The 52,892-nt window shown below is 66.4% G+C and carries 66 protein-coding genes, 2 tRNA genes and 1 pseudogene (1 of these 69 running past the window's edge); 31 read left to right on the top strand and 38 right to left on the bottom strand.

Annotation, left to right across the window (positions count from 1 at the left end; genetic code table 11):
- On the bottom strand, window positions 1-698 hold a 698-nt coding region (locus C451_RS06755; RefSeq protein WP_007739092.1), incomplete at its 3' end, for a Glu/Leu/Phe/Val dehydrogenase dimerization domain-containing protein.
- A 126-nt stretch (window positions 699-824) separates the two neighbouring features.
- On the bottom strand, window positions 825-977 hold the full coding sequence (locus C451_RS23300) for a hypothetical protein (RefSeq protein WP_206536687.1): 153 nt from the start codon (window positions 975-977) through the stop codon (window positions 825-827).
- Between the two features lie 122 nt (window positions 978-1,099).
- Between C451_RS23300 and C451_RS06760 the strand changes: the two genes are divergently transcribed.
- On the top strand, window positions 1,100-2,128 hold the full coding sequence (locus C451_RS06760; protein ID WP_007739094.1) for an LLM class flavin-dependent oxidoreductase: 1,029 nt from the start codon (window positions 1,100-1,102) through the stop codon (window positions 2,126-2,128).
- A gap of 68 nt (window positions 2,129-2,196) precedes the next feature.
- Here the strand turns inward: C451_RS06760 and C451_RS06765 are convergent, their stop codons facing one another.
- A complete protein-coding gene (locus tag C451_RS06765; protein WP_007739096.1) occupies window positions 2,197-2,847 on the bottom strand; it encodes a helix-turn-helix domain-containing protein in 651 nt (216 codons plus the stop codon).
- Between the two features lie 123 nt (window positions 2,848-2,970).
- Here C451_RS06765 and C451_RS06770 point away from each other — a divergent pair, with 123 nt between their 5' ends.
- Window positions 2,971-3,507 (top strand): SCP2 sterol-binding domain-containing protein, encoded by a 537-nt coding sequence (locus C451_RS06770; RefSeq protein ID WP_007739097.1) that lies wholly within the window; start codon window positions 2,971-2,973, stop codon window positions 3,505-3,507.
- Between the two features lie 9 nt (window positions 3,508-3,516).
- Here C451_RS06770 and C451_RS06775 read toward each other — a convergent pair whose 3' ends face one another.
- Window positions 3,517-4,293 (bottom strand): SDR family NAD(P)-dependent oxidoreductase, encoded by a 777-nt coding sequence (locus C451_RS06775; RefSeq protein ID WP_007739098.1) that lies wholly within the window; start codon window positions 4,291-4,293, stop codon window positions 3,517-3,519.
- 70 nt (window positions 4,294-4,363) lie between these two features.
- On the opposite strand from C451_RS06775, the gene C451_RS06780 reads away from it, so the two are divergent.
- A complete protein-coding gene (locus C451_RS06780) occupies window positions 4,364-4,588 on the top strand; it encodes a DUF7576 family protein (protein ID WP_007739099.1) in 225 nt (74 codons plus the stop codon).
- A gap of 621 nt (window positions 4,589-5,209) precedes the next feature.
- Complete coding sequence (ncsA, locus tag C451_RS06785) at window positions 5,210-6,172, top strand: tRNA 2-thiolation protein NcsA (protein WP_007739100.1); 963 nt, start codon at window positions 5,210-5,212, stop codon at window positions 6,170-6,172.
- A gap of 131 nt (window positions 6,173-6,303) precedes the next feature.
- Here ncsA and ftsZ read toward each other — a convergent pair whose 3' ends face one another.
- The 3 genes from ftsZ to C451_RS06800 form a co-directional block, all read right to left on the bottom strand.
- On the bottom strand, window positions 6,304-7,443 hold the full coding sequence (gene ftsZ, locus C451_RS06790; protein ID WP_007739101.1) for a cell division protein FtsZ: 1,140 nt from the start codon (window positions 7,441-7,443) through the stop codon (window positions 6,304-6,306).
- Window position 7,444: 1 nt separating this feature from the next.
- Entirely contained in the window at window positions 7,445-7,618 is a 174-nt protein-coding gene (locus tag C451_RS06795) for a ribbon-helix-helix domain-containing protein (RefSeq protein WP_007739102.1), read from the bottom strand.
- 198 nt (window positions 7,619-7,816) lie between these two features.
- Entirely contained in the window at window positions 7,817-8,320 is a 504-nt protein-coding gene (locus C451_RS06800) for a zinc ribbon domain-containing protein (RefSeq protein ID WP_007739103.1), read from the bottom strand.
- A gap of 186 nt (window positions 8,321-8,506) precedes the next feature.
- Here C451_RS06800 and C451_RS06805 point away from each other — a divergent pair.
- From C451_RS06805 to C451_RS06835, 7 genes are all read left to right on the top strand, one after another.
- Window positions 8,507-8,580: transfer RNA gene (locus C451_RS06805), tRNA-Tyr, on the top strand.
- A gap of 99 nt (window positions 8,581-8,679) precedes the next feature.
- Complete coding sequence (locus C451_RS06810) at window positions 8,680-9,030, top strand: DUF5789 family protein (RefSeq protein WP_007739104.1); 351 nt, start codon at window positions 8,680-8,682, stop codon at window positions 9,028-9,030.
- Between the two features lie 100 nt (window positions 9,031-9,130).
- Window positions 9,131-10,063, top strand: coding sequence for a DUF4129 domain-containing protein (locus C451_RS06815; RefSeq protein ID WP_007739105.1), 933 nt, complete (start codon window positions 9,131-9,133; stop codon window positions 10,061-10,063).
- Window positions 10,060-10,635: a DUF7269 family protein gene (locus tag C451_RS06820; protein ID WP_007739114.1), complete on the top strand. Its 576-nt coding sequence runs from the start codon at window positions 10,060-10,062 to the stop codon at window positions 10,633-10,635. The genes C451_RS06815 and C451_RS06820 overlap by 4 nt, the downstream gene beginning before the upstream one ends.
- Window positions 10,632-11,939, top strand: coding sequence for a DUF58 domain-containing protein (locus tag C451_RS06825; protein ID WP_080503528.1), 1,308 nt, complete (start codon window positions 10,632-10,634; stop codon window positions 11,937-11,939). The genes C451_RS06820 and C451_RS06825 overlap by 4 nt, the downstream gene beginning before the upstream one ends.
- Window positions 11,936-12,433, top strand: coding sequence for a DUF7519 family protein (locus tag C451_RS06830; RefSeq protein ID WP_007739123.1), 498 nt, complete (start codon window positions 11,936-11,938; stop codon window positions 12,431-12,433). The genes C451_RS06825 and C451_RS06830 overlap by 4 nt, the downstream gene beginning before the upstream one ends.
- 143 nt (window positions 12,434-12,576) lie before the next feature.
- Window positions 12,577-12,768, top strand: a complete 192-nt coding sequence (locus C451_RS06835) for a hypothetical protein (protein ID WP_049913028.1) — start codon at window positions 12,577-12,579, stop codon at window positions 12,766-12,768.
- A 1-nt stretch (window position 12,769) separates the two neighbouring features.
- Here the strand turns inward: C451_RS06835 and C451_RS06840 are convergent, their stop codons facing one another.
- Window positions 12,770-13,717 carry an AAA family ATPase gene (locus tag C451_RS06840; RefSeq protein ID WP_007739133.1) on the bottom strand — a complete coding sequence of 316 codons (948 nt, stop codon included), beginning with the start codon at window positions 13,715-13,717 and terminating at the stop codon, window positions 12,770-12,772.
- An 84-nt stretch (window positions 13,718-13,801) separates the two neighbouring features.
- On the opposite strand from C451_RS06840, the gene C451_RS06845 reads away from it, so the two are divergent.
- Window positions 13,802-13,886, top strand: a tRNA-Ser gene (locus C451_RS06845).
- A 95-nt stretch (window positions 13,887-13,981) separates the two neighbouring features.
- On the opposite strand, the gene C451_RS06850 is transcribed toward C451_RS06845, so the two are convergent.
- The 7 genes from C451_RS06850 to C451_RS22590 all read right to left on the bottom strand — a co-directional run bounded on the left by C451_RS06850 (window position 13,982) and on the right by C451_RS22590 (window position 18,181).
- Window positions 13,982-14,218 carry a hypothetical protein gene (locus tag C451_RS06850; RefSeq protein ID WP_007739134.1) on the bottom strand — a complete coding sequence of 79 codons (237 nt, stop codon included), beginning with the start codon at window positions 14,216-14,218 and terminating at the stop codon, window positions 13,982-13,984.
- Between the two features lie 42 nt (window positions 14,219-14,260).
- Window positions 14,261-14,518, bottom strand: a complete 258-nt coding sequence (locus C451_RS06855; RefSeq protein WP_007739135.1) for a hypothetical protein — start codon at window positions 14,516-14,518, stop codon at window positions 14,261-14,263.
- A 140-nt stretch (window positions 14,519-14,658) separates the two neighbouring features.
- Window positions 14,659-14,814, bottom strand: coding sequence for a hypothetical protein (locus tag C451_RS22885; RefSeq protein ID WP_007739137.1), 156 nt, complete (start codon window positions 14,812-14,814; stop codon window positions 14,659-14,661).
- Window positions 14,815-14,961: 147 nt separating this feature from the next.
- Window positions 14,962-16,818, bottom strand: a complete 1,857-nt coding sequence (locus tag C451_RS06860; protein ID WP_007739138.1) for a DUF2070 family protein — start codon at window positions 16,816-16,818, stop codon at window positions 14,962-14,964.
- Between the two features lie 36 nt (window positions 16,819-16,854).
- Window positions 16,855-17,412, bottom strand: coding sequence for a GMP synthase subunit A (locus C451_RS06865; RefSeq protein WP_007739139.1), 558 nt, complete (start codon window positions 17,410-17,412; stop codon window positions 16,855-16,857).
- Between the two features lie 54 nt (window positions 17,413-17,466).
- Window positions 17,467-17,991, bottom strand: a complete 525-nt coding sequence (locus C451_RS06870) for a DUF7097 family protein (RefSeq protein WP_007739142.1) — start codon at window positions 17,989-17,991, stop codon at window positions 17,467-17,469.
- Window positions 17,992-18,016: 25 nt separating this feature from the next.
- Window positions 18,017-18,181 (bottom strand): hypothetical protein, encoded by a 165-nt coding sequence (locus C451_RS22590; RefSeq protein WP_161605852.1) that lies wholly within the window; start codon window positions 18,179-18,181, stop codon window positions 18,017-18,019.
- A 408-nt stretch (window positions 18,182-18,589) separates the two neighbouring features.
- Between C451_RS22590 and C451_RS06875 the strand changes: the two genes are divergently transcribed.
- From C451_RS06875 to C451_RS06885, 3 genes are all read left to right on the top strand, one after another.
- Window positions 18,590-20,098 (top strand): 2-isopropylmalate synthase, encoded by a 1,509-nt coding sequence (locus C451_RS06875; RefSeq protein ID WP_007739143.1) that lies wholly within the window; start codon window positions 18,590-18,592, stop codon window positions 20,096-20,098.
- A gap of 78 nt (window positions 20,099-20,176) precedes the next feature.
- Window positions 20,177-21,037: a 3-hydroxyacyl-CoA dehydrogenase family protein gene (locus C451_RS06880; protein ID WP_007739145.1), complete on the top strand. Its 861-nt coding sequence runs from the start codon at window positions 20,177-20,179 to the stop codon at window positions 21,035-21,037.
- 45 nt (window positions 21,038-21,082) lie between these two features.
- On the top strand, window positions 21,083-21,826 hold the full coding sequence (locus C451_RS06885) for a hypothetical protein (RefSeq protein WP_007739146.1): 744 nt from the start codon (window positions 21,083-21,085) through the stop codon (window positions 21,824-21,826).
- Window positions 21,827-21,846: 20 nt separating this feature from the next.
- Here the strand turns inward: C451_RS06885 and C451_RS06890 are convergent, their stop codons facing one another.
- From C451_RS06890 to C451_RS06905, 4 genes are all read right to left on the bottom strand, one after another.
- A complete protein-coding gene (locus C451_RS06890) occupies window positions 21,847-22,938 on the bottom strand; it encodes a glycosyltransferase (RefSeq protein ID WP_007739147.1) in 1,092 nt (363 codons plus the stop codon).
- A 136-nt stretch (window positions 22,939-23,074) separates the two neighbouring features.
- A complete protein-coding gene (locus C451_RS06895) occupies window positions 23,075-23,503 on the bottom strand; it encodes an HVO_A0114 family putative DNA-binding protein (RefSeq protein ID WP_007739148.1) in 429 nt (142 codons plus the stop codon).
- Window positions 23,484-23,804 carry a toxin-antitoxin system TumE family protein gene (locus C451_RS06900; protein ID WP_007739152.1) on the bottom strand — a complete coding sequence of 107 codons (321 nt, stop codon included), beginning with the start codon at window positions 23,802-23,804 and terminating at the stop codon, window positions 23,484-23,486. The genes C451_RS06895 and C451_RS06900 overlap by 20 nt, the downstream gene beginning before the upstream one ends.
- Window positions 23,805-23,960: 156 nt before the next feature.
- Window positions 23,961-25,007 (bottom strand): glycosyltransferase family 4 protein, encoded by a 1,047-nt coding sequence (locus tag C451_RS06905; protein ID WP_049913032.1) that lies wholly within the window; start codon window positions 25,005-25,007, stop codon window positions 23,961-23,963.
- An 88-nt stretch (window positions 25,008-25,095) separates the two neighbouring features.
- Here C451_RS06905 and C451_RS06910 point away from each other — a divergent pair, with 88 nt between their 5' ends.
- The 3 genes from C451_RS06910 to C451_RS06920 are packed head-to-tail and all read left to right on the top strand — an operon-like array spanning window position 25,096 to window position 26,643.
- Window positions 25,096-25,371: a ribonuclease P protein component 4 gene (locus C451_RS06910; RefSeq protein ID WP_007739155.1), complete on the top strand. Its 276-nt coding sequence runs from the start codon at window positions 25,096-25,098 to the stop codon at window positions 25,369-25,371.
- Between the two features lie 31 nt (window positions 25,372-25,402).
- The gene (locus tag C451_RS06915) at window positions 25,403-25,651 is read left to right on the top strand and encodes a YhbY family RNA-binding protein (protein ID WP_007739157.1); all 249 of its coding nucleotides are present in this window, start codon (window positions 25,403-25,405) and stop codon (window positions 25,649-25,651) included.
- Window positions 25,651-26,643, top strand: a complete 993-nt coding sequence (locus tag C451_RS06920) for a mechanosensitive ion channel family protein (protein ID WP_007739159.1) — start codon at window positions 25,651-25,653, stop codon at window positions 26,641-26,643. The genes C451_RS06915 and C451_RS06920 overlap by 1 nt, the downstream gene beginning before the upstream one ends.
- A gap of 38 nt (window positions 26,644-26,681) precedes the next feature.
- Here C451_RS06920 and C451_RS06925 read toward each other — a convergent pair whose 3' ends face one another.
- Window positions 26,682-26,954: a winged helix-turn-helix domain-containing protein gene (locus C451_RS06925; protein WP_004051487.1), complete on the bottom strand. Its 273-nt coding sequence runs from the start codon at window positions 26,952-26,954 to the stop codon at window positions 26,682-26,684.
- A gap of 166 nt (window positions 26,955-27,120) precedes the next feature.
- Between C451_RS06925 and C451_RS06930 the strand changes: the two genes are divergently transcribed.
- The 3 genes from C451_RS06930 to C451_RS06940 are packed head-to-tail and all read left to right on the top strand — an operon-like array spanning window position 27,121 to window position 30,537.
- Window positions 27,121-27,423 carry an EMC6-like membrane protein gene (locus C451_RS06930; protein ID WP_007739167.1) on the top strand — a complete coding sequence of 101 codons (303 nt, stop codon included), beginning with the start codon at window positions 27,121-27,123 and terminating at the stop codon, window positions 27,421-27,423.
- The gene (locus tag C451_RS06935) at window positions 27,423-29,246 is read left to right on the top strand and encodes a ribosome biogenesis/translation initiation ATPase RLI (RefSeq protein WP_007739168.1); all 1,824 of its coding nucleotides are present in this window, start codon (window positions 27,423-27,425) and stop codon (window positions 29,244-29,246) included. The genes C451_RS06930 and C451_RS06935 overlap by 1 nt, the downstream gene beginning before the upstream one ends.
- Window position 29,247: 1 nt before the next feature.
- Complete coding sequence (locus tag C451_RS06940; protein ID WP_007739173.1) at window positions 29,248-30,537, top strand: hypothetical protein; 1,290 nt, start codon at window positions 29,248-29,250, stop codon at window positions 30,535-30,537.
- Window positions 30,538-30,577: 40 nt separating this feature from the next.
- On the opposite strand, the gene C451_RS06945 is transcribed toward C451_RS06940, so the two are convergent.
- Entirely contained in the window at window positions 30,578-31,096 is a 519-nt protein-coding gene (locus C451_RS06945; RefSeq protein ID WP_007739174.1) for an archaemetzincin family Zn-dependent metalloprotease, read from the bottom strand.
- Between the two features lie 66 nt (window positions 31,097-31,162).
- Here C451_RS06945 and C451_RS06950 point away from each other — a divergent pair, with 66 nt between their 5' ends.
- From C451_RS06950 to C451_RS22595, 4 genes are all read left to right on the top strand, one after another.
- Window positions 31,163-31,564: a UPF0146 family protein gene (locus tag C451_RS06950; protein ID WP_007739177.1), complete on the top strand. Its 402-nt coding sequence runs from the start codon at window positions 31,163-31,165 to the stop codon at window positions 31,562-31,564.
- Window positions 31,561-32,436, top strand: a complete 876-nt coding sequence (locus C451_RS06955; protein ID WP_007739181.1) for a TIGR01548 family HAD-type hydrolase — start codon at window positions 31,561-31,563, stop codon at window positions 32,434-32,436. The genes C451_RS06950 and C451_RS06955 overlap by 4 nt, the downstream gene beginning before the upstream one ends.
- Before the next feature lie 42 nt (window positions 32,437-32,478).
- Entirely contained in the window at window positions 32,479-33,144 is a 666-nt protein-coding gene (npdG, locus tag C451_RS06960; protein WP_007739183.1) for an NADPH-dependent F420 reductase, read from the top strand.
- Window positions 33,145-33,599: 455 nt separating this feature from the next.
- Complete coding sequence (locus tag C451_RS22595; RefSeq protein WP_161605853.1) at window positions 33,600-33,755, top strand: hypothetical protein; 156 nt, start codon at window positions 33,600-33,602, stop codon at window positions 33,753-33,755.
- A gap of 1 nt (window position 33,756) precedes the next feature.
- Here C451_RS22595 and C451_RS06965 read toward each other — a convergent pair whose 3' ends face one another.
- The gene (locus C451_RS06965; RefSeq protein WP_007739184.1) at window positions 33,757-34,509 is read right to left on the bottom strand and encodes an SDR family NAD(P)-dependent oxidoreductase; all 753 of its coding nucleotides are present in this window, start codon (window positions 34,507-34,509) and stop codon (window positions 33,757-33,759) included.
- Between the two features lie 75 nt (window positions 34,510-34,584).
- Between C451_RS06965 and C451_RS06970 the strand changes: the two genes are divergently transcribed.
- Entirely contained in the window at window positions 34,585-35,550 is a 966-nt protein-coding gene (locus C451_RS06970; protein ID WP_007739185.1) for an ROK family protein, read from the top strand.
- 30 nt (window positions 35,551-35,580) lie between these two features.
- On the opposite strand, the gene C451_RS06975 is transcribed toward C451_RS06970, so the two are convergent.
- The 4 genes from C451_RS06975 to C451_RS06990 all read right to left on the bottom strand — a co-directional run bounded on the left by C451_RS06975 (window position 35,581) and on the right by C451_RS06990 (window position 39,112).
- Complete coding sequence (locus C451_RS06975; protein WP_007739186.1) at window positions 35,581-36,345, bottom strand: hypothetical protein; 765 nt, start codon at window positions 36,343-36,345, stop codon at window positions 35,581-35,583.
- Window positions 36,342-36,719 carry a DUF7532 family protein gene (locus tag C451_RS06980; RefSeq protein WP_007739187.1) on the bottom strand — a complete coding sequence of 126 codons (378 nt, stop codon included), beginning with the start codon at window positions 36,717-36,719 and terminating at the stop codon, window positions 36,342-36,344. The genes C451_RS06975 and C451_RS06980 overlap by 4 nt, the downstream gene beginning before the upstream one ends.
- Before the next feature lie 50 nt (window positions 36,720-36,769).
- Entirely contained in the window at window positions 36,770-38,074 is a 1,305-nt protein-coding gene (locus C451_RS06985; protein ID WP_007739189.1) for an APC family permease, read from the bottom strand.
- A gap of 90 nt (window positions 38,075-38,164) precedes the next feature.
- Window positions 38,165-39,112: an NOG1 family protein gene (locus C451_RS06990; protein ID WP_007739190.1), complete on the bottom strand. Its 948-nt coding sequence runs from the start codon at window positions 39,110-39,112 to the stop codon at window positions 38,165-38,167.
- Between the two features lie 90 nt (window positions 39,113-39,202).
- Here C451_RS06990 and C451_RS06995 point away from each other — a divergent pair, with 90 nt between their 5' ends.
- A complete protein-coding gene (locus C451_RS06995; protein ID WP_007739191.1) occupies window positions 39,203-39,553 on the top strand; it encodes a DUF5518 domain-containing protein in 351 nt (116 codons plus the stop codon).
- Between the two features lie 3 nt (window positions 39,554-39,556).
- On the opposite strand, the gene hisE is transcribed toward C451_RS06995, so the two are convergent.
- From hisE to C451_RS07015, 4 genes are read right to left on the bottom strand one after another with little or no spacing between them, the layout of a single operon-like run.
- The gene (gene hisE / locus C451_RS07000) at window positions 39,557-39,865 is read right to left on the bottom strand and encodes a phosphoribosyl-ATP diphosphatase (protein ID WP_007739192.1); all 309 of its coding nucleotides are present in this window, start codon (window positions 39,863-39,865) and stop codon (window positions 39,557-39,559) included.
- Window positions 39,862-40,320 carry a bifunctional nuclease family protein gene (locus C451_RS07005; protein WP_007739194.1) on the bottom strand — a complete coding sequence of 153 codons (459 nt, stop codon included), beginning with the start codon at window positions 40,318-40,320 and terminating at the stop codon, window positions 39,862-39,864. The genes hisE and C451_RS07005 overlap by 4 nt, the downstream gene beginning before the upstream one ends.
- A 37-nt stretch (window positions 40,321-40,357) precedes the next feature.
- Window positions 40,358-40,948, bottom strand: a complete 591-nt coding sequence (pdxT, locus tag C451_RS07010; protein WP_007739196.1) for a pyridoxal 5'-phosphate synthase glutaminase subunit PdxT — start codon at window positions 40,946-40,948, stop codon at window positions 40,358-40,360.
- 36 nt (window positions 40,949-40,984) lie between these two features.
- A complete protein-coding gene (locus C451_RS07015; RefSeq protein WP_007739198.1) occupies window positions 40,985-41,146 on the bottom strand; it encodes a preprotein translocase subunit Sec61beta in 162 nt (53 codons plus the stop codon).
- A gap of 94 nt (window positions 41,147-41,240) precedes the next feature.
- On the opposite strand from C451_RS07015, the gene trxA reads away from it, so the two are divergent.
- A complete protein-coding gene (gene trxA / locus C451_RS07020) occupies window positions 41,241-41,510 on the top strand; it encodes a thioredoxin (protein ID WP_049913029.1) in 270 nt (89 codons plus the stop codon).
- Between the two features lie 128 nt (window positions 41,511-41,638).
- On the opposite strand, the gene C451_RS07025 is transcribed toward trxA, so the two are convergent.
- From C451_RS07025 to C451_RS07035, 3 genes are read right to left on the bottom strand one after another with little or no spacing between them, the layout of a single operon-like run.
- Window positions 41,639-41,842 carry a hypothetical protein gene (locus C451_RS07025; protein ID WP_007739201.1) on the bottom strand — a complete coding sequence of 68 codons (204 nt, stop codon included), beginning with the start codon at window positions 41,840-41,842 and terminating at the stop codon, window positions 41,639-41,641.
- Window positions 41,843-41,895: 53 nt separating this feature from the next.
- Complete coding sequence (gene otsB / locus C451_RS07030; RefSeq protein ID WP_007739203.1) at window positions 41,896-42,708, bottom strand: trehalose-phosphatase; 813 nt, start codon at window positions 42,706-42,708, stop codon at window positions 41,896-41,898.
- On the bottom strand, window positions 42,698-44,206 hold the full coding sequence (locus tag C451_RS07035; protein ID WP_007739211.1) for an alpha,alpha-trehalose-phosphate synthase (UDP-forming): 1,509 nt from the start codon (window positions 44,204-44,206) through the stop codon (window positions 42,698-42,700). The genes otsB and C451_RS07035 overlap by 11 nt, the downstream gene beginning before the upstream one ends.
- Window positions 44,207-44,660: 454 nt before the next feature.
- On the opposite strand from C451_RS07035, the gene uvrA reads away from it, so the two are divergent.
- On the top strand, window positions 44,661-47,600 hold the full coding sequence (gene uvrA / locus C451_RS07040; protein WP_007739212.1) for an excinuclease ABC subunit UvrA: 2,940 nt from the start codon (window positions 44,661-44,663) through the stop codon (window positions 47,598-47,600).
- A gap of 69 nt (window positions 47,601-47,669) precedes the next feature.
- Here the strand turns inward: uvrA and C451_RS07045 are convergent, their stop codons facing one another.
- Window positions 47,670-48,662, bottom strand: coding sequence for a PrsW family intramembrane metalloprotease (locus C451_RS07045; RefSeq protein ID WP_007739213.1), 993 nt, complete (start codon window positions 48,660-48,662; stop codon window positions 47,670-47,672).
- Between the two features lie 127 nt (window positions 48,663-48,789).
- Between C451_RS07045 and C451_RS22600 the strand changes: the two genes are divergently transcribed.
- Window positions 48,790-48,939, top strand: a complete 150-nt coding sequence (locus C451_RS22600) for a hypothetical protein (RefSeq protein WP_161605854.1) — start codon at window positions 48,790-48,792, stop codon at window positions 48,937-48,939.
- Between the two features lie 34 nt (window positions 48,940-48,973).
- Here the strand turns inward: C451_RS22600 and C451_RS07050 are convergent.
- Window positions 48,974-50,303 (bottom strand): annotated as a pseudogene (locus C451_RS07050) (TIGR00341 family protein).
- 101 nt (window positions 50,304-50,404) lie between these two features.
- Between C451_RS07050 and engB the strand changes: the two are divergent.
- Entirely contained in the window at window positions 50,405-51,022 is a 618-nt protein-coding gene (gene engB, locus C451_RS07055) for a GTP-binding protein EngB (RefSeq protein ID WP_007739217.1), read from the top strand.
- Between the two features lie 264 nt (window positions 51,023-51,286).
- Here engB and C451_RS07060 read toward each other — a convergent pair whose 3' ends face one another.
- From C451_RS07060 to C451_RS07070, 3 genes are all read right to left on the bottom strand, one after another.
- Entirely contained in the window at window positions 51,287-51,523 is a 237-nt protein-coding gene (locus C451_RS07060; protein ID WP_007739219.1) for a DUF3194 domain-containing protein, read from the bottom strand.
- On the bottom strand, window positions 51,524-51,946 hold the full coding sequence (locus tag C451_RS07065) for a prefoldin subunit beta (protein WP_007739220.1): 423 nt from the start codon (window positions 51,944-51,946) through the stop codon (window positions 51,524-51,526). It lies immediately after the preceding gene.
- Window positions 51,947-52,017: 71 nt separating this feature from the next.
- Window positions 52,018-52,892: the 3' portion of a TIGR00341 family protein gene (locus tag C451_RS07070; protein WP_007739223.1), read on the bottom strand. Its footprint extends 505 nt past the window's final position; the window shows 875 of its 1,380 coding nt (coding positions 506-1,380); the start codon falls outside the window, past its right edge — the gene reads right to left on this strand; it ends in the stop codon at window positions 52,018-52,020.

Raw genomic sequence — 52,892 nt, forward strand, 5'->3', positions numbered from 1 at the left:
CGTCCCTCGCTGCCACCGATCGACATCGGCTTGCCGGTCACGACACCCGGCTTGGTTTCGCCGACGTTGGTACTGTACGCGTCCATGATCCACGCCATCGTCTGGGCGTCGGTCCCCATGTCCGGGGCGGGGATGTCCGTCATCGGCCCGATGATGTCGCCGATCTCGTGGGTGAACCGTCGGGTGAGCCGTTCGTGTTCGCGCTCGCTCAGATCCTTCGGGTTGGCCTGCACGCCACCTTTCGCCCCGCCGAACGGGATATCCATCACTGCACACTTCCACGTCATCGCCATCGAGAGGGCCACGCACTCGTCTCTCGTGATCGACGGGTTGTAGCGCACCCCGCCCTTGTACGGACCGCGAACGCTGTCGTGCTGTGCCCGATAGCCGGTGAACACCTCGATCGAGCCGTCGTCTCGCTCGATCGGAACCGTGACCTCGTAGACGCTGTTCGGGTGGGACAGTCGCTCGACGACGTTCGGGTCGAGATCGATCTGCTCTGCCACCTCCGAAAGCTGATCGACGANCTCGTAGACGCTGTTCGGGTGGGACAGTCGCTCGACGACGTTCGGGTCGAGATCGATCTGCTCTGCCACCTCCGAAAGCTGATCGACGACCGTCTGCAGGGACGATTCGGCGTCGTCGGACTGGTCACTCGATTCGGCGCGATCGGTCTGGGATGGTGTGTCTGAAGACATTGACTGATGCGGTGTGCTGAGGGGCGTATGCTGGTGGGCGATCCTCCCGACGGCGATGCCGGTCGAAGCGACCGCGAACGGACGACATCGACCACGGTCGCCGCGATCCGTGTCGTCCGTTCGCGTTCACTCACCAGTCATACGACCGAACACGTCTCCGTCTCCGCTTCCAGTATTAATAATACTTATGTTGAATTGCTGTATTACCACATAATACGTCTCGGCGGCTACATCCCGCCATCCCTTCTTTCCGCATCCTGCTCTCGATTCGATGGGCATCTCGCGTCTTCATCGGCGCGTGATCGACGTTGCGAGCGCTGACGGCCGCGATTTCGTGGTCCCGGTGGTTGTCCTGGGTCGAGAGCCGAACGGCTATTCAGTCGTGAGAGGGTAACCATCGCATGGAGCTGTCGATCGTCAGCCTCGGGACGGTTCCCGAAGGTGGCACGGCGACGGATGCGTACGACAACACCATCGAACTGGCTCAGCGGGCCGAAGAACTCGGCTACTCACGCTTCTGGGTGGCCGAGCACCACGGCGGCGGTGACTCGACGGCGAGCACGACCCCGGAGGTGCTGATCGCCCATCTCGCGGCCAAGACCAGCGACATTCGCCTCGGCTCGGGGACGGTGCTGCTCAACCACTACAGCCCGTACAAGGTGGCCGAGACGTTCAGCGCGCTCGACGCACTCGCGCCCGGGCGGATCGATATGGGGCTCGGTCGAGCATCGGGGCAGCCAGCCGCCGATCACGCGCTCCAGTACAATCAAAACCAGCAGCAGGACGACCACGCCGACAAGATCGAGGAAGCCGTCAAACATCTCTACAATGGCTTTCCGGACGATCATCCCTACAGCCAACTGCAGCTCGCTCGCTCGGGCGAGGCCGTCCCCCAGACGTGGGTGCTCGGCTCCAGCCCGAACAGCGCCGCGATCGCCGGCCGGTTGGGGCTTCCCTACTGCTTTGCCGCGTTCATTCGGCCCGACGTCGCCCCACAGGCGTTCGAGGCCTATCGGGAGAACTTCGACCCCGCCCCGTTCGCGGCCGCCCCGGACGAACCTGAAGGAATGATCGGGGTGAACGTCAGCTGTGGCGACACCGACGAGGAAGCCGCCCGCCTCCGCGCCTCGGTCGAGGCGTACTACCAGCGACTCGAGCGTGGCGAGGTCGGCACGCCCCCGGCCGTCGACGACGCGATCGACGAACTCGGTGGCGTTCCCGATCCGACACCGCACTCGGTCGAACCGGGCGACTGGCCACAGCAGATCTCCGGCAGTCCCGCGACAGTGCGAGATCTCCTCGAACAGATGACCGAGCAGGTCGGCGTCGACGAGGTCGTCGTTCAGAACATGATTCCGGATCCCGACGACCGGGTTCGCTCGTACGAACTGATCGCCGACGGTGTCGGGCTCGCCGCCGAAGACTCGTGATTCACCGCCAGCTGCCCGACAGTCGACGATCCTTCATAGGCCGGTCGACGCACACGGCCAGTCGGTGATCAGGGGACGATCGCGGTGAGCACCGCCGCCTCGATCTTGCGGAGATGTTCGCCGACGGTGCCGCCGGTCCGATCGAGGCGCTCGGCGATGTCGGCGTGTGTCGCCCGGCGGGGCACCTCGTAGTAGCCCGCCTCGATGGCCGCCTTGAGCGTTTCCTGCTGGCGGGTGGTGAGCCTGGCGAACAGCCGCTGGGCGCTCGGTTCGTACTCACCGGTCTCTTCGAGTTTGAGACCGATCCCGTCGGGGACGGTGCCGATCGTCTCGCGGATCGTCGTCTCCTCGCCGACGACGGTTATCCGGAGCCCGCCGCGAGGGGTGAACTCGATCGGTGTGTCGAGGATGATCCCGTGGGCGTGGGGCACCGCGAGCAGCCCCGCGACGACGTCGTTGGTCTCGAAGTGGACGTAGGCATGGACGCTGTCGCCGGTCGCCGAGACGTTGTGTGCGAGGACGTCCGCGCAGTCGTCGAGGATCGTTTCGATGCGCTCGACGGTGCCGTCGAGTCGGTAGAGCGTGACGGCGGTGCCGTCGTCGAGGCGATTGATGTCGTGTAGCGCCGTGCGCGTCACGTCCGACTCCTCGGCCAGTCGCCGGTCGGAGGGGTGGAGGCCGCCGTCGGGCGGGATGAGAACGAAGGTGACGTACCGCATAGCCGGGATGGGCGGAGCGGGCGCATATACCTTTCCCGCACCGCGACGCGGCGTATAAATGACCGCGGATACGCCGATGAACGTTCATTGGTGTGGCTGCGAATCGTTAGTCGGTGTCATACAATGGCTGACGTCGATTACGAGCCGGACCCGCTGTTCTTTCCGAGTCAGGCGTGGTTCGCCGAATACGAAGAAGAGATCAACAACGACGAGGAGTACGCCGACGTGAGCGAGGGCTGGGGCGTCGATTTCAACGGCCACTTCGTCTTCGAGATGACCGAGATGCCCGTCGACGAACTCGACGTGGAGGCGATGCCCGACTACCTCCAGGAGGAGCTCGACACGTATCTCGACGAGACCGACGATCGGGGCTACGTCGGCCACGCCTTCTGTGGGCTCGAAGACGGGAAGTGTACCGGTGCGTATCTCATCGAAAGCCCCGACGAGGTCGACGAGGGCTTTCTGCTCTCGGCGACCACCGAGAACTGGAAGGCGCTGCTGGAGCAGGAGATGGGTGTCATCGACGGGCTGATGGGCGGCGACTTCGAGCTCGACGGTGACATGCAGAAGATCCTCCAGTACTCCGACGCCGCCGTCAGGCTGACCGAGCTCGCTGGCGAGCCGGATCACGAGTTCGCCGACGAGAAGTACGCGAACTGACCCCGACTTTTAGAACGAGAAGAGATCGATGCCGCCGGTGACGCCGACGACCTGGCCGGTGATGTAGCTCGATTGCTCGCTCGACAGGTAGGCGACGAGGTTGGCGACGTCCTCCTCGCGGCCGAGCTGTCGCATCGGCGTGGCCTTGGCGATGCGCGCGAAGTGTTCGTCGACCTCTTCCAACTGCTCGGGCGGGAGGTCGGCGAGCGCGCCGACGACGATGCTCGGCGCGACGACGTTCGAGGTGACGCCGGACTGTGCACCCTCCAGCGCGAGCGTCTTGCCGAAGCCGATGAGCGCGGCCTTGGTCGCCGAGTAGGAAATCTGGCCGAAGCCGCCCTGCCAGCCGGCCATCGAGGACATGGTGACGATCCGTCCCCAACCGCGTTCGCACATCGCGGGGAACACCTCGCGGGTGACGTTGTACGAGCCCGTGAGATTCACCGCGATATCGCGCTCCCAGATGTCGTCCTCGAAGTTCTCGACCCGTGCGCGCGCGTCAACCATCCCGGCGTTGTTCACGAGTACGTCGATCCCGCCCGTCTCCTCGCGGATCGCCTCGATCGTCGTGGCGACGTCCTCGCGGTCGGTCAGATCGCACTCGACGGCGTGGGCCGTACCGCCATCGTCCTCGATCCCGTCGGCGATGGTCTCCGCGCCGTCTTCGTCCACGTCGAGGACGACGATCTCGGCACCCTCCGCCGCGAGCGTCTCGCAGTCCTCGCTGCCGATGCGTCCGCCGCCACCAGTGACGAGCGCCGTCTTGTCGTCGAGTCCCAGATCCATGCCGGTGTGATCGCCTCCCGCCGACAAATCCCTTCGTCCCCGGATGCGCGGCCGTTTATCAGCGATCGTGATGGCCGATGGACTGGAGTACGTCGAGGCCCACCTTCCGTCGATGGAAGAGCCAAGCGACACGACGCCGAACCCCGGTCGCGAGACCGAGAGCGCGACCTGTGAGAACTGTGGCGCGCGCCTCGATCCGCTCGAATGGGAGACCCTCGGCGACGAGCCGGAAGCCAACGAGGACCTGCATTTCTGTGACGAAGAGTGCATCGAGGAGTGGCGAGGCGAGCAGTGAAAGGATGAAACGTATTCTGTTTGGCGGTCGGCGCGCGCTCACGGTCGTGTGCGAGCCGAGCGGGACCGAAGGTCCCGCTGGCCGTGCGAACGGGCCGATGGCCCGTGAGCAGACAACGCGAGCACCGAGCGCGAACATTGNTCGTGTGCGAGCCGAGCGGGACCGAAGGTCCCGCTGGCCGTGCGAACGGGCCGATGGCCCGTGAGCAGACAACGCGAGCACCGAGCGCGAACATTGTGCGAGGTCTGCACGAGCACGGCGAGTACAGGCTCGTCAGAACGGAGTTCTGGCGGTGGATGAGCGAGTGAGTGAAACGAACGAGCGAATCGGTTGGGGAGGAGTGTGGGCTGTTGTGGTGCTGTGCGGNAACGGAGTTCTGGCGGTGGATGAGCGAGTGAGTGAAACGAACGAGCGAATCGGTTGGGGAGGAGTGTGGGCTGTTGTGGTGCTGTGCGGTGGTTGCGGTAAGCGTCAGCATCCGCGCGAGTGGAACGAGCGCAGTTCGCCGCTCGCGCGGTTTGTGAGCGGGTGTTTTTAGTCCAGGTTTTTTGCGAGGAGCGGTAGCCGACCGCAGGGAGGACACCCGACGAGTAAAAAAGTGGGCCGTGAGTAGTTCTCTCCATGAACTGCACCAAGTGCGACCGCGACGCGGTGGTTCACGCGGCGTACTCGGGGGCGCATCTCTGCGAGTACCACCTCCGGGCGTCGGTCGAAAAGCGCGTTCGTCGGCGGATCAGACAGGACGGGCTGGTGGGCGACGACGCGACCCCCGAGAGCCCCGAGACGTGGCTCATCGGGCTCTCGGGCGGAAAAGACAGCATCGTGCTCACCTCGATTCTCGAAGAAACGTTCGCCGAGGACCCGCGCATCGAGCTGGTCGCGCTCACCATCCACGAGGGGATCGAGGGCTATCGTGACGAGAGTCTCGACGCCGCGAGCGAACTCGCCGACGGGCTGGACATCCACCACGAGGTCGTGAGTTACACCGACGAGTTCGATCTGGAGATGGACGACGTCGTCGAGAAGGACCCCGAGGGGATGGCCGCGTGTGCGTACTGTGGCGTCTTCCGGCGCGATCTGCTCGCCGACTACGCCGAGGCGTTCGGCGCGGACAAACTGTTGACGGGCCACAACCTCGACGACGAGGCCCAGACCGCACTGATGAACTTCTTCGAGGGTGACGTCGCCCAGATGGCCAAACATTTCGACGCGAGCCTCGGGCCGTTCGACGAGCGCGCCGAGACCGACGAGTTCGTCCCGCGGGCGAAGCCGCTGCGGGACGTCCCCGAAAAGGAGGTCGCGCTCTACGCCCATCTCGCCGATCTACCCGTCCACATGGCCGAATGCCCACATTCGACGGAGGCCTATCGTGGCGAGATCCAGGAACTCCTGCTCGACATGGAGGAGCGCCATCCCGGTACGCGCCACTCGATCATGGCCGGCTACGAGGAACTGGCGAAACTGGCCGCCAGCGCCTACGGCGAGGATGGTGCCGATCTCGGCGAGTGCGAGCGCTGTGGCAACGCCACCACGCGCGACGTCTGCCGGACGTGCCAGCTCACCGAGGCGGTGCACGCGGTCTGACAACGGGATACCCGGCGGGATCCATGGCTTCCGCTGTCTGATCGGAGATATGACGATTGCTGCGGTCGTCGGTCGAGTGGGAGAAGAACAGCGGTCGGTCGAACGGCGATGTGGAGGGCCGAAAGCGGGACCTAGCGGATGACGTCGAGATCGGTCTGTCGATCGGGTTCGTCGCGACCGCCGTCGCTCTGGGCGGGAATCTCGAACTCCTCGTCGAGCGCCGCGCGCGAGCGGTCGGCCTGTCCCTGGGCGTCGGGACCGAGCACCTGCGCGCTCTGGACGCCGGTCATGATCGCCATCACGCGGACCTTCCCCTTGTACTCCTCGCGGATGCGCGAGCCCCAGATGACGTTCGCGCTCGGGTCGAGCCGGTCGGTGATGCGCTCGGCGATCTCCTCGGCCTCCTTCAGGGTGAGATCCGGGCCGCCGGTGATGTGGACCAGTCCGCCCGAGGCACCACGGTAATCGACGTCGAGGAGGGGGTGAGTCATCGCGTCCTTGACGACCTCCTCGGTCTTGTTCTTGTCCTGCGTCTCGCCGACGAGCATCACCGCGACGCCACCCTGGTTCATGATGGAGGTCATGTCGGCGTAGTCGAGGTTGATGAGCGACGGCTGGGTGATCGTCTCGGAGATACCCTTGACCGTCTCGGCGATCAGCTGATCCATCACCGAGAACGCCTTGCCGACGGGGAGGTTGGGGACGTAGTCGAGCAGGCGGTTGTTGTCGAGGACGATGATCGAGTCGGCCGCGTTGCGGAGTTCTTCGAGCCCCTCCTCGGCCTTGACAGTTCTGGCGCGCTCGACGTTGAACGGTGTGGAGACCATCCCGACGACGATCGCGCCCTCGTCGCTGGCGATCTCCGAGACGACCGGTGCTGCTCCCGTGCCCGTTCCGCCACCCATCCCCGCGGTGACGAACACGAGATCGGCTCCGGTGAGCACCTCCTTGATGGTGCTCTGGGCCATCTCGGTCGCACGCTGACCCATCTCCGGATCGCCGCCCGCGCCGAGCCCCTGCGTGAGGGACTTGCCGACGAGCACGCGCGTGTCGGCCTCGATCATCTGGAGATGCTGTTTGTCGGTGTTGATGGCGATGGTCTCGGCACCCTCGACGCCGATGTTGTAGAGCCTGTTGACGGTGTTGTTGCCGGCACCGCCACAGCCGACGACGACGATCCGCGGATCGCCGAACTCCTCCAGTTCGGCCTCGTCGCGCCGCTGTTTCTCGAGTTCGGCGTTTTCGAGCGCCGACTCGACGATATCCTGCATCTCAGGCCCTCGCGAACGGTCGTTCCGTCGGACGATCGTCCGACCGTTCCTCGGCGACCATCTCCCTGACCGCCGCCCGGATCGCCTCGCTCCGGTTCGGATAGTCGCCGAGTTCGACCATCCGTTCGACCTCCTCGATCTGCTGTTTCGGAATTCGCAGTGTCACACGCTCCATGTTGTTGCTCCCTTTTGCGACGCGTCTTACACACCGAAATCGCGTGACGGGAGCCATATCGCTCCCGCCCACGACGTCTGTAAGACGGTCGTCTTACGCAAAGTATGCAATTACTGCATTTGTAATAAAACTACCGGCTCGCGTAAGACATACGACGTGAGACGCCGGATGCCCGCGTATGCAACGGGGAGTGCTCTTCTACGGTCGATCCAGGACGTCGGCTGCGGGTGTGCGGCGACCACAGCTCGGACAGAACCCCCAGTCCGAGCGGAGTTCGTCGCCGCAGTCACAGAACACGCGATGGGACGCTTTTTCGCCGCAGTTCGGGCAGTAGACGCTCTCGTCGTCGATTTCCTCGCCACACTGCGCGCACGTTTTACGCGCGTCCGACGGCGTTTGCGCCGTCGCGTCGTTCGTCTTACGCTGGGTCGCGTCGTCCGCAGTCGCCCGCTCGGAAACACCATCGAGCGTGATGTTTACGTTCACGTCCTGTGGCTCTGACGGCGTAAACGTATCCAGTCGCTCGTCGACAAGCGCATCGACGCGGTCGGCGACGACGGCGTCGAGGCTGTCGGTCGTCGCCGACTCGTTCCGTGCGAGATAGGATCGGAGCGCTTCCCGCATCGCCTCGCTCTTGGAGAGCTCCAGGGTTTCGAGCTCCTCGATGAGCTCGTCGTCGGCACGGAACGTGATCTTGCTCATCCTCGCTCGGGGCGACGTGATCACAACACTTCATACTGTCGGGTCGCCGCTCACGGGCCGAGAACACCGTCCAATCGGCGATCCAGGATCGGTCGATTGTTCGACAGGGCGTTGTCGGACAGCCATCACACCAGTCGACGATCGAATGGCAACCGTTAAGTTCGATAGTCCGATTGTTCGTACTGTCCGCCCTTAGCTCAGCCTGGTAGAGCAGCCGACTGTAGATCGGCTTGTCCCCCGTTCAATTCGGGGAGGGCGGATTTCCTCGCCGAACGAATCGGAGCTGAGTCGGACGACTGACGAGTGCGGGTTGCAGTTGCCGGTGACATACTTTTTCCGCCGGGCGTCGTACGCCGCGTATGCCCGACGAAGGACGCAACACCGACCGTGCACGGGAGCGCCAGCGCGACCGCGCCGATCACGTCGAGAACATCCTCGACGACGTCGAAGCCGACGTCAGCGAGCGGCAGTATCCCGTCAGAAGCGAGGAGCTCGCCACCGAGTACGCCGATCAGCCGATCGACATGCCGAACGAAACCGAGTCGATGGGGAGCGTCTTCGATCGGCTCGACGACGAGTACGACACGCCCGAGGAGGTTCGCGAGGCACTCCACGGCGAACTCACCGGCGAAGCGGGCGAGCCGAACGAGTACAACGAAGAACGTGATCTGGAGGCGCTCGACGAGGCCACGGAGTCGGATCGAGCGTAGTCGATCGATCGTTGCCGGGTTACGATTCGAAACAGCCAGTAGCCGTCGGTTCGCCGCCAGCGGGACAACGCTCATGATCGTTCCGACCCGCAGATAGGTCGTGAATCGCGACGCGCTCGCCGTCGTGGTGCTCGCCGTTCTGGCGATCCTCGCCATCGCCGTCGGGGCCGCCGCCATCGACGCACCGACACAGGCGGCCGGGAGCGCCACGGGAAGCGGTGGCGGGAGCGGCGGTCTCCTCGGCGAGGGGCAGACGTTCGACCTCGGCCAGCCGGCACCGATCGAGACGTCGGACGGTTCGGGGCTGATCGAGGCCCTCCTCCAGCTACTCGTCGTCGTGCTCGTCGGTGGATTTCTCGTCGGTCTGTACGTCCTGCGCGACGAACTCGATCGCCGCGATCTCGGGATCGTCGCACTCGGATCGGTCGTTCTGGCTGGCCTGCTGTTCGGGCTATATCGCCTTCTCGGTGCCCTCGGTGGCAACGATGCGGCAAACGGGAATGGCATCGCTGGCAGGCGGACACCCGTGTTCCCGGGTGGTGGCAGCGACGGAGCGGTCGACAGCGTGGCGCGAACCGTTTCGGCCGAGCCGCTGCTCGTGCTCGCCGTCGCCACCGTGCTCCTCGTCGGGATCGGGCTGCTCGTTCGCTCCGGACGGACGGCCGACGAGGAGAAAGATGATGGAGAACCGACATCGGCAGCGTCGAACTCACCGTCCCCCAGTGCGGCCGAACTCGGTCGCGCGGCTGGGACCGCGGCCGACCGCATCGCCGACGACAGGAGCGCCGACAACAAGATCTACCGCGCGTGGCGGGAGATGATCGAGCAGTTGGAGATGGGAAACCCGCGCTCGCGGACGCCGGAGGAGTTCGCCCGCGCCGCGACCGACGCCGGCATGGATCGCGAAAACGTCACCGAACTCACCGACGTGTTCAGAGCCGTGCGCTACGGCGGGACCGATGCCACTGACGAACGCGAAGCGCGGGCGGTGGCCGCACTGCGGCGCATCGAGGACGACGCGGAGGAGCGATGAGTCGCGGACGATCGCTGGCCATCGCGGTCGGCGTCGCGCTCGTTCTCTGGGGGTTGGCCGTCGCGAGCGTGCCGGGGTTCGTCGGCGGCGTCACGCTGACGACCGAACTACTCGGGGCGGTCGCGGTCGTCGCGCTCGCCGGTGGCGCTGTGGCCATCCGCTCACGACTCCGGGCCGAGGAGACGGAAAGCGATCTGCCGACGCCCGAGTCCGCGGGCGAGTTCTCGACGCCCGGGGAAGAGTTCGACGAGAAAGTCGCCGCGCTCGCGCCCGGCAGGCGGATGCGGGGAGCCAGCGAGCGCCGCACGATAAGCGATCGACTGGACGCACTCGCCGTCAGGGTGCTGGTCCGGCAGGGAGCCAGCGAGCAGGCCGCTCGCGAGCAGCTCGCGGAAGGGACGTGGACTGACGACCCCTACGCGGCGGCGTTTTTCGCCGAGGCACTCGCTTCGGACATCCCCCTCGAAGAACGCCTGCGTGCGGCGTTCAGCGGCGAGCCGAGCGAGCGCCGGCGGGCACGCCACGCGGCCGACGCGCTCGCCACCATCGCGAGTCGGGAGCGCGAGCAGTGAGTCGTTCCGGAGAGAACCGACCGACGAGCGCGGACGACGAACGAGTGCATCGAACGGGCCGCTGGCGAGGGGTGAGCGCGCTCGCGCTGGTCGCCAGTGCGGTCGGCATCCTCGCCGACAGCGCCGGCCTCGTGCTCGTCGGCGTCGTCGGCGTCGTCTTCGCCGGGTTCGCACGGGCCGCACGGCCACCGACCGTCGATCTCGCCATCGAGCGATCGGTGAACGACGCCGAACCGGCTTCCGGACAAGAAGTGACGGTGACAGTGACGATCGAGAACACCGGCGATTCTTTCCTGTCCGATCTCCGGATCGTCGACGGTGTGCCGCCCGCGCTCGCCGTCGCGTCGGGATCGCCACGGCTGGCGACTGCACTCAGGCCGGGTGAAACGACGACGCTCTCCTACGACGTGGGGGCTGCTCGCGGACGGCACGCCTTCGAGCCGGCGCTCGCCATCGCCCGCGACGCGAGCGGGGCGACCGAACGCCGATGTGAGGTGGCGGCGACCGACGAGACGCCGATCACTTGCGTGCCGGCGCTCGATGCACAGATGGCGATCGGGCTTCGCCAGCAGACGATCGGCCAGCCCGGGCGCGTGCTCACGGACATCGGCGGCTCGGGCGTCGCCTTCCACACCACCCGCGAGTACCGGCCGGGCGATCCGCTCTCGCGCATCGACTGGAACCGGAAGGCGAAGACCGGCGATCTCTCCACCGTGGACTTCCGCGAGGAACGCGCCGCCGCGGTCGTGCTGCTCGTCGACGCGCGCGAGGGAGCCTATCGTGCTCCGGACGGCGATCGCGACAGCGCGGTCGAGCGAAGCGTCGGCGCGGCCGGGGCGCTGTACGTCGCGCTGACCGACGCGGAGAACCCGGTCGGGATCGCCGCGCTCGCGCCCGAATCCTGTTGGCTCGCGCCGGGACTCGGCGCGAGCCATCGCGCCCGTGCCCGCGAACTGCTCGCCACCCATCCGGCGCTCGCGCCGACACCGCCCGACGACCCCTTCTTCCCGTCGATACGGCTGCGACGACTGCGCCGCCGACTGCCGTCCGAGGCGCAGTTGGTGGTCTGCTCGCCGCTGTGCGACGATTACATCGTGGGGCTCCTCCAGCGACTCGACGCCAGCGGTCATCGCGTGACCGTTCTCAGTCCCGATCCCACGAACGACGAAACGCCCGGCCAGCGGGTGGCCCGCACCGAGCGCACCCTCCGCCTGTCGACGCTGCGCGCGGCAGGGATCCCGGTCGTCGACTGGGGAGCCGAATCGCTCGCCGTCGCGCTCGCCCGGGCGGGAGGAACACGATGAGTGGATCGGCGATCGATCACGCACCGCCACGGACGAGCACCGCCATCGGGATCGGCGTCGCAGTCGTCGGCACGCTATCGCTGGCACTCTCGGGACCCGCGGCCGTCGTCGGCGCGGTCGGCGTCGTCGGTTTCGCCGTCGGACTGCGCTCGTCGTCGCGGGCGGCCGTCACGCTCGGGGCAGCAGGACTGTTCTGCGGAACGGTGCTCGCAGGGCTCGCCGGCGCGCCATCCCCACTCCTGCTGGCGGCGACCGCCGCCACAGTCGTCGCGTGGGACGTCGCGGAGTTCGGCATCGATCTCGGCGAGACGGTCGGGAGGGCAGCCACGACGCGCCGGGCGGAGTTCGTCCACGCGGGCACGAGCGGTGCGCTGGCACTGGTCGGAGCCGGCGGCGGGTCGATCGTCTATCGGCTGGCTGGCGGCGGGCCAGCACTCGTTCCGATCGCGCTACTGTTCGGCGCGGTGGTGCTCGTCCTCACGCTCCGGCCCTGAGTGTAGTCATGTGGGTACGAAGCGATCTTTAGTCTCGACATGTCTCGTACCACGAGATCATGAATCAGTATGAAGGTGTGTGAGCCGGAACGGACCGTTCCTTCCCTGATATTTATTCCCACAGCGCTCCGAGAATGGACGCAATGTCGGAATCAGAAACCATGCCGGACGAATCGGGTGCACCGTATCTCGCCTTCGGCGCGCTCGGCTCCGTGGCGCTCGCACTGTACGAATACTACGCCCGCGACAACCAGCAGCGCGGAATGTTCATCGGGCTCTGGCCGCCGACGATGATCGGCTTCGCGATCTACCAGAAGCTCCAGGACGAGGAGTAGCTCAGACCGTCGGCACCGGCACCTCGTCGAGCACGCTCGCGACGATCGACTGCTTTTCGACGTTCTCGACGGCGGCATCGGGCGTGAGTACTAGCCGATGGGCGAGCACCGCCGGCGCGATGCCGTTCACGTCCTCGGGCGTGACGAACGCACGCCCCGACAGCACCGCACGGGCGCGGGCGGCCTCGAACAGTCGCTGCGTACCCCGCGGCGAGACGCCGACCGAACACGCCGAGCGCTCGCGAGTGGCCCGCGCGATGGCGACCGCGTAGGTCAGCAGATCCTCGTCGACGCGCACCGACTCAGGCACGTCCTGCAGCGCACGCACCCGATCGGTCGAGAGCACCCGCTCCGTTCGCGGGCTCCGCTCGTCGCGTTCGGCGCGCCGCCGGAGGAGTTCGATCTCGCCGCTCTCGTCGGGATAGCCGATCGCCGTCTCGACGAGGAAGCGATCGACCTGCGCCTCGGGGAGTTCGAAGGTGCCCGCCATCTCGACGGGGTTCTGGGTTGCGATAACGACGAAGGGGTCGGGAAGGTCGTGGGTCTCGCCGTCGACGGTGACCTGGCGCTCCTCCATCGCCTCTAGGAGAGCGGCCTGCGTCTTCGGCGGTGCACGATTGATCTCGTCGGCGAGCACGACGTTCGCGAAGACGGGCCCGCGCGAGAACGAGAACTCACCGGTGCTCTCGTCGTAGACATGCGTGCCGGTCACGTCCGACGGCAGGAGGTCGGGTGTGAACTGCACGCGCGAAAAGGAGAGGCCGAGCGCGCGGGCGACGTTGCGGGCGATGAGCGTCTTGCCCGTGCCAGGAACGTCCTCGATGAGCACGTGACCACGCGCGAGCACCCCCATGAGGATCGTTTCGAGCAGCGAGCGCTCGGCGATCACGGTCGCGTCGAGCGCGTCGAGAACCCGCTCGATCTCGCCGTGGGCCGCGTCGATCTCCATGATCGTTCGGGTGTGTCGAGGCGCTTAGGTGTGGCGATGGCGATCGAAATCCATAAAGTGGTCTCGGGCGAACGGACTGATGGAGCCGGGGTAGCCTAGCCTGGCCAAGGCGGTTGCCTCGAAAGCAACTGTCCTCACGGACTCGTGAGTTCAAATCTCACCCCCGGCGCTTTTCCGAAAACGATGATGGCGAGAGGATTCCTCATCGCTTGCAGTTGAGCAGCCGTATGGTAATTTCCGGTCCGGTGGCTCCCGAGCGGCGGCTCAGGCTACGTCGTCCCGATCGTCGATGCGGCTGTTGATGAATCCGCCGCGGAAGGCGACCCACGCGAGTGCGCTCACGAACAGGATCGGCGGAAGAACGGCGAGCCCCATGATCGGTTTGAGACCCCAGAGCACGACGAACGCGACGTCGGCCAGTCCGAGTACGAGAAACGGCAGCACGGCGAGCGCCGCGCGCTTGCGGTTCGGCCTCTCGTCGTCGCCCTCGGAGTTACCCATACGTCGTCCTGGAGTCCGATGGGCAAAAACAGTCCGCTCGTCTCAGAGCGAGCTCTGCCGGCCCGCGCATCGGACACCACCAGCGCGCTGGCCGCCGACGAGATAGCCGTCGACCCCGCTCGTATCGTGCGGGGCAGCGTCCTGCACCCACACTCCGACGCGGCGCTGGCTCGCCCACTCGCGTGCGAGCGCCTTCGATTCGAACAGTCGTCGCGGCCCCTCCTCGTGGACCCACTCGCCGGCCCGCGAGCTCTGTCGCCGCGCCGAGGGTTTGATCTCCAGGACGTATCCCTCGCTCACGACTCGACGAACGTGCTCGGCGCTCTTTTGATTGTGGGTCGCGGTCGCCCGGTGACGGCGTTGTGGCTGCGGACGCGACGAGACTGCGGCGTCAACGGCGACGAGGCTGCGGTGGCGGACGCGTCGTCACCCCGCGATCGCTACCAGCGGTTCGTGACGTCCGTGCTCCCGCAGTCCGGACACTGCGTGAGAACGCCGAGCGGCGGCGATTCGACCGTCTCCCACTGGTCGTCGCCGGGCATGGCCTCGAAGCCACAGTTCAGACACAGCGACGGCCGCTCGGTCGATTCACTCATCGACACGCGAAGCCGCCGTCCGCAGACGTTCCCGCGATGCCGTACTCGCCGGTCCCGAGCCGCCGTTGCCGTGGACTGCTCGTGGCATACTACCGGCTACCACGGGCGGCACCGTAACTGTTTCCACGACCTGCGGTCGGGCGGCCGTCAGGTGAGGAGGAAGACGAGCACGCTGATCGTGAAGAGCGCGAGCGTGACCGCGCCGGCGAGCGCGCCACCCATCGTCACCATCGCGTTGGCGTGGCTGGCGAGCGTCTCGGTCCGGTCGTTGCCGAAGACGTTCACGCGGGCACGCTCGGTCGCCATCCCTGCCTCGACCGGCTCACAGTCGGCTCGCGCGTCCTGGACCAGCGACACGATCCGATCGATCAGCTCGTCGTGGGCGATCGCGCCGCCGACCTGGTTCGTCGATTCGAGCGTGTTCACGACGTGCGTGTCGCTCGTCATCACCTCGGCGGTGTCGACGGCGTCGAGCCGGCCGACGATCGCCTCGCGCAGACCGGGCTCCATGTTGTTGCCGTCGACGAGCACGTAGGCGGTGGTTTCGTCACCGGCGGCGAACACCGCGACGCGGATGCCGAGCGGGCCGATCCCTTCCGCCGGCGTCCACGGCGTCTCGTCCCACGCGACGCCGAGCGAGAGCGGTTCGCGCTGCGCGCCCGTGAGATCGCCGGCCACCTCGCCGACAGCCTCGATGAGATCGAACGAGCGCTGACTGCCCGGCACGACGTGGCCCAGATCGGGACCGTCGAGCCCGTTGTTCGAGTTGTGTGCATCGACGAGCATCGCGTTGGAGAGTCCGTGTGCACGCGCCTCGGCGGCCGCCGACAGCCCGACCGAGTAATCGATGTCGTCGGCGAAGTTCGGCGCGTAGGTCGCCACGAACAGCGCGCCGTCGCCGACGGCATGGCCCGTAACCGTGGCCTCGCCGACGGTCGTACGCCGACTCGCCGAGCCCGTCTCGGTGTACTCGATGCGCTCGCTCGCCCGCGCGACCGCGTCGAGGACGGTGTCGACCTCCCGTTCGGTGACGAGATTGAAGTCGTGGCCGGCGGTCGCGTGCGGCGGGAATCCGAGCCCGTCGGTGCTTTCGGCGACGCGCTTGGGGAGGTCGCCGCCGCCGATCTCACCCATCGGGCCAGGATGGATCATCGGGAGGACGAACCGTGCCTTTTCGGTGCCGTCGGGGCGACGCGCCGCGAGCACGGTGACGGGAACGAGCGCCTCCTCGCCGAGCGACGCGAAGAACTCCTCGATCTCGCGCGTCCCGTCGGCGATGTGACCGATGAACCCCCGGAGGAAGTCGAGCACGCTCACGCCGAGGCTCCGCCGCCACGGCTGGTCGATGACGGTCACGAACGCCCAGACGCCGCCGGCGTAGAGCAGACAGAGGAGTACGAGCAGGGCGAAATCGAGCGGTTCGACGGCGGCGAACTCCGCCGGCCCACGGTTCGGCCGCGAGAGAAAGGAGAGCAGGAGCGGGCCGCCGACCTCGAAGAAGCGCATCATCCCGCTGTAGACGAAGACGAGCAGCGCGACCGACGCAGTCTGGATCCCCGCCGGTATCGCCGCGACGAACAGTGACTTTCGGGAGACGGCGAGCACGACGAGCAGCCGCAGCGCGAACACCGACGCCAGCCCCACGGTGAGTACGTCGAAGACGAACCGCTGGGCGAGCGGTGTGAACACGGCAACGATGCCCGCGCCGACGAGGAAGGCGACGAGGATCAGTTCGCTGACGAGCGCGAGCAGCGAGGCGCGGTTCGGCGTGAGCTGGCCGTCGAGGGCCCGATCGACCGGCGGGGTGACGACGCTCGCGACGATCGTGGGAACCCCGATGAAGAAGACCCCCTCCCAGGCGTCTTCGAGGATGAACCGCGAGTCGAAGGCGGCGACGCCGGCGACGGCAGCGACCAGCAGCGCGAAGCCGAGGCTCGCGTACCACTGGGGCGCGCGGAAGATGAACCGCGAGAGGGCTGCGAGATCGCCCTGCGTGGTGCTCATTGTTGCTCCGACAACCCGAGCGCGGTTAAATCCACCTCACTCCTCGCTCTCGCAGATCGCCCGGAAGTTCGCGAACAGCTCCTCGCCCCGTTCGGTGTGGGCGACCTCGGGATGCCACTGGACGCCGTACAGATCACGCTCGGCGTCGCTCATCGCCTCGATCCCGCAGACGTCGCTCGTGGCGGTGCGATCGAACCCGTCGGGCAGCGCCGTCACCTGGTCGGCGTGGCTCGCCCAGACGCGTGTCTCCGGCGCGAGCGAGCCGACGAGCGGATCCGTTACGTCGTCGATATCGACCGTGACGTCGGCATAGCCCCCGTACTCGCCAGCGCCGACCGCGCCGCCGTACTCGTCGGCGATGATCTGCATGCCGAGACAGATGCCCAGAACGGGAACGTCCCTGTCGAGATACTCGCCGGAGCGCCCGCGCTCGTCGATCTCCGGCCCGCCCGAGAGCACGATCCCGTCGGCATCGATTTCGTCGGGCGGCGTCGAGTTCTCGACGATGTCGGTCTCGACGCCGATGTCGTCCAGCGCGCGACCCTCCAGATGGGTGAACTGGCCGCCGTTGTCGACGACGACGATTGTGGTCATGCCGGAACGTGGCGACGAACCGGCTAAAGACTCCCGAAAACGCGATCGACCGCCTCAGCCGTCGTCCCGGCGCTCGGCGGCCGACGAGAAATCGAGTTCGGCGTGTTCACGGCTCCGCCGCCCCTCCCTGGCGGCGAGCGCCTCGGTGTCGGGGCTCGCGTCGTCGTCGATGCGCGCCCACGACTCGTGGATCTTCGCGTGACACCACCGACAGAGGAAGACGGTGATCTCGTGGCTCGTGCGCTCGTCGTCGGCGTAGGAGAGATGATGTTCTTCGAGCAGCGGTCGGTCGTCCGAATGGGCCTGTCGGCGCTCGTCGAGCCCGCAGCGGACGCACTCGCGCGAACGGTTCCGCGCCCGGAAGTGGGGGCAGTCGGCCCAATCCCAGTCCGAGCCGGCGTCGGTGACGACCGGGCAGGCGAACTCGTCGGCGCGGCGCTCGCGGGCGAACGCTGGATCGTGATGGTCGTGTTCGAGCGCGTACCGACACCGCCCGTCGTCGGTGAGATGATCGCACCGCTCGACGAACGCGTAGGGGTCCTCGACGCCGACCGAGCTGCCGGCGGGCGTCTTCTCCATACCCGACACTCGTCTCGAAACGATGTCAATGCCAGCCTTTCAGCAGCACTGCGCCCACGAACCCCGCCAATCCGGCGATCGTGGCGGTGCCGAGTCTGGATACGATTCCTGTCGATGGTGCTGCCATGAGCCACGCGCCGATCGCGAGTCCCACCGCGACGGCGATCGTGCCCCGATTGTACGTATCCATAGCTGAGTCAAATCGGCTGGACCACAAATAGACACGTATCCGAAACGATCGGCCGTATCCGATTAGGTATCTCAATCTGAGAGAGCAGCCGATTCAGTCGTGGCGATTACTGACACAAATGAGAACCGCAACAGTCCACAGACCTCCCCAGCCGACTGCGCTCCTCGCTCGCGTTGCTCGCTGTGGGGCTCATCCCTCGCACAATGTTCGCGCTCGGTGCTCGCGTTGTCTGCTCACGGGCCATCGGCCCGTTCGCACGGCCAGCGGACCTTCGGTCCCGCTCGGCTCGCACACGACCGCGAGCGCGCGCCACCGCTGACCGCAACTAAAACGTCGAGTCGCAACATCTGTCGGAACGCACTCTTTTAAATACCGCCCGCGCTGCGCTGCGAGTGGCTATCATGACCGGTGAACGTTTTATTCGGGGGCTCCCCCGAAACTACCCCGCTGTCTGACACTGACGTACAGTTTCTCGATACGACGCTCCGCGACGGCGAGCAAGCCCCCGGCGTGTCGCTCACGCCGAGCGAGAAGGTCGACATCGCCCGCAAACTCGACACGGCCGGCGTCTCGACGATCGAGGCCGGCAGCGCCTGCACCGGCGCTGGCGAGCGCGAGACCATCTCGCGGGTGACGAGCGAGGGGCTCGACGCGCGGGTGACGAGCTTCTGTCGCGGCATCAGGGGCGACATCGATCTCGCGCTCGACTGCGACGTCGACGGGATCAACCTCGTCGTACCCGCCAGCGAGCGCCACATCGAACGCAAGGTCGGCACGAGCCGCGGCGGCGTCGTCGAGACCACCGTCGAGTTGGTCGAGTACGCCCGCGAGCACGGGCTCTGGGTCGAGGTGCTCGGCGAGGACGGCAGCCGGGCCGATCCCGAGTTCCTCACCGAACTCATGGGCGCGGCCGTCGACGCCGGCGCGGATCGGATCTGTTACTGTGATACCGTCGGCTACGCCACGCCCGAGCACACGGGTGCGGTGGTCTCGCGACTCGCCGAGCTCGGCCCGACGAGCACCCACACCCACGACGATCTCGGGCTGGCGGTGGCGAACGCGTTCGCGTCGATCCGGGCGGGTGCGGATCTCGTCCACGCCACGATCAACGGGATCGGCGAGCGCGCGGGCAACGTCGCGCTCGAAGAGGTCGCCATCGCGCTCGCCGAGGGCTACGACAACGAGACCGTCGACACCAGCGGGCTCTACGATCTCGGACGGACCGTCGCCGACGCGACCGGCATCGCACTCGCGCCGAACAAAGCAGTCGTGGGCGAGAACGCCTTCACCCACGAATCGGGCATCCACACCGACGGCCAGCTGAAGGACGACGCGATGTACGAACCCTACCCGCCCGAGCGGGTGGGTCGCGAACGCCGACTCGCCCTCGGCAAGCACACCGGGCGCGCGGGCGTAGCGGCGACGCTCGCCGAGCACGATGTCGACGCGAGCGACGCCGACGTCGCCGAGATCACCGATCGCGTGACCGATCTCGGCGATCAGGGCAAGCGCGTGACCGACGCGGACGTGCTCGCGCTCGCCGAGACGGTCCAGGGCCGCGAGCGCGAACGCCGGGTCGAACTCGAAGATCTCACGGCGGCCAGCGGCAACGCCACCCCGACGGCGAGCGTCAGACTTCGGGTCGACGGCGACGAACGCACCGCCAGCGGCACCGGCAGCGGGCCCGTCGACGCCGCCGTGGCGGCCGTCCGGGAGGCACTCGGTCCCGGTCGCGACGCGACGCTGGATTCCTACCACGTCGACGCGATCACCGGCGGAACCGACGCGCTCGTCACCGTCGAGGTCGAGATGAGTCGCGACGCGCAGTCGGTCTCGGTCGCCGCGAGCCACGCCGACATCACCCGGGCGAGCGTCGAGGCGATGGTCGACGCGCTCGATCGGCTGCTCGCGAACTGAGACCTGCCCTCGTTCCTCCATCAGTATCGCTACCGCAACACCCAGTAGGCTTACGACCGCGCCAGAGCGAGTCGAAGCATGCGCGAACTCGATGCGATCGAACGGGTGGGCGTCGTCGGCGCGGGAACGATGGGCAACGGCATCGCACAGGTCGCCGCGACCGCGGGCTACGCCGTCGTCATGCGCGACATCGAGACGTCGTTCGTCGAGAACGGGCTCGACGCGATCGACGACAGTCTGGATCGACTCGTCGATAGCGAGAAACTCACCGAGGACGAGGCCGGGGCGGCACGCGACCGGATCACGGGTACCACCGATCTCGACGAGCTCGCCGACTGCGATCTCGTCGTCGAGGCGGCCGTCGAGGAGATGGAGATCAAACAGGAGATCTTCGCCGATCTCGACGAAACGGTGCCGGAGGACGTCGTACTCGCGACCAACACCAGCACGCTCTCGGTCACGTCGATCGCGAGCGCGACCGAGCGCCCGGAACTCGTCGTCGGACTGCACTTCATGAACCCCGTCCCCGTCATGAAGGGCGTCGAACTGGTCGTCGGCGAACACACCGCCGACGAAACCACGGCGCTCGCCCACGACTTCGCCGCGGAACTGGGCAAAGAAACCTGGGAGTCCGACGACAAACCCGGGTTCGTCTCGAACCGCATCCTGATGCCGTGGATCAACGAGGGAATCAGGACCTTCGACGAAGGTGTGGCGACGAAGGACGACATCGATCGTGGGATGAAACTCGGCACCAACGTGCCGATGGGCCCGCTCGAACTCGCCGATCACATCGGGCTGGACATCTGTCTCGACGCCACCCGAACCCTCCACGAGGAGCTCGGCGATCGCTACACGCCGGCGTATCTCCTGAAGCGAAAGGTCGAGGCGGGCGATCTCGGCAAGAAGACGGGTGCCGGCTTCTACGACTACGACTGAGTCCGAACCGCAAGACACAGTATTCGCGCTCGAATCCGGTCGGACATGGCATTCAGCGTTCTCACGGTGCTCCGCCAGTCGCTCCGACGGCTGGCGACGGGGCCCGCGTTGCTCGTATTGGTGGCACTCGCCGTCGTCCAGGCGATCGCGGCGTTCGTCCCCGGCGAGTTCGTCCGCACCACGCCCGGCGTCATCGGTGCCGGCGGCGGTGCGATGCCGGTCGTGATCACCGGAAACCCGCTGCCGCTGCTCGCGAGCTTCGTCGTCGCCGTCGTCGGCGTCTATCTCGCGCTCGTCACCATCCGCGTCTTCGCCGGCCAGTGGGGGATCGTCGAGCGCGATCATCTCACCCATCGTGTGGGCTTCGGCGTGGCGAACCTGCTCGGCGTCTCCGTCGTGCTCGCGATCGGACTGGGCGCTGGCGCGTTCCTCGCCATCGCCCTCGGGCTCGTCGGGATCGCGCTCTGGGTCGTCCTCTTTCTCGTGCTGCTGGCGGCGTCGTTCTTCGCCCCGGCGTTCGTCGCCGTCGAGGACGACGACATCCTCACGGCGTTCCGGAAGAGCTTCGGTGTGCTGCGGCGCTCGCCGGGACGGGTCGCCGCGCTCCTGCTCGCGCTCGTCATCGTGAACGCACTGCTACAGGCGCTCGGCGGGGTCGTCACCGACGCGGTCGCCTCGGTTGGCGTCGTCGGCCCGCTCGTCGTCACGATCGTCAGCGGGCTCGGCAGCGTCTTCCTCTGGATCGCGATCGCCCGCGCCTACGACCATCTCGAACTGACGGCCGTCTGAGCGCGGCCCATTCGTCGTGATTACAGAACGGTATCGTAGACGTCGGCAAGCGAATCGACCGAGTGCTCGACGCTCATCGACTCGCGACGCGAACGACAGGTCGCCGAGAGCCCGTCGTCGGCGAGCGCGCGCCCGAGCGCGTCCCGAAACGCATCGATATCGCCTCGTTCGTAGTGATAGCCCGTCTCGCCGTCCTCGATCGTCTCGGTGAGCGCACCGCTGTCGACGCCGACGACGGGCGTCCCACAGGCCATCGCTTCGAGCGCGACCAGCCCCTCCGTTTCGATGGGGCTCGGAAAGCCGAAGACGTCGAGCGCCGAGTAGAAGGCGGGGAGCTCTTCGCGATCGAGAAAACCGAGAAAGCGGACGTCCGCGTCGCTCTCGTCGGCCTCCTCCTGAAGCGTCTTGTTCGCGGGACCGTCGCCAGCCAGCACGAACGTGGCGTCCATCCCTTCGGCGGCCGCCACGAGATCGGCGAGTTCCTTCTCGAAACCGTGTCGGCCGGTGTAGCCGACGAGCGGCCCGTCCGGGAGGTCGTGGCGGGCGCGAAAGTCAGCAGCGTCGGTCGGCGCGAACCGATCGGTGTCGACGCCGTTCGAGACGACCGACACCGGCTCGATGCCACGGTCCACGAGCGCCGTGCGGACCGTCTCGCTCGGCACGACGATATGATCGGCGCGGCCGAGAAACCAGCGTTCGTAGGCGTTTCCCACGCGAGCGACCGCGTCGAGCAGCCAGCCCTCGGCGAGATAGCCGGCGTACTCCGCCGTCGGCGTGTGGTAGGAGGCGACGAGCGGCTGGTCGATATCGCGCGCGAGGCGCAGGCCGCCGAGACCGAGCCCGAACGGCGTGTGCGCGTGGACGATATCGGCGTTCGCGACCGCATCGGGCACCGATGGCACGCCGACGTGGAAGTTCTCGTAGAACGGAAACGGGAGACTCCGGACGGGATACTCGTCCGGTGCGGGATCGTGTCCGTCGGCACCCGGATAGACGATATCCATCCGTCCGTCACGGCGCTGCCAGCGCTCGTGCCACGTCCGGATGGTGTAGGTGACGCCGTTCACCGTCGGCAGATAGGTGTCGGTGAAGGCGGCGACGTGTGGCGGCATCGTCCGTGGTTTCAGCAGCGAGGATTAATCGGTTGTGACTTCGCGATGGTTCGTCGATGACCGCTGATCGACCCGGCTTGGTCGTCGTTCTCGTCGTTTTGCAACCGGGGCAAAGAGTAATGAAAAGATGAAAACGTCAGGCTTCGACGACACCGTTCGAGTTCGTCTCGTCGTTCGTCGTCAGTTCCAACTCGACGGCGATCTCGTCGTACCAGACGCTCGGCTGCTTCGAGCGCCCGTCGTCGTCGAACTCGACGAGCCCGAGCTCTTCGAGCTCCGTCAGATTGCGATGCACCTGTCGAACGTCACGGTCGACGAGCCGGGCCGTCTCACGGATGCTCTCGGGTTGCTCGTTGGCGAGCGTTCGGAGCAGTTCGAGGTTTCGCGGGCGCGTCACGCGATGCAGGTTCTCCTCGTCGCGGTAGACGCGCTCGAAATAGGGATCGGGCGTCTCGCCACGATCCAGAACCTTCAGCGTCTCCTCGACGCGGTCGGCGTTCCCACGCCCGAAGCGAATGTGCATCGTGCGCGTCAGTTCGTCGTCGTTAGGGCCAGTGTTCGCCATGAGTGCGTACCTCCTGTTTGAATCGCCGGAAGAGCGAGGACAGCCCACGAAACTCGACGTCTTCGACCTCTTCCTCGCCGACGTGTTTGTGGTGCTTCGCCGCACCGGGGTGATCCGGGAAATTGTCGTACCGGATGATCGTTTTGCCCCCGATCTGACCGTACTGCATGGAGTAGCGCACCCCGTTGGGATAGCGATCGGAGTCGGGCACACGCCACGCGGTGACGGCAGCGAGCGTCCCGTTTTCCGGAAATCGCTCTTTCACGTCGAGGACCTGCGTCGCTCCGTCCTCCCCGTCCATCGTCCGTTGTTATAGACTACAACGAAATAAGTGTGTTGCTGTTCCCTCCAACAGACGCTGGTCGCACCGCCGAACAGCGAGTTGGACTGTTCGTTCGATGACGATGGAGATCGGCAAGGCATACATGAACAGGTCTCGCCGCTTCGACGAGTGAAGTTAGACGGTGACGTCGCGATAGATGCGCGAAAGCTCGTCACCCACCCGTTCGAGACCGTGCTCGGCCGCCGTTTCGCGCGCGTTCCGTCCCAACCGCTCGCGGAGGCCGGGATCGTCCGATAGCCGGTCGAGCGCCTCGCGGAACTCGGCGCGGCTGGAACATTTCAGACAGTCCTCGCCGTGGGTGAAGAACTCCTCGAACACTGGAATGTCGCTGAGGACTACGGCTTTCCCGCAGGCCATCGCTTCGAGCACCGCGATCCCCTGGTTCTCGTTTTTCGTCGGGAACAGGTAGACGTCGCCAGCCCCGAACGCGCCGCGCTTGTCGTCGATCCACCCGGTGAAGGTGACGTTCTGCGGTGGGTTCTGCGTCCAGCGCTTCACCACCGGGGAGGCCTGCGGGCCGGTGTCGTAGGGGCCGAACCAGGCGAAATCGTAGTCCGTGCTCTCGGCGAGCCGACAGAAATCGGTGAGGCCCTTGCGCTCGAAGACGTTGCCGAGCGCGAAGACGACCATCCCGTCGAGATCGTAGCGGTCGCGATACTCCTCGCGAAGCGCCTCGTGGCCCGCGAGCGAGTCGATATCCACGCCGTTGGTGATCGTTTCGATCGGTGCATCGACGGGATAGGCTTCGAGCACGTTCTTCGTATACGTGCTCGGACAGAGCACGAGATCGGCCTGCGAGTAGAACCACCGGAGATAGCGCTCGAGCAGCGGCGCGATCTCCGACGAAAAGCGAAACGATTCGCCGAAGTCCTCGGCGGTCATGTGGGCGTGGAGCACGAGCGGGATGTCGTTTTGATGGGCGTGGCGCGCGACCGCCAGACTGCCGGGTCCGGGCGCGTTGCAGTGGGCGAGATCGAAATCCCGAAACGCGCCGTCGCCCGCCGCGATCGAGCGAGCAGTCGAGAGGAGGTCGTCGCGCCACGGCGAGGTCACGACGTCGATATCGGTGTCGGCGAGCGCCGCGCGCTGCTGGGCGGCGGCGGTGCCCCAGCCGCTGCGCTGGAGGGGGCCTTCGAGTTCGAGGTAGTTGAGCGCGCGCACACCGAGAGCGCGTCGGCCGGGAGAAAAAGCCCACCGAAACGGAAGACAAAACGCATACCGCTCGCCGGTGAAGGTCTCATACTCCGCCATGACGCTCGCCGACGAACGCATCGATCGCCTGCACGCTCTCGCCCGAGAGGCGGCGCGTGCGGGCCACGACGACCGCGCCCGCGAGTGCGTCAGGCTCGCCCGCCGGATCGCCGAGCGCAATCGTCGGTCGCTCCCGCGGCGGTTCGAACGGTTCACCTGTGACGCCTGCGACAGCTATCTCCGACCGGGCCGGAACTGCCGAGTCCGTACGCAGGACGGCCACGTCGTGATCACCTGCGGGTGTGGCACGCAGGCGCGCTATCCGTATGAATAGTCTTACCTGCGCCGCGCGAGGACGACTGGCCATGACCGACGACCGATCGCACAGGGAGCGCGCCCACGGCGTCGACGCCACGCTGCGCGTTGGAAAGGGCGGTATCGAAAGCGTCGCCGACGAACTCGACAGCCAGCTCGACGACCGCGAGCTGGTGAAGGTGAAGTTCCTCCGGGCGGCCCGCGGCGGAACGACGACCGACGAACTCGCCAGCTCGCTCGGCGAGCGGGTCGGCGCGGAACTCGTAGAAACGCGCGGGAACACGGCGACCTATCACTGATGGCCGTCGGCTACTCCGGCTGGGTCGCCCAGCAGGTGCCGGTGGAGACGCCGAACGGCTCGAACGTCTCCGAGGTCATCTCGAACCCCGAACAGGGACCCATCGGCGAACTGCTCCACGAGTTCGGCATCCCCTACTCCGACGTTTTCGGCGCGATCATCACGTTCGTCATTGCCCTGTTCGTGCTCTATTCGCTCGGACGGGCGACGATCGTCCCGTTCGTGAGTCGGCTGTTGAACCGCCGCGATCTGGACAAACACGAGAAGACGCCGCTGCTCCGGCTGACGAAGCTGGTCATGGGCTTTCTCGCGCTCGCCGCATCACTGAACATCGCGGGCTACGGGCAGCTACTCACCTCGCTCGCGGCCATCGGTGCCGCGGCGACGCTCGCGATCGGTCTCGCGCTGCAGGACAGCCTCTCGAACTTCGTCGCCGGCATGTTCATCTACATCGATCGGCCGTTCCGCATCGGCGACTGGATCGAGTGGGACGAGGGCACCTACGCCGGCATCGTCGAAGACATCACCTTCCGGGTGACGCGAGTGCGCACCTTCGACAACGAACTGCTCACGGTGCCGAACTCGGTACTCACCGACGACGTCATCAAGAACCCCGTCGCGAAGGACGAGCTCCGCTTGCAGTTCAACTTCGGCATCGGCTACGACGACGACATCGAGGAGGCGACCGACATCATCCTCGAAGAGGCCGAAAAACACGAGGATATCCTCGACGACCCCGCACCGACGGTACGGATGACCGAATCGTCGGAATCCGACCGTGGCGCGCTCGCCGACTCGTACGTCGGACTGACCTCGCGCTACTGGATCGCCGACCCGAACCGGGGCGACTACCTGAAAACGCGCGGTGAGTACGTGACGGCCGTCAAGAACCGCTTCGACGCCGCGGGGATCGACATGCCCGACCCGCAGATCGATCTCGCGGGGCAGTACGGCCAGAACCCGGCGGTCAGGATCGATTCGGTCGATCGATAGTCGGCGAGACGGTCGGCAACGAACGGTTCGTACTGGGCTCAGTCGTCGGCGAGTGCGTCGGTCTCGCCCTCGACGGTCGGCGCGGCCGTGATCTCGTAGAGGTTTTGACGGGCGTCGGCGAAGTAGACGTCCTCGTCGATGACCTCGATCTCCTCCAGCCGTTCGAGCGCGTAGCGGACCGTTCGTGCCGACAGCATCGACTCCTCGACGATCCCCTTCTGGGTGAGCGTGCCGTTGTATTCGAGCACCTTGAACACGAGTTTCGCGCTCGGCGGCAGGTCCACGAGGCGCTCTTCGTCGGAGTCACTCATCGTCCGAGTAGATGTGCGCGAGGGGCATAAAACCGTGGTCTGCCCCTGCACGCTCGGCCGTCTGTGGGCGTGTCGGGACGGCGGCAGGCGGGCGTCCGAGCGGTCAGCGAGGCGGGGCCAGCGCCGAGAGCGAACGGCTTTTGAGCGCGTGGTCGGTAGCGTTCGTATGGCGACCGAGACAGCCGACGCGCGGGCCGACCATCTCCGGAGTCTGACGGTCTCCTCGGTCACGTCGCTTTCGGGCATTGCGGCCGGGCTCATCTCCGCAGTGGTCGCGAGCGGGGCGACCGACACCGCCGGCCTCTACCCGCTCGCCGGCGCGATCCTCGTCCAGCTGCCGCTCCTCGGGCTGCTGGGGGTCGACGTCGACGACTTCTCGATCAAGGACAACGTCTACATCGCGTTCATGACGTTCGCGCTCTGGTTCGTGACCTGGACGATCCTCCTCACCACCGGCACCACTTTCTGATGGCCGACGATTCCATCGCGGTCGTCGATCTCGACCGCTGTCAACCCGATCGCTGTAACTACGAGTGTGCGAACTTCTGCCCGCCCAATCGGACGGGCGAGGAATGCATCGTCACTCGCGAGGAGCGCTACGACGACGACCGCTACGACGGCGATCCGGACCAGATCTCGATCTCCGAGGAGCTCTGTCTGGGCGAGACCTGCGGTATCTGCGTCGAGAAATGTCCGTTCGACGCCATCGAGATCATCAACCTCCCGCAGGAGCTCGACGAGGAACCCGTCCACCGCTACGGCGAGAACGCCTTCTCGCTCTACGGCCTCCCGGCACCGGAAGCCGGGAAGGTGACGGGCATCCTCGGCCCGAACGGCATCGGCAAGACGACCGCCGTCAGGATCCTCGCCAACGAGATCACGCCGAACCTCGGCGACTGGGACGGCGCGGCCGGCTGGGAACCCGTGCTCGACGAGTTCCGCGGCACGGAGCTTCAGAGCTTCCTCGAAGGGCTCCAGGAGGAGGCGATCACGGTCGCACGAAAGCCCCAGTACGTCGACCAGATCCCGAAACGGTTCGACGGCAATACCCGAGAACTGCTCGCCCAGACCGACGAGCGCGGCGTGCTCGACGAACTGATCGAGCGGCTCTCGATCGGCCCGGTGATGGACCAGCCGATCGACTCGATCTCCGGCGGCGAGCTCCAGCGCGTGGCGCTGGCGGCGACGCTCGCCCGCGACGCCGACTTCTACTTCCTCGACGAGATCACGCCCTACCTCGACATCGGCCAGCGCATGACCGCCGCACGGCTCATCGGCGAGCTCACGGGCGACGACCGCTCGATGCTCGTCGTCGAACACGATCTGGCGATCCTCGATCTGCTCGCCGACAGCCTCCACGTCGCCTACGGCGAACCCGGCGCGTACGGCGTGATCACGCCGCCGAAATCGGTCAAAAACGGCATCAACGAGTATCTCTCGGGCTATCTCGAAAACGAGAACATGCGTATCCGGCCGAACGCCATCGAGTTCGAGGAACACGCCCCGCGGAGCGTCTCCGCGGGCGACGCGCTCGTCGAGTATCCCGCCATCGAGAAGTCCTACGGCGACGGCGAGTTTTCCTTGACTGTGGAGGGCGGCACCATCCACGAGAACGAGGTGCTCGGCGTCGTCGGCCCGAACGGCATCGGGAAGTCGACGTTCGCCGAACTACTGGCGGGCAATCTCGACCCCGATTCCGGCAGTCTCGACGCGAACCTCGACGTCTCGTACAAACCCCAGTACATCGAGATCGACCAGCCGATGCGCGTCGACGCGTTCCTCTCGTCAATCACGAACGATTTCGGTTCGTCGTACTGGGACACCGAGATCGCCCAGCCGCTCCAGCTCGATTCGGTGATGGAACAGAACCTGACCGATCTCTCGGGCGGCGAGCGCCAGCGCGTCGCCATCGCAGCCTGTCTCTCCGAGGACGCCGACCTCTACGTGCTCGACGAGCCATCGGCCCACATCGACGTCGAACAGCGCGTCCGGGCCACCACGGCGATCCGCCGGTACGCCGAGAACCACGACGCGACGGCGCTGGTCATCGATCACGATACGTACATGATCGACCTGCTCGCCGACCGCCTGCTGGTGTTCGACGGCGAACCAGCCCGCTCGGGCCACGCGAGCCCGCCCGTCGGCATGCGCGAGGGGATGAACCGCTTCCTCGCGGATCTCGACGTGACCTTCCGCCGCGACGAGCGCGTCGGTCGGCCCCGCATCAACAAACCCGGCAGCCAGCTCGATCGCGAGCAGAAGCGCGCCGGCGAATACTACTACACGGCCTGACGTGCGACCCTTCTCACGGCTCCGCAGGCGACTCGAAACCCCCTCGAAGCGACGCGCCGCGGCTCTCGCCGCGCTCAGTCTGGTGCTGGTCACGCTCGCGCTCGTCGGGTTCGTGAGCGCGAACGAGTCGACGGTGACGATCGACGAGCACCCGCCGGAGCGGAACACGCTCGTCGGGCTGCAGGGCTATCACGACGAGGGACGGGCACTGGAACTCGCACCCAACGGGACCGTCGTCTGGGAGTACGCGGCCGTCGAGAACGTCTTCGACGTCGAGGCGCTCGGACCGGATCGCGTGCAGATCGCCGGTGCGGACGCCGTCCCGGACGAGCAGTGTCCCGCACGCTATCGGGACGACGGCACCCGGGGCTGTGTCCACAACACCGTCCGCATCGTGAACCAGGCAACCAACGAGACGGGGTGGCAATACGGCTGGTACGACGTCGAACGTCACGAACACGAACTCCACGACGTCGATCGGTACACGACCGACGGCGAGGCACGCTGGGTGCTCGCCGACATGGGCAACGACCGCGTGTTCGCCATCGACCGCGACGGGACGATCCAGTGGCAGTGGAACGCGAATTCGACCTACGATCCACCCGCCGACGTGGGACCGGAGGACGACTGGACGCATCTGAACGACGTCGACAGAGTCGGTGAGGGACGATTTCAGGTGAGTCTGCGGAACTTCGATACGGTCGTCGAGTTACGCGTCGCGAACGACAGCATAGCGGTCGAGCCGCTCGTCGGCCCGAACCGCTTCACGCCGAACGGCAGCGCGGGATCGCTGTTCGCCCAGCACAACCCCGACCGCCTCGCCGACGACCATCTCCTCGTTGCGGATTCGGAGAGCGATCGCATCGTGGAGTTCGAGAACGGTACCCCGGTATGGACGGCCGGCGGGAGCGCCCGCCTCGACTGGCCACGGGACGCCGACCGCCTCACGACCGGCAACACGCTCGTCGTCGATTCGTACAACGACCGCATCGTCGAACTCGACGGCTCGGGCGAAGCTGTCTGGGCGGTCGAGACCGGACGACTTCCCTACGACGCCGATCGGATTCCTCAAGATGAATCGGGCGAGGGCAGTCGCAGCGAACCGACCGCCGACGCGCAAAGGTTCGATTCAGGAACGAACGAGACGAGTTCCCTGCGCGATACGGTCGCCTACGGGCTGACGCTGCTTCGCTACTCGATCCCGAACTGGGTCGACACGTGGGGGCTGCTCGTCGGCGGACTGCTCTGTGGCTTTGGTGCGGTCGTCGAAGGTCGGCGACTGGGTAGGTAGCGCTGGGCGCGCTGGACGATGCAAATCTCGGGCAGCCGGATCAGACGAGCGTCGAACAGTCGGCGCAGAGCTGCTGGTTCTTGACGTCGACCTCGCGCACGGTCGGCGAGAAGTTCATCACGCAGCGCTCGTCGTCGCAGTGTTCGAGGCCGAGGGTGTGGCCGATCTCGTGGACGACCTCCTTGCGGACGCGCTCGGAGAACACGTCGTGCTCGGAGCGGTCGAGGCTGCCGCCGTCGGCGGCGGTCTGGAGGCGATAGGTCGAGACGACGCTGCCGTTGCCGGAGAGGTAGGCCAGCCCGAAGACGTAGTTGCGGCGGCGGTAGAAGAGATCCTCGGTCGTGAGGGCGATGTTCTTCTCCGCGGAGCCGACGTGGCCGGCGAGCTCGATGAACGCCTCGGCGCGGTACTGGCCGCGACCCTCGTCGTAGGCGTCGTCCGGGAGCGCACTGGCATCGTGGAGCATGACGTCGCAGTCGTAGACCGATCGCAGTCCGGCCGAGGCCGCCCGCTTGATCGGAGCGGGGACGTCGCCGACCGGCACGATGTCGACATGCATGCGAAGGGGTTAGGACGCCCCAATCATAAACGTCCCGACGTGAACCCCCGAAATCGGCCCCCGAGCGTGGCCCGTGCGGACGCGCTCGCCGATCGCCTCGCCGACTTCGCCTCGCCCGTCGAGGTCGGCATCGGCGCACGGACCGATGTCGCCGCCCGTCTCGCCGACGAGACAGCCGTGACGGCGACCGACGTTCGCCCCTGCACCGTACCCGATGACGTCACCTTCGTCCAGGACGATATCACCGATCCCGCGATGGACGTCTACGCCGACGCCGACGCACTCTACGCGCTGAACCTCCCGCGGGAGCTCCACCGTCCGACACGGGCGGTCGCACGCGCGGTCGGGGCCGTGTTTCGATTCACGACCCTCGGGAGCGAGTTCCCCGCCGTGACGACCGAAGCGGAAACGCTGCCGGCCGGCGAAACGCTCTTTCGCGCCACGGATCGAGGAGGCGAACCCGCGTGACGGACGCGGTCGTGCTCGACATCGACGGCGTGCTCGTCGACGTCGCCGACTCCTACCGGCGGGCGATCGTCGAAACCCTCGAAACGGTCCACGAGGGAGCGCTGGATCGGAGTGACATACAGTTGTTCAAGGAGGCCGGCGGGTTCAACGACGACTGGGAGCTCACGAGCGCGGCGGCACTGTATCTGCTCGCCAGGGGCGAAGGGCTCGATCACACTGTCGAGCGGTTCACCGACGAGATCACGGCGACCGGCGGCGGGCTCGCCGGAGCCGAAACGGTCGTCAGAAACGCGCTCGCACCCGACGAGTTCGAACGCGCGTTCGCGGCCTGGGACCGCGAGCGACTGCGCGACGTCTTTCAGCAGCGCTATCTCGGTGCCGACCTGTACGCGGATCTCGAAGATGGCGAGCCCGATCCCGCCATCGCGGGCGACGGCTTCATTCATGACGAGCAAGTGCTCGCCGACCGATCGACGCTCGATTTCCTCGTCGAGAATCACTCCATCGGCGTCGTGACCGGCCGGCCGGCCGCCGAGGCCGACATCGCCCTCTCGCGAGTGGGGCTCGACGTCCCCGACGAGCATCGGTTCACAATGGACAGCCCCGTTCCGGGCAAGCCCGATCCGGCGGCGCTCGTGACGCTCGCCGACCGCCTCGACGCGACGAGCGTCGTCTTCGCCGGCGACACGCTCGACGACGTTCGCACGGCGCGCAACGCCGCCGACGCCGATCCCGACCGCGAGTATCGCGGGATCGGGGTCCTCACCGGCGGTCTCGGTGGCGACGACGGCCGCGAGAAGTTCGCCAGTGTCGGCGCGGACGCAGTGCTCGACGACGTCAACGCCCTCCCCGAAACCCTGGCCGACGAGTGACGGGACACGAACGTTTATTCGACGTTCGGACGAGCATCGGGTATGCGCATCGCACTCTGTGGCGGCACGGGCGATATCGGGCGAGGGCTCGCCCTCCGGCTGACCCGCGACACCGATCACGAGGTCGTCGTCGGCTCGCGCGATCCCGAGAAGGCCCGCGAGCACGCGGCCGAGTACGAGGACGAACTCGGTCGTCACGACGTCGAGAGTGAGATCAACGGGTTCGACAACGCGATGGCCGCCGATCGCGCCGACGTCGTCGTCCTCTGCGTGCCGGCCTACCACCTTTCGGATACGATCGATACGATCGAGGACAATCTCGACGACACAGTGCTCGTGAGCCCCGCCGTCGGCATGCGCCGCGAGGAGGGCACGATGAACTACAACCCACCCAGCGCGGGCAGCGTGACCGCGCTCGCCGCCGCGGCCGCCCCCGACGACACGCCCGTGGTCGGAGCCTTCCACAACCTCGCGGCCGGCCGCCTCGCTGACCTCGACGCCTCTCTCGACTGGGACGTGCTCGTCGTCGGCGACAATGCCGACGCGAAGGCCACCATCGAACGCCTCGCCGACGGCATCGACGGCATCCGCGCGCTCGACGCCGGCCCGCTCGCGGCCGCCAGCGAGGTCGAGAGTCTGACGCCGCTGCTCATCAACGTCGCGACGAACAACGATTCCCTCGCCGATCTCGGCGTATCCTTCAAGTGAAGGGCCTCCACTTTTTTACGACTCGGGTTCGCCTCCGGCGAACACTCGTCGCAAAAACCTGGACTAAAAACTCCTGCTCACTCGCTCCGCTCGTTCGCAGTGTTCTCGTGAACGACCGTAGGGAGTGAACGAGAGCCAGAGAGACGCTTCGCGTCTCTCGTGAACCGCGCTCGCTGCTCACGGCTCACTGCGTTCTCCGTTCGCTTTCGAGGTTCTCCCTTCGGTCGAACCTCGCTACACTCGCGCGGACACGCCGTTTCCGCACAGCACCGCAGAAGCCCTCAGCCGCTCGTTCCACTCGCGGCTTCGCCCTTCATCCACCAGGCAAGCGTCCATTCCTGTGTCTGTGCTCGCCCCCGCGACCGCAGACCGCAAACCGCGCCGCACCGCGGCCAGCGGCCGCCGACTTCCAACCGACCGGACGACTTTTTGCACACTGCGCCGACGTGCGCGACATGGACGCACTGCTCCATCTGGGGTTCAGTCACGCACAGCCGATCGTGCTCGTCGTCGCCGCGATCGCCACCTTCGCCATCGGCCTCTGGATCGGAATGCGCCGCCAAACCGACGACCGTACGAGCACGCACTTCGACGAGGAGAGCGACCAGTAGATCAGACCCGTTCGGGCCGCCAGCCGCCGTCGACCGCGACGTTCTGACCGCTTAGATAATCGCTGTCCTCGTCGAGGAAGAACCGCATCGCCTGCGCCATGTCGTCGAAGTTCGCCGGCCGTCCGCGCGGGAGGTCGTCGGGAAACACCTCCGAATTCTCGACGACGTACGGCGAGACCGCGTTCACCGTGATCCCGTCGTCCTGCGTGTCGGCCGCGAGCATCCGCGTGAACATTATCACCCCGGCTTTGGCGACGAAGTAGGGGAAGTTCTTCGGGCTGACGAGCAGGCGATCGGCGCTCGCGTAGCCGACGTTGACGATGCGCCCCCACTCGCGTTCACGCATACCCGGCAGCGCGCGCTTCGAACAGAGGTAGGTTCCATTCAGATTGGTTTCGAGCACACGATTCCACGTCCCGAAGGAGATCTCCTCCCAGTGACTGGGCGCGAACGCGCCGACGTTGTTCACGAGGATATCGACGTCACCCAGCTCGTCTTCCACTGCATCGAACAGCTCGTCGACCGCGACGGGATCGGTCACGTCGCCCTGGACGATCGTGACCTCGACGCCCAGTTCGGCGGCCTGCTCGGCGACCGACTGCGCTTCCTCGTCGCTCGTATTGTAGTGGACGGCGACCGACGCGCCACAGTCGGCCAGCGAAAGTAGGAGTTCGCGACCGACGCCCTTCGCGCTGCCCGTCACCAGCGCCGTCCGCCCCGAGAGATCCGGTGTTATCACGCGCTCGCTTCGCATCCCGGGGATTTAGCATCGCCGCCCGCGGCGCGCGCGAATCAGGGCGACTAAGCCGACGGCCACAGTTGTGCGTGTATGGCGACCTACGCCGGCGTCGACCTCGGCGGGACGAACGTCCGGGCGGTCGTCGGCGACGCCGACGGCAACGTACTGGGTAGTCACCGGCAGGCAGCCCCGCGCGGCCCGAACGGACTGGCCGTCACCGAGGCGATCCTGGACTGCCTCCGCGAGGCGTCGGCGGCGGCAGGCGTCGAGCCCTCCGAGACGACTGCGGCCGCCATCGCCGCCGCCGGACGGCTCGACCTCACCGAAGGACTGGTCGAACCGACGAACATTCCCGTCGGCGAGGTGCCGCTGCGCGGACCCGTCTCGAATCTCCTCGAAACCGACGAGATCCGTCTCCACAAGGACGTCGCCGCCGGCGTCATCGGCGAGCGCTATCACGCCGAACGCAACCCCGACGACATGGCCTACCTCACGATCTCGTCGGGCATCGGCGCGGGCATCGCCGTCGACGGCTCGATCCTCTCGGGCTGGGACGGCAACGCCGGCGAGGTCGGCCATCTGACGGTCGATCCGGCCGGCGAGATGACCTGTGGCTGCGGCCACGACGGCCACTGGGAGGCCTACTGCTCGGGCGCGAACATCCCCGCCTACGCCCGCCGCCTCTGGACGACAGCCGACCGCCCCGCCACCGCCGTCCCGATCGAGAGCGATGGGTTCGACGCCGCCGACGTGTTCGCCCACGCCGAGGGCGACTCGTTCGCCGAGCACGTCGTCGAGCGCCTCGCCGACTGGAACGCGCTCGGGGTGGCGAACCTCGTCCACGCCTACGCGCCGCTGGTGATCTCGATCGGCGGCGCGGTCGCGCTCAACAACGAGACGCTCGTCGTCGATCCGATCCGCGAGCGACTCGACGGGCTGGTGATGACGAACGTCCCCGAGATCCGCCTCACCGAGTTCGGCGACGACGTGGTCGTCCAGGGGGCGCTCGCGAGCGCGCTCACCGGCGGCACCGGCGACATCGACCGCCACGAGTGAGTCTCTGCGGTTCGCACCCTCTTCCCTGATTCAGTCCGGCGTGTAGCGCTGCCCGCCGACGTAGAGCGCGTCGCCGTAGGTGATAATCGATCCCGAGTCGGCGTCGAACGCCGTCGGGGCGTCGATCGTGCAGTTGGCCGCCAGTCGGTGGGTACCCGGTCCGTTGGCCTTGATCGCGACCTCGCCCGCAATGAGATCGCAGTCGACCAATCCGTAGGACTCCATCAGCGTGCTCCAGATCGCGTAGCGGTCCTCCGAGGATCCAATCCGACAGCGCTTGGCGAAGACGTGGCCGTTCTTCCCGCTGATCGCCGCGTCGCCGTTGCCGCTGAACACACAGTCCCGGAGATCGACCGGGCCGGCGAACTGCGAGAGCCCGTCGAAGGCGATCCCCCTGATGGTGTAGTGGAGCTGTTTGCCCTGGTAGGTCGAGTTGATGCCCGAGCGCACGTCGACGCGTTCCGGCTCCTCCACGTCGCCCACGAGCCGGAGCGTGCACTGGGCCTTCTGGACGATCGGCCCGGTGTGGATCGCTGGCCCCTCGTCGGTGTAGCTACCTGGCCGTACGCGGATCGTCGTGTCGTGCTGGACGAAGATCGGCAGCCGATTGAACGCCTCCTGGATCGTCGCCAGCGGCTCGTCCTCGGTTCCTGGATCGTCGTCGTTGCCGTCCGGACCGACGACGATCTCGCGCGAGCGCCGGGTCGTCAGCGGGCGATTCACGAGCCCCCAGCGCGGGACCTCCTCGTCGATCCGGACCCACTGACGGTTCGAGTCGGTGGGTGAGTCGCTCACCGCAGCGTCTCGCGATCGGCGGCGAAGCGCACGCGGCCGTCGACCGTGGGACCGAGCGAGAGTTCGACGACCTCCTCGGAGAGCACGCGCCCGCCCTCGACCGGAACGCCCCACGTGTCGAAGCGGAGGTAGCCCCGGATGTCGTCGGCGTGGGTGAACAGATCGAGATAGTCGACAGTGTGCTCGGGGAACTCGCTCGCGCTGTGGGCTCGATCCATGTCGGAGTACACGGTATCGAGCCCGGCGAAGAATTCCTCCAGGCGGTCGGCGTCGCGATCGGTCGCTTCGACCACGGCGTCCGAAACCGCCGCGATCTCGTCGGTCGAGAGCCCTGCCTCCGAAAGCGCGCGCTGCGTCCGTTGGTCGAAGTGCATGTTCGCAGTTGGCGGCTCGCAGTCGAAAACCCACCGATCGCGGGGTTCGACTACAGTCGCTGTTCGGCGCTGCTGACCTCGTGTTCGATCCGATCGCGCTCGAAGTAGAGCAGCTCGACGGCGATCACGCCGACGGCGAGCGCGCACACGACGACGAACGTGTCGAACTCGCTGGTGAAGAGGTGATAGAGCAGCGCGGTGGCGGCCGCCCCCGCACCGATCGCGCCGACCGCGGGGACGACCGTCGTCAGCACCGATTCGCGCTGTGTCACCGCGAGCGCGCTGATCGAGCCGAAGATGACGATGAACGAGAGCGACGCGAACGAGCTGATGGCGTTCAGGCTGCCGAGAACCGCCAGCCCCGCCGTGAGTACGCCGACGACCAGCAGCGGGCGGATCGGTTCGCCGTCCGCATCGCCCCGGAGCTGGTTCGGGAGGAAGTCGTCGGCGACCATCTTCTTCGAGAGGCGCGCAGTGCTGAACAGCGTCGCGTTGAGCGCGCTCCCCGTCGAGAACAGCGCCGCAACCGAGATCAACACGAAGCCGGCCGCCCCGAAGAAGGGCCTGGCGGCGATCGCCAGCGCCGTGTCCGGCTGCTGTTGGATCGTCGCGGCGGGCACGAGGTTGGTGGTGACGATCGCGACCAGCACGTACAGCAGCGTCGCCCCGACGATCGAGACGTAGATCGCGTTACGGACGGTCTTTTCGGGGTTCGCAATGCTCTCCTGATCGAACAGCAGCAGCTCCCAGCCCTCGAAGGCGACGAACGCCACGCCGGCGGCGATGACCGGTCCGGCACCGATATTCTCGAACCCGGCGCTGAGCTCGCCGTTGACGAACCCGTAGTAGATGCCGCCGACGCCGAACACCAGGAGGATCAGTACCTTGAGCCCGACGAGCAGCTCCTCGGAGCGCCCGGAGGCGTGCGCGCCGGCGGTGTTCAGCCCGACGAAGACCGCGATCGCCGCGAGCGTGATCAGCGGCCGTAGCGGCACGCCGAAGATCGCCTCGATGCCGACGAGATCGGCGAAATAGCCGCCAAAGGAGTAGGAATAGAGCGACATCGTGCCGACGTAGCCGATGACGAACGTCCAGCCGAGCATCCCCGCGAGCGTCGTGTTGCCGGTGAACTGCTCGACGTAGGTCATCGGCCCCGCGTGGCCGTCGGTGAGACTGTTCAGCCGAACGAACGAGTAGCCGGCACAGAGCGCGATGATCCCCGCGACGACGAACGCGAGCCACGCGAGGGTGTCGGCCGTGATCGCGACGACGCCGAGCGCTGCGAAGATGCCGCCGCCGACCATGCCGCCGACCGCCATCGATAGCGACTCGACGAACCCGATCTCGTCTGCCATGCCGGACGGTGGCAGGCAGCGCGCTTGTCGGTTTGGATCGATGCGTCCGACGTCCTGCTCGATCGCCTACCGGTCGGCCGAATCGTCGATTCAGGGCAGTTCGGGCTCGTACCCCACCATCTCGACCGCCGAATCGAGCAGCTCCTCGATCCCCTCGTCGTCTTCGACGCTCAGGTAGTGATCGGCGTCGAGATCGCGCGAGCGATCGGCCTTCGTACAGACGGTCGCGACCGGCGTGTCGAAGCGCTCGCGGACGGCGTCGCGGAGCGCGAGCTGGTCGTCGAGCGGGTAGCCACAGGCCCCGCTCGCGTCGACGAAGACGAGCACGGTGTCGGCAGCGTGAGCCAGCGCGCTCTCGGCCTGGAGCTCGATCTCGTTGCGCTCCTCGTGCTCGCGATCGAGCAACCCTGGAGTGTCGACCAGCTGATACCGGATGTGCTCGCGCGTGAAGTGGCCGACGCCGATCCGCGTCGTGGTGAACGGGTACGAGGCGGTCTCGTGGCGTGCGTTCGTGACGTGGTTGACGAACGTCGACTTTCCGACGTTCGGAAAGCCCGCGACGACGATCGTCGGCTCGTCGGGTCTGATGTCGGGGAGCACTTTGAGCTCGTCGCGGGCCGCGCCGAGCCGTTCGAGATCCTCGCTCACCTCCTCGACGACGTCCGCGAGCCGGGCAAACGCCTGTTTCCTGAGTTTGCGCGCCGTCTCGACGTCACCACGTAGTCGGCCCTGGTACTCGCGCTTGATCTCGTCGGTCTGATTGCTCGCCCAGCCGACGTTCGAGAGACTCTTTCGTACTGCGTCGACGTCGACGATCGCGTCGGCGAGTTCGTAGTAGAACGGATCGAGCGTGTCGAAATCCGGCCAGCTCGTCACGACGTTTTCGAGGTTGTCCGAGAGGATGTTGCCCGCGGTCTGGAGCATCGACTCCTGGGCGTCGAGTCCGGACTGGGCCCGCCCGGCGCGGGTCGCCCGCGAGAACGCCCGGTCGACCAGCTCCTCGTCGGTGGGCGTGGTCGGGATGTCTTCGAAAATCATGAAGGCCGTACTGCGCACGTACGTAAAAGCGCGTCAGTCGGCCGCCGACAGACCCGCCACGGCTTTACTGTCGCCCTGCGTAGCGATCGCATGACGAACTGGCGCGCCGTGGGAATCGGCTTCCTCATCGAACTCGTGCTCAGCATCATCGGCGGGATCGTCCCGGTCATCGGCCAGCTGTTCGCCGCACTCGTCGGCGGGTTCGCTGCAGGCTACGTCGCCGGCGGCGGGTTCGGGAGCGGGTTCTGGCACGGCCTGCTCGCGGGTGCGCTCGGCGGGATCATCGTCGCGGTGCTCGTGACGGCGCTCGTCGGCGTGTTCGACGCCACGCTCGGCTTCGCCGGTCTGCTCGGTGGCAGCGTGCTCGTCATCGGCGTGACGCTCGCGCTCGTGCTCGCCCTCCCGAGCGCGATCGCGGGGGCGATCGGCGGCGCGCTCTGAGTCTCAGCGCCGTTCGCGCAGTTCTGCACGCAACTCGTCGAGACTGATGTCCTTCATCGCCAGCAGAACGAGCAGATGGTAGACGAGATCGGCGCTCTCGGCGACGAGCGCGTCGTCATCGTCCTTCGCCGCGAGCACGACCTCCGTGCTCTCCTCGCCGATCTTTTCGAGCACGGCGTTCTCACCCTTTTCGTGAGTGAACAGCGACGCGGTGTAGGAGTCCTCCGGCAGTTCCTCCTGTCGGTCGGCGATGACCGCCGCGAGTTCGTCGAGGACGGTCTCCGATCGCTGTTCGGCAGGTTTTTCGCTCACAGGTCGGCCACCTCGCGGATGTCGTCGAGCTCGTCGAACGCCTCGCGCTCGCGGCGGCCCTCCTCGAAGACGGCGGGATCGAGCTCGATCGGGGTGTTCGTGCGGGCGGCGAGCGCGAGCGAGTCGCTCGGTCGTGCGTCGATGACGCGCTCGCCGCGGGGCGTCTCGACGTGGAGGTCGGCAGTGTACGTTCCGCCCTCGTCGTTCTCCTCGATGGCGTCGACGACCACACTGTCGACCCGGCCGCCGAGCTCCTCGACGACGTCGAGCAGGAGATCGTGGGTGAGCGGCCGGCCGATGTCGACGGCGTCCATCCCGCGGGCGATGGCCGACGCCTCGTCGAAGCCGATGAAGATCGGCAGATAGTCGGCCTCGCCGTCCACAGCGAGGAGCACCACCGGGACGGGACCGGAGGGCGTGCCCGCGATGCGGACAGCGTCGATGTGGGCGTTCATACCCGCTGGAGGGCGCGAGCGATCAAAAGCCCTGTCACTACCCGTTCGTCCGATCGAAGAAGGCCGTCCCGTGAACCCGTGCGTCGTCGGTGAGTTCGGGATGGAACGCCGTTCCGACAACGGGACCATCGCGCACCGCGACCGGTTGACCATCGAACGTCGCGAGCACCTCACAGTCGCCCGCCTCGTCGATGCGCGGCGCGCGGATGAACACCGCCGGGAACGGTTCGTCGAGATTCCCGATGTCGAGGTCGGTCTCGAAACTGTCGCGCTGGCGGCCGAAGGCGTTGCGCTCGACGGTCGCATCGATGAGATCCAGATTCTCGACGCGCTCGTCGCCAGCGTCCGCACAGGCCACGATGAGACCGGCACAGGTCGCGAGCAGCGGCTTGCCCGCGTCGACGTGGGCGACGATCTCGTCGGCGAGCCCCTCGCGCTGGAGATGAGTCGAGATCGCCGTCGATTCGCCGCCGGGCAACAGGAGAAGATCGCAGTCGGGGATCGTTCCCGATGAGCGAATCTCGATCGGATCGACGCGCTCGCCGTGGGCACGGGCCGCCCGCTCGATGGCCGCCGCGTGCTCCCTGAAATCGCCCTGGACAGCGACGACGCCGGCGGTGAAGCTCATGTCGTGGCTACGCCGCCCGGCGAAAAAAGCGCGGTGTTACAGTGCGATGCGGAGCACGATGATCATGATACCGAACGCGACGCCGAAGGCCACGATCGTTTTCGGGTCGAGTCGGATGGCGTTCTGATCCTCGGCGTCGAAATATCGCACCAGTCCGGCGCTCGACATCAGTCCGCCGGAGTTGTCGCCGCTGCTCATGGCTCCTGTGTGGCTGCTGCAGGCCTAAACCTTTCGTCGTGGCTACGGGGTGGGAAACGCTTATCAGCGCCACGCGCCTACTTCTGGCCGGAACATGAGTGTTCGACTGAAAGACTTCTACGCGGATTGGTGCGGTCCCTGCAAGACCCAAGACCCCATTCTCGAGGAGCTGGAAGAGGACATGGACGGCAGCGTCGAGTTCGAGAAGATCGACGTCGACGAGGAGCAGGAGATCGCCAACGAGTACCAGGTGCGATCGATCCCCACGCTCGTCGTCGAGAACGACGACGGCGTCGTCGAGCGGTTCATCGGTGTCACCCAGCGCGAGGAGATCGAGAGCGCGCTCGAACAGGCCGGCGCGTAACTCGGGACACGACTCGGTGCGGGATCGGCAGTCGTCGGCCCGGTTTCATCACACAGCAGCTATTTTACGACCACGACCGAGAGCCGTTGGTGACGCACATATCACCACCGGAAACCGAACGAGACGGCCTAGCGGAGGCGCTGATAGATCCGGATGAGCGCCTCGGCGACGATGCCGACGATGCTCCAGCGATAGGAGAGGGCGGCCGCACCCAGGAGAAGCGCAGCGATCTTCTTCTCGCCACGGTAGAGCGCGAGCCCGGCCTCGACGAGCATCGAGATGGCGCTGATCTGTCCTGCCTGTTTCGATTTGAGCGCTTTCGCGAGTCCCATGCCCGCGCGAAGGGAGCAGGACGGATAAGCACGCGGGCGGCGACCGCCGGGAGCTACGCCGCGCCCCGAGAATCGAGCGCAGCGAGCCCCTCGTCGGCGAGCCAGTCGAGAAATCGCGTCACGGAGTCGGGATCCTCGATGCGGTAGTCCGCCGCCGTCTCCGGGTTCGTGCCGACGTGGATGCCGAGCCCGATCTCCGAGAGTTCGCGAAAGGCCGCCTCGTCGGTCGTGTCGTCGCCGACGTAGATCGGGAGCCAGCCGTCGTGATCGGCCACGAGCAGCGAGACGGCGTCGCCCTTGTCCCAGGCGACCGTCGGCGTGAGCTCGACGATCTCCTTGCCCGTCGAGAGCTCGAACCCGCCCTCCGCGACCCGCTCGACGGCCGTCTCGACGACGTCGTGGACCTCGTTCTCGCGCTCGGGAGCCGTCCGGTAGTGGACGGTCGCACTTACGGATTTGTCCTCGACGAAACAGTCCGTGTCGTCGAGGCGCTCCTCGATGTCGGCGACGATCGTGTCGAGATCGCGCCGTCGACGTCTGGCGATCGGGTGGGTCGTGCTCTCGCCATCTCTGTGGAGTTCGAGCCCGTGATTGCCGGCGTAGTCGATCCCGTCGATACCGACACGCTCGCGGAGATCGGCGAGTTCACGCCCGCTGATGACGGCCACGTCCACCCGGTCGTGATCGCGGAGGCGTTCGAGCGCGGTCAGGTTGTCCTCGCCGAGCGCCGGTGCGTCCGGATCGATCTCGATACCGGCGAGCGTGCCGTCGAAATCCGTACAGAACAGGAGTCCGTTCGCGTCCGCCAGGCGATCGCGGAGCGCCGGAAGCGAGTCCCACAGCGCCGGCGGGATGTCAGTCGTCATCGGTGTCTTTCGCCCTGAGTTCGTCGATCGTATCGAAGACGCTCTCCATCCACGCGTAGAGGTCGTGTGATTCTACCTGTTCACGCAGGGCGACCATTCGTTCGGCACGTTCATCCATCTCCATCGTCAGCGCGCGCTCGATCGTGTCGGCGAAGGCGTCGGTGTCGTAGGGGTTGATGGTGAGCGCCCGATCGCCGAGCTCCTCGTGGGCACCGGCCTGATCCGAGAGCACGAGCACGCCGTCGTCGTCGACCTGCGCGGCGACGTATTCCTTGGAGACGAGGTTCATCCCGTCGCGGACGGCGCTCACGAGCATCACGTCGGCGTAGCGATAGAGCCCGCAGAGCTCGCGCTGGGGGATGAACTCGTTGATGTAGATGACCGGCTGCCAGTCGTCGGTGCCGAAGCGGTCGTTGATGCGGTCGATCGACTCCTGAACCTCGGTCTGGAGATCCTGATAGTCGGGGATGAGCGAGCGGCTCTCGTTTGCCTTCTGGACGTAACAGACCTCGCCGCGGTATTCGGGGCGGGTCTCCAGGAGGCGTTCGAGCGCGTCGAGGCGCTCGACGATCCCCTTCGTGTAGTCGAGTCGGTCGACGCCGACGATGACGTTCGTCGACGGATCGATCCCGTGTGACGACTGGAACTCCCGCCAGAAGTCGTCGTCGGCGGCCTCGGCGTGCTCTCGGATCGAATCGGCGTCGATCCCCATCGGAAAGGCCTTGACGACCGTCGTGTGGCCCTCGTAGCTGACCCGCCCGCCCTCGGGATCGATGAAGGCGTCGTCGAGCGCCTCGTCGACACAGTCGAGGAAGTTCCGACAGTAGCGCTCGACGTGAAAGCCGAGGAGGTCGTTACCGAGTAGCCCTTCGAGCAGTTGCTCGTGCTGGGGACAGGCCCGGAAGGTGTCCCAGCCGGGCCAGGTGATATGCCAGAAATGCGTGAGAAAGGCGCTGTCGGGCAGCGCATCGCGCACCCAGCGCGGCGCGAGTGTGAAGTGGTAGTCCTGAAACCAGATCAGCGAGTCCGCGCCGGCGGTCTCGACGACCGCATCGGCGAAAGTCTCGTTGACCTGCTGGTAGCGCTGCCAGTAGCGCTCGACGTAGTCGGTCTTCATCGTCCCGCCGTGACAGAGCGGCCAGAGAACGCGATTGGAGTAGCCGTAGTAGTAGCCCTCGACCTCCTCGTCGGTGAGCCAGAGCCGTTTGAGCGTGTAGGCCTCCGATTCGGGCGGCATCCGGACGGTGCCATCGTCGCCTGTCACGTCGGCATCGGCTTCGCCATCGCCCCACGCGATCCACGTCCCGTCGGTTTCCTGCATCACCGGATCGAGTCCCGCCGTCAGTCCGCCGGCCGGCCGGTTGACGGTGATCGAGCGCTCGCCGTCGCCGTGGTCGTAGCTGTGCGTGTACGGCTGGCGGTTCGAGACGACGATCAGTTCGCCGTCGTCGACTGCCGGCACGATTCCGTCGTCCGTTGCGCTGTTGTCAGCTCCCATAGAGAGTGCTCGCTGTGGCTATCAGCCGTGTCTCCCCATTCAGTCGCATCTCTTATAATTCATGGGCTTGAGTGGGGTGTGTCCCCGGCTTGCCGTCGCCGGCTTTTATCACTACTGGTCGCCGCAATCGGGAGCCGTGTCGCGATCGCAGTATCGTTGGAGGATGATAATTGCTGTAACCGGATGGCCGAGCACACCATCCTGGTGGATGAAGGGCGAGCATCCCGAAGGGATACGAGGGCTTCGGCGGAGGCGGTGCGGTTGCGGAAAGGTCGATGTCCGCGCGAACGCAGTGAGCGCGGTTCACCGTGAGCGAGCGAAGCGAGTGAACGGCTCTTTTTAGTCCAGGTTTTGCACGGGGTTCGAGCGAGCGCCGGAGGCGCGAGCGAGGACTCCGTGTAAAAAAGTGGGGAATCGACAGGGTTTCACGGCCCGCGCTCCCGACTATGGAGCAATGAGTAAGGACGAGATCGAGGTCCGAGGCGCCGAAGAACACAACTTGAAAGACCTCGACGTCACCGTTCCGCGCGAGGCGTTCACCGTCGTCACAGGGTTGTCGGGATCGGGGAAATCCTCGCTGGCCTTCGAGACGATCTACGCCGAGGGCCAGCGCCGCTACATCGAGAGCCTGTCGGCCTACGCCAGGAACTTCCTCGGCCAGATGGACAAGCCACAGGTCGAGACCGTCGAGGGGCTCTCGCCGGCGATCTCGATCGATCAGAAGAACGCCGCCAACAACCCCCGTTCCACTGTGGGAACGGTCACGGAGCTTCACGACTACCTCAGACTGCTCTATGCGCGCGTCGGCACACCGCACTGCCCCAAGTGCGGCCGTGAGGTCGGCGAGCAGTCCGCCCAGCAGATGGTCCGTCGAATCCTGGAACTGCCCGAGGGAACGAGAGCGAAGATCGCCGCACCCGTGGTGCGCGACCAGAAAGGGGCCTTCGAGGAGCTGTTCGACGACCTCGTGAGCGAGGGCTACTCGCGCGTCGAGGTCGACGGCGAGCGATTCGATCTGGCGACCGACCGACCCGAACTCGACGAGAACTACGATCATACTGTGGACGTGGTGGTCGATCGTGTGAAGATCGCCGACGACGCCCGCTCGCGCATCACCGACAGCGTCGAGACCGCTCTGGAGGAGGCCGACGGCGTGCTCAAACTGATCCTTCCCGATCCGCCCGCGGACGCCGATCTCGGCGGTGCGACCGCGCGTGCGACGGGCGATCTGGCCGGCGAGGAGACCGACCGCGCGGTCGTCGAATTTTCCGAGGCGCTCGCGTGCACCCACTGTGGCATCGACATCTCCGAAATCGAGACCCGCTCGTTCTCGTTCAACAGCCCGCACGGAGCCTGCCCGGAGTGTGAGGGGATCGGCGAGACGAAGGAGATCGACGAGGAGCTCGTGGTTCAGGACCCCGGCAAGCCGCTCCGCGAGGTGTTCGAGCCGTGGAGCTACTCGCGATCGTACTATCAGACCCGGCTCGACGCCGTGGCGGCCCACTTCGACGTCTCGCTCGATACGCCGTTCGAGGAACTCGACGACGATGTCCAGGAGGCGTTTCTCTACGGGACGAGAGAGCAGGTCGTCTTCGAGCGCCGGACGAAGAACGGCACCCGTCGGAAGGAGAAGCGCTTCGAGGGCGTGATTCCCAATCTCGAACGTCGCCACGTCGAGACCGAGAGCCAGAGCACGCGCGACCACATCGAGAAGTTCATGGCCGTCACCACCTGTCCGGCCTGTGACGGGACGCGTCTGAAGCCCGAGAGTCGCGCGGTGCTCGTCGACGACACCGCCATCACCGCCGTCAACCGGATGTCGATCGGCGACGCGCTCGCGCATTTCGAGGGGATGGAAGAGGGGATGAGCGAGCGCGACCTGACGATCGCCGAAGAGATCCTCAAGGAGATCCGCGCCCGGCTCGGCTTCATGTGTGAAGTCGGTCTCGAATATCTGACGCTCGACCGACAGGCGGCGACGCTGTCGGGTGGCGAGAGCCAGCGCATCCGGCTCGCCACCCAGATCGGCTCCGGCCTCGTCGGCGTGCTCTACGTGCTCGACGAGCCCTCGATCGGGCTCCACCAGCGCGACAACGACCGACTGCTGAACACGCTCGAAGAGCTGCGCGACCTCGGCAACACCCTCCTCGTCGTCGAACACGACGAGGCGACGATGCGCCGCGCCGACGAGGTCATCGACATGGGGCCCGGCCCCGGCAAGCGTGGCGGTGAGGTCGTCGCACAGGGCACAGTTGACGAAATCGAACGCAGCGAGGAATCGATCACGGGCGCGTATCTCAGCGGCCGGAAGGAAATTCCCGTCCCCGAGACGCGACGCGAACCGGACGGCGAGCTCACGATCCGAGGAGCGCGCCAGCACAACCTCGCCGATCTCGACGTGTCGATCCCGCTGGGCTGTTTCACTGCTATAACAGGTGTGTCGGGCTCGGGCAAATCCACCCTGATGCACGACGTGCTCTACAAGGGACTGGTCCGCGAGATGAACGACAATCGGACAGTCGATCCGGGTGAGCACGACGCCATCGAACACGAGGGGATCGAAACAGTCAGATTGATCGACCAGTCGCCAATCGGTCGCACGCCACGATCGAACCCTGCGACCTACACGGGAGTGTTCGATCACGTTCGGGAGCTGTTCGCCGAGACGAAGCTCGCCAAACAGCGTGGCTACGAGAAGGGGCGCTTCTCGTTCAACGTGAAGGGCGGGCGCTGTGAGGCCTGTGGCGGGCAGGGCACAGTCAAAATCGAGATGAACTTCCTCTCGGACGTGCACGTCCCCTGTGAGGAGTGTGGTGGCGCGCGCTACAACGACGAAACCCTCGACGTGACCTACAAGGGCGAGACGATCGCCGACGTACTCGACATGAGCATCGAGGAGGCCTACGACTTTTTCGAGGCCGACACCCGACTGAAGCGCCGTCTCCAGCTCCTGCGCGACGTCGGACTCGACTACATGCGACTCGGCCAGCCGTCGACCACCCTCTCGGGCGGGGAGGCCCAGCGCGTCAAACTCGCCGAGGAACTGGGGAAGAAACAGACCGGTGATACCCTGTATCTGCTCGACGAGCCGACCACCGGGCTCCACTCGGCCGACGAACGCAAACTCATCTCGGTGCTCCAGCGCCTCGTCGACGACGGCAACACCGTCGTGGTCGTCGAACACGAACTCGATCTCGTGAAGAACGCCGACCACGTCGTCGACCTCGGTCCCGAGGGCGGCGAGAACGGCGGCGAGATCGTCGCGGCCGACACGCCCGAAGCGGTCGCCGGCATCGAGGAGTCACACACGGGGCGCTATCTCCGAGATCTCCTCCCGAAAATCGAACTGGAGGGACCCCGGACCGACCGGCGCGTCGCCGCCGACGACGACTGACGCGGCGCGTCGCATCGATCACAGTACTGTTGTCGGATGACGGAAGGCAAGGGACATCATCTCCGGCCGTCACTCCTCGAACTCGGTGCGTTCGACGGGGACGAGCGCCCCGTCCTGACGAGTGGCGCGGTACTGTCGCCGGTAGCGCGCGAGCTTTCGATAGAGGAAGTAGCCGAAGAAGCTGTCGTAGATGACGACGAACGCCAGGAGGGTGACGAAGTTCGGGATGCCGAGCACGAAGGCCGCGGCGGCAGGGATGAACGTGAGCGTGTTGTAGGACGCGTGGATGAGCGCTGCGATCAGGAGTCCCTTGACGATGATCGGGCCGGCACGATCGCGGTTGAACTTCGCCAGGCCGAGATAGTAGCCCGAGAAGGCGGAGTAGATGACGTGGCCGGGGCCGGCGATCGCCCGCGCGGGGGTGACACCCCCACCAGCACCGAGCACGTTGCCGATGACGGGGTTGGCCACCGCGTCGGTGATGTAGATGGCGTTCTCGATGGTGGCGAAACCGAGCCCCGCGACCGCGCCGTAGACGGCCCCGTCGATGACCGCGTCGAATCGCGGGCTGCGGTAGGCGTAGATCCGGACGGCGAGCCACTTCATCGTCTCCTCGATCGGACCGACGACGAGATAGAAGAACCAGACCGGGCCGACGATCGGGACGAGCTGGAGAACGCTGCCGAACCCGTTGATGATCGCGGCGAAGCTCGCGAAGAGCACGCCGAGGGCGAACGTCACCGCGAGCAAGGATAGCGGTTCGGTGGTCGTGCTGTCGGTCCACCAGACGTAGGCGACGAGCGCGAGCGCCGGTACGAGCGACAGCACCGTGAACGCGCTCACGACGGGATCGAGGATGCGTGGCAGGTCGCTGGTCACGACGATCGCCACGAGGATCCCGAACGCGAGCAGCACCAGCACCCAGCGCGCGACCACGTCCAACACCCAGTAGAGCCAGCTCGCCACCCTGTCGAGCGGCGTCCGCACCTCCCACGTCGTAACGTCGTAGCGGTCGCGGGACCCGTCGTCGCGGGACTGGATCGGGTCCTGACTGCGCGCCATACCCGACTCTCGACCGCCGGGACCTAACCGTTGTCCCCTCACCCGACGACAGGTGTTGATATGTAATTATACACCATTACCTGGATTAGGCATAGCTTGATAGGTTCCCACGAACGACCGTCACAGCATGGCACGCAGCACGACGCGCGGACTGCTGTACACAGCACCGCCGACCGACGAGGAGGAACGAGCGGACGAGCGACCCAGTAGGACTGCATCGGCGATGACGGCGGATTCGGACGGAACGAATCACGCCAACGCCGTCGCGGACGACTAGTCAGGTAGTCACGCGATCGAACGGGGAGTCACGGTTACGCGGTTTCCATCTCGACGTAGCGAATGCGTACTTCGACATCGTTCGGCGAGCCGAGCGGTTCGGGCAGCGCGAGATCGCCGAGCGCCTCGTCGATGCGGCGTTCGAGCGGCCGGGCGAGGGTGGGGTTGCTACCGGCGGCCGGTCGCCCGGCGACGACGGTGACGCGTGTCGGCTGGCGCGGCGGAACGGGATCGTCGTAGCGAAAGCGCACGTCGAGCAGCGTGAGCTGGTCGTGAGACGGCTGCTCGAGCAGCGCATCGACGTCGCCACGGACCTCCTGCTCGAACGACGCCGTCCGGTAGGAGTCGTAGGTGACGACGCCGAGAAACGCCGACAACACGAGGATGGCGGCGGCGAGTGCGACGACGCGCTGTCGCGTCGCCAACCGAGCGTCGTCCTCGCGAAACCAGTGATCGGGCCGATAGCCCATATACCACAGGACGATGAGCGCCGTGAGGTTGATCGAGAGCGTGTTCACGAGCACGAGCACCGACGCACTGAGCACCGGAGCCGGTCGCCCCCAGGCGATGGCGATGCCGATGACCCCCAATGGCGGGACGAGCGCGGCCGCGATCATCACGCCGACGAGCGTCGCCGAGACGCCGGTGGCGAGGCTCACCCCACCGGCGACGCCTGCCCCGAGCGCCACCATCAAGGCCAGGAAGTCGGGCGCGAGTCTGATGTTGACCTGATCGATCAGAAATACGTCGGTGCCCGGCGGCACCGTGTTCGTCACGCGCATGAGGGCAGCAAAGAGCGTCGCGGCGACGACCGCGATCCCGAGGCCGAGCGCCTGGAGTTTCACCCCACGACGGAACATCCCCTGATCGTCGACGACCGTTCCCACGGAGGTCGCCATCGCCGGTCCGATCAACGGAGCGATGACCATCGATCCGACGACGACGGCCGCGTCGTCGAGGAGGAGTCCGGCGGTGGCGACGACCGCGCTCACGACCGTCATGACGAGATACGGCCAGAAATCCGGCGCGAGCTCCTGGGCACGGGCGTGGACCTCCTCGCGGGCGATGCGCTTGTCGGTCTCCTCGTCCTCGTCGTACCGCTCTTCCAACTGCTCGAAACGCCGTGAAACGACGGTCNGTCTCGGCGTCGACGACGATCGTGTAGGCGTCCTCGTCGATCCCGGTCTCGCGCAGGCGATCGAGCACCGGCTCGACGGCGCTCGTCGGCAGCGGGAACGAGACGACGCCCGTGAACTCCCGACCGCTCGTCTCCTCGGTCAGCACGTAGTCGATCCCCTCGTCGTCGAGCTCCGAGAGCACCGTCTCGCGCTTGCCCGCCGGGATCGTCACCTGAACGAGTCGCACATCCGACGGTCTCGGTCGCCGGTCAAATACCCCGCGATCGGTCGTCGGACGGCAACGTTCGCCGTCGGACAGTATAAACCCGTTCGCCCGAGAGGGCATCCATGTTCGATGGACGTCCCGACCGGGACGCGGAAGTCGTCTTCTGTGGCCGCTCGAACGTGGGGAAATCGACCATCCTTCGGGAACTCACCGGCCACGATTTCGAGACCGGCAAGAAACCGGGCGTGACGCGCTCGCCGGGCCACTACGACTGGGTGGCCGAGGACTTCGTCCTCACCGACCTGCCGGGCTTCGGCTTCATGTCCGGCGTCGAGGAGGAGCGCCGCGAGGCGATCAAAACCGACATCGTCCGCTATCTCGAAACGAACAGCGAGCAGATCCTCGTCGGCGTGCTCGTCGTCGACGGAAACAGCGCCGTCGACATCATCGACCGCCACACCGAACGCGACGAGATCCCCCACGACGTCGAACTGTTCGGCTTCCTCGCCGACATCGACATCCCCACCGTGGTCGCGGTCAACAAGATGGACAAGGTCGACGACCGCGACGAGCGCCTCGACGCACTCTGCGACCGCCTCGGTCTCCCCTCACCGTGGCAGCAGTGGCAGGACACCGTCGCCCCCATCAGCGCCAAACGCGGCTCGATCGGCCCGCTGACCGACGCCGTTCGCACCCACCTCCACGAGCAAAACCGCGACGACCTGTTCAAATTCTTCTGACGCACCTTTTTACTGCGGAGGGTGCGCTTCCTCGCGGTGCTCGGTCGCGCACCCCCGCTTGCAAAAATCTGCACCAAAAACTCCCGCTCGCTCCCTCGCTACGCTCGGTCGCTCACGGTGAACCGCACTCGCTGCGCTCGCGCGGACACCGCCCGTCTCCACCGCACCGCCAAAGCCCTCGCTCACTCTGTTCGCTCGCCCTTCATCCACCAAGGACAGCAACCGCATACCGCACCGCCGCACAGCGGCCGCCACCGTAGACCGCTATTCATCGGCAAACAGTTCGTCGACGGCCGATTCGGCCGCCAGCACGGCCTCGTCGGCGACGATCTCCGGGTCGGGATCGTCCGGCGCGTTCAGATAGATATCGAGATCGAGCACGCCGTCCTCGAAACTCACAGTGACGTCGAGATCCTCGATCTCGGAACGCTTGTAGCGCGAGAAAACGAGGCCTTCGGCCGCCTCGCTCGCCGTTTCGACGACTTCCTCGTCGGTCGGCATCTACCCGCCGGCGCTCGGGCCGCCCGGTCCCATACCGCCCGGGCCGCCGGCACCGCCGGGACCGCCGGGACCGCCACCGCCGCCGCTCAGCATCTCCTGCAGCTCGCTCTGGAGCTCCTCGAACTGCTCCTGAACGCGACTCTCCTGCTTTTCGAGCGTCTCGACGCGCACCTCGAGGCTCGACACCTTCTCTTCGAGATCGTCTTTGGCCTCGTCGTACTCGGTCTCGATCAGGAGCTCGCCGACCTCACGGTACATCGTCGTCTCCGTGTCGATCTCGTCGAGCTCGTCGAGCGCGGTCTGCGAGTCGGTGAGCTGACTCTCGGCCTGCTGCTTCTGGGCAGCGACCTGCTGAGCGCTGTCCTGGAGATCCTGAAGCTCCTCGATTTTCTCTTGGGCTTCCGGCGGAAGATTTCCCTGCATACCCGCGTTCTTGGTGTCCGCAGGGAAAAACCCCCGTTTCTCTCCCGAGTCCGCCGATCACCGAACCCGCATCAGGCCGGCACGATCGGGGTTCGTCCCATCGCGTTCGTCGGCGACCGGATCGCATCGGTCCGGGCAGCATCGACGAACCGTGCCTCGACGGTCACGTTGCGCCCGGTGGTCCGGCTGAGGCGACGATCGAGCGCCGCGGCGAACCGGGGCTGGGTAGTGCCCGCCGGTCGATCGAGCGTCACCGAGACGTTGATCGGCCCGCCGGCGGCGAGCCCGGCCTCGTCGAAGGCGATCGCCGTCTCGCTCGGCCCGGCCGACGTGTCGAGCAGTTCGAGAGCCGCGTAAGGCTGTTCGTCGATCATCCCCTGGACCTCTGTTTCGACCTGCTGATCGAACTGTGCCGACTGGTAGCTGAGGTAGGTGACGCCACCGAGAAAGACCGAGAGCACGACGAGCGCGAGCACGAGCACGCCGATACGTTTGCGGATCCGTTCGCGCACCAGATCGAGTTCGAGCGCGTCCTGTGGACGGTAGCCGACGACCCAGAGGACGATCAGCGCGGCGAGGTTGATCGAGAGCACGTTCACGAGCACCAGCACCCCAGCGCCGAGGCTCAGGAGCGGTTGGCCCCACGCGAGGCCGAGCCCGACCGTCGCAGCCGGCGGGATGAGCGCGACCGCGATCATCACGCCGACGAGCGCCGCTCCGGCCCCGGTCGCGAGGCTGATTGCTCCGGCGATGCCCGCCCCGAGCGCCACCATCAGCGAGAGGAAATCAGGTGCGAGACGGCTCTGGACCTCCGGAATCGTGGCGATATCGGTCCCCGGCGGCACCAGTCCGACGAACCGCATGGCCGCGGCGAAGATCGCCGCGCTCGCCACCGCGAGTCCGAGCCCGAGCACCTGCAGCGCGACGCCACGAGTCGTCAGTTCAC

This window comes from Halococcus thailandensis JCM 13552 (genome assembly GCF_000336715.1).
In the GTDB taxonomy this organism is placed as follows: Archaea; Halobacteriota; Halobacteria; order Halobacteriales; family Halococcaceae; genus Halococcus; species Halococcus thailandensis.

What these genes read in the sequence shown, in the direction of transcription:
- C451_RS23300 (WP_206536687.1), bottom strand. Translation starts at nt 977, where the DNA reads ATGCCCATCGAATCGAGAGCAGGATGCGGAAAGAAGGGATGGCGGGAT.
- C451_RS06760 (WP_007739094.1), top strand. Translation starts at nt 1,100, where the DNA reads ATGGAGCTGTCGATCGTCAGCCTCGGGACGGTTCCCGAAGGTGGCACG.
- C451_RS06765 (WP_007739096.1), bottom strand. Translation starts at nt 2,847, where the DNA reads ATGCGGTACGTCACCTTCGTTCTCATCCCGCCCGACGGCGGCCTCCAC.
- C451_RS06770 (WP_007739097.1), top strand. Translation starts at nt 2,971, where the DNA reads ATGGCTGACGTCGATTACGAGCCGGACCCGCTGTTCTTTCCGAGTCAG.
- C451_RS06775 (WP_007739098.1), bottom strand. Translation starts at nt 4,293, where the DNA reads ATGGATCTGGGACTCGACGACAAGACGGCGCTCGTCACTGGTGGCGGC.
- C451_RS06780 (WP_007739099.1), top strand. Translation starts at nt 4,364, where the DNA reads ATGGCCGATGGACTGGAGTACGTCGAGGCCCACCTTCCGTCGATGGAA.
- ncsA (WP_007739100.1), top strand. Translation starts at nt 5,210, where the DNA reads ATGAACTGCACCAAGTGCGACCGCGACGCGGTGGTTCACGCGGCGTAC.
- ftsZ (WP_007739101.1), bottom strand. Translation starts at nt 7,443, where the DNA reads ATGCAGGATATCGTCGAGTCGGCGCTCGAAAACGCCGAACTCGAGAAA.
- C451_RS06795 (WP_007739102.1), bottom strand. Translation starts at nt 7,618, where the DNA reads ATGGAGCGTGTGACACTGCGAATTCCGAAACAGCAGATCGAGGAGGTC.
- C451_RS06800 (WP_007739103.1), bottom strand. Translation starts at nt 8,320, where the DNA reads ATGAGCAAGATCACGTTCCGTGCCGACGACGAGCTCATCGAGGAGCTC.
- C451_RS06810 (WP_007739104.1), top strand. Translation starts at nt 8,680, where the DNA reads ATGCCCGACGAAGGACGCAACACCGACCGTGCACGGGAGCGCCAGCGC.
- C451_RS06820 (WP_007739114.1), top strand. Translation starts at nt 10,060, where the DNA reads ATGAGTCGCGGACGATCGCTGGCCATCGCGGTCGGCGTCGCGCTCGTT.
- C451_RS06830 (WP_007739123.1), top strand. Translation starts at nt 11,936, where the DNA reads ATGAGTGGATCGGCGATCGATCACGCACCGCCACGGACGAGCACCGCC.
- C451_RS06835 (WP_049913028.1), top strand. Translation starts at nt 12,577, where the DNA reads ATGTCGGAATCAGAAACCATGCCGGACGAATCGGGTGCACCGTATCTC.
- C451_RS06840 (WP_007739133.1), bottom strand. Translation starts at nt 13,717, where the DNA reads ATGGAGATCGACGCGGCCCACGGCGAGATCGAGCGGGTTCTCGACGCG.
- C451_RS06850 (WP_007739134.1), bottom strand. Translation starts at nt 14,218, where the DNA reads ATGGGTAACTCCGAGGGCGACGACGAGAGGCCGAACCGCAAGCGCGCG.
- C451_RS22885 (WP_007739137.1), bottom strand. Translation starts at nt 14,814, where the DNA reads ATGAGTGAATCGACCGAGCGGCCGTCGCTGTGTCTGAACTGTGGCTTC.
- C451_RS06860 (WP_007739138.1), bottom strand. Translation starts at nt 16,818, where the DNA reads ATGAGCACCACGCAGGGCGATCTCGCAGCCCTCTCGCGGTTCATCTTC.
- C451_RS06865 (WP_007739139.1), bottom strand. Translation starts at nt 17,412, where the DNA reads ATGACCACAATCGTCGTCGTCGACAACGGCGGCCAGTTCACCCATCTG.
- C451_RS06870 (WP_007739142.1), bottom strand. Translation starts at nt 17,991, where the DNA reads ATGGAGAAGACGCCCGCCGGCAGCTCGGTCGGCGTCGAGGACCCCTAC.
- C451_RS22590 (WP_161605852.1), bottom strand. Translation starts at nt 18,181, where the DNA reads ATGGATACGTACAATCGGGGCACGATCGCCGTCGCGGTGGGACTCGCG.
- C451_RS06880 (WP_007739145.1), top strand. Translation starts at nt 20,177, where the DNA reads ATGCGCGAACTCGATGCGATCGAACGGGTGGGCGTCGTCGGCGCGGGA.
- C451_RS06885 (WP_007739146.1), top strand. Translation starts at nt 21,083, where the DNA reads ATGGCATTCAGCGTTCTCACGGTGCTCCGCCAGTCGCTCCGACGGCTG.
- C451_RS06890 (WP_007739147.1), bottom strand. Translation starts at nt 22,938, where the DNA reads ATGCCGCCACACGTCGCCGCCTTCACCGACACCTATCTGCCGACGGTG.
- C451_RS06895 (WP_007739148.1), bottom strand. Translation starts at nt 23,503, where the DNA reads ATGGCGAACACTGGCCCTAACGACGACGAACTGACGCGCACGATGCAC.
- C451_RS06900 (WP_007739152.1), bottom strand. Translation starts at nt 23,804, where the DNA reads ATGGACGGGGAGGACGGAGCGACGCAGGTCCTCGACGTGAAAGAGCGA.
- C451_RS06910 (WP_007739155.1), top strand. Translation starts at nt 25,096, where the DNA reads ATGACGCTCGCCGACGAACGCATCGATCGCCTGCACGCTCTCGCCCGA.
- C451_RS06915 (WP_007739157.1), top strand. Translation starts at nt 25,403, where the DNA reads ATGACCGACGACCGATCGCACAGGGAGCGCGCCCACGGCGTCGACGCC.
- C451_RS06920 (WP_007739159.1), top strand. Translation starts at nt 25,651, where the DNA reads ATGGCCGTCGGCTACTCCGGCTGGGTCGCCCAGCAGGTGCCGGTGGAG.
- C451_RS06925 (WP_004051487.1), bottom strand. Translation starts at nt 26,954, where the DNA reads ATGAGTGACTCCGACGAAGAGCGCCTCGTGGACCTGCCGCCGAGCGCG.
- C451_RS06930 (WP_007739167.1), top strand. Translation starts at nt 27,121, where the DNA reads ATGGCGACCGAGACAGCCGACGCGCGGGCCGACCATCTCCGGAGTCTG.
- C451_RS06935 (WP_007739168.1), top strand. Translation starts at nt 27,423, where the DNA reads ATGGCCGACGATTCCATCGCGGTCGTCGATCTCGACCGCTGTCAACCC.
- C451_RS06945 (WP_007739174.1), bottom strand. Translation starts at nt 31,096, where the DNA reads ATGCATGTCGACATCGTGCCGGTCGGCGACGTCCCCGCTCCGATCAAG.
- npdG (WP_007739183.1), top strand. Translation starts at nt 32,479, where the DNA reads ATGCGCATCGCACTCTGTGGCGGCACGGGCGATATCGGGCGAGGGCTC.
- C451_RS22595 (WP_161605853.1), top strand. Translation starts at nt 33,600, where the DNA reads ATGGACGCACTGCTCCATCTGGGGTTCAGTCACGCACAGCCGATCGTG.
- C451_RS06965 (WP_007739184.1), bottom strand. Translation starts at nt 34,509, where the DNA reads ATGCGAAGCGAGCGCGTGATAACACCGGATCTCTCGGGGCGGACGGCG.
- C451_RS06970 (WP_007739185.1), top strand. Translation starts at nt 34,585, where the DNA reads ATGGCGACCTACGCCGGCGTCGACCTCGGCGGGACGAACGTCCGGGCG.
- C451_RS06980 (WP_007739187.1), bottom strand. Translation starts at nt 36,719, where the DNA reads ATGCACTTCGACCAACGGACGCAGCGCGCGCTTTCGGAGGCAGGGCTC.
- C451_RS06985 (WP_007739189.1), bottom strand. Translation starts at nt 38,074, where the DNA reads ATGGCAGACGAGATCGGGTTCGTCGAGTCGCTATCGATGGCGGTCGGC.
- C451_RS06990 (WP_007739190.1), bottom strand. Translation starts at nt 39,112, where the DNA reads ATGATTTTCGAAGACATCCCGACCACGCCCACCGACGAGGAGCTGGTC.
- C451_RS06995 (WP_007739191.1), top strand. Translation starts at nt 39,203, where the DNA reads ATGACGAACTGGCGCGCCGTGGGAATCGGCTTCCTCATCGAACTCGTG.
- C451_RS07005 (WP_007739194.1), bottom strand. Translation starts at nt 40,320, where the DNA reads ATGAACGCCCACATCGACGCTGTCCGCATCGCGGGCACGCCCTCCGGT.
- pdxT (WP_007739196.1), bottom strand. Translation starts at nt 40,948, where the DNA reads ATGAGCTTCACCGCCGGCGTCGTCGCTGTCCAGGGCGATTTCAGGGAG.
- C451_RS07015 (WP_007739198.1), bottom strand. Translation starts at nt 41,146, where the DNA reads ATGAGCAGCGGCGACAACTCCGGCGGACTGATGTCGAGCGCCGGACTG.
- trxA (WP_049913029.1), top strand. Translation starts at nt 41,241, where the DNA reads ATGAGTGTTCGACTGAAAGACTTCTACGCGGATTGGTGCGGTCCCTGC.
- C451_RS07025 (WP_007739201.1), bottom strand. Translation starts at nt 41,842, where the DNA reads ATGGGACTCGCGAAAGCGCTCAAATCGAAACAGGCAGGACAGATCAGC.
- otsB (WP_007739203.1), bottom strand. Translation starts at nt 42,708, where the DNA reads ATGACGACTGACATCCCGCCGGCGCTGTGGGACTCGCTTCCGGCGCTC.
- C451_RS07035 (WP_007739211.1), bottom strand. Translation starts at nt 44,206, where the DNA reads ATGGGAGCTGACAACAGCGCAACGGACGACGGAATCGTGCCGGCAGTC.
- uvrA (WP_007739212.1), top strand. Translation starts at nt 44,661, where the DNA reads ATGAGTAAGGACGAGATCGAGGTCCGAGGCGCCGAAGAACACAACTTG.
- C451_RS07045 (WP_007739213.1), bottom strand. Translation starts at nt 48,662, where the DNA reads ATGGCGCGCAGTCAGGACCCGATCCAGTCCCGCGACGACGGGTCCCGC.
- C451_RS22600 (WP_161605854.1), top strand. Translation starts at nt 48,790, where the DNA reads ATGGCACGCAGCACGACGCGCGGACTGCTGTACACAGCACCGCCGACC.
- engB (WP_007739217.1), top strand. Translation starts at nt 50,405, where the DNA reads ATGTTCGATGGACGTCCCGACCGGGACGCGGAAGTCGTCTTCTGTGGC.
- C451_RS07060 (WP_007739219.1), bottom strand. Translation starts at nt 51,523, where the DNA reads ATGCCGACCGACGAGGAAGTCGTCGAAACGGCGAGCGAGGCGGCCGAA.
- C451_RS07065 (WP_007739220.1), bottom strand. Translation starts at nt 51,946, where the DNA reads ATGCAGGGAAATCTTCCGCCGGAAGCCCAAGAGAAAATCGAGGAGCTT.